The organism is Dethiosulfatarculus sandiegensis, assembly GCF_000931935.2.
Classification (GTDB): domain Bacteria; phylum Desulfobacterota; class Desulfarculia; order Desulfarculales; family Desulfarculaceae; genus Dethiosulfatarculus; species Dethiosulfatarculus sandiegensis.
In genome coordinates, this window is record NZ_AZAC01000015.1 from 1 (window position 1) to 57671 (window position 57671).

The window sequence follows — 57671 nt, forward strand, 5'->3', positions numbered from 1 at the left end:
CTCGTACTGACCACACGACTGTCAACCCGGTCAGGGGATCTGGAATATTTGGGAGCATTGCAGAGCCTATCTGCTTCAGCATCCAGTAAATCGTTTAAGGTCTGCTCCACGGTGCCCCTGACCATTTCGTCCAAATGGCCTCGAAGCTTACCCTCGTCGATATGCACGACATGCCCGAGCTTTTTGGTGTTATCCTTGTCCAAAGTGGTGGTCCTTTCGTCCGGTGTGAGTAATCTAAGCAACTCTCATTTCACCAGACGGAGGCCACCACCTCCTATTAAAAGCGAAAAATAGCGTACGTTATCACTTGACGCCAGTAAACATAGGATGTTGTTTGAATAGTTAGCCATTCACTCGCTGTGGCTGCGAGGTTTTCTCAATAAATTAAAGTCTAAATGTAACTAAGTGCTATAATTAATTTGAAGAATTAAATAGATATGGCTTTTTAATTCTCCATTTACTAAATAATTTTTTACCCCTTTTTAGTTGCTTTGAGGTCATTTCGCTTTCAACTTCATATATAGCATATTTTGCATCTATCTCATCATTTTGGGCTGCAAGTGAAAACCAAACATAGGCCAGGATTAAATTTTTAGGTACACCAAGACCTTTATAGTACATATATGCGAGATTATTCTGTCCAACGCCGTCTCCCTGATTCGCCGCTTTAAGATACCATTCACGAGCTTTTTCATAACTTTGTTGGATACCTAGTCCTTCATCATATAGATACCCCACTTGAGATTGAGCTTCAGGTAACCCTTTTGAGGCTGCTTTTAGTAATAGGCTAAAGGCTTTTTTGTAGTTTTTTTCAACGCCTTCACCTTTAAAATACAGCATACCCAAATTATGTGCCGCATAAAGAGACCCTCTTGCTTCAGCTTCAGTATAATAGTGGATAGCTAATGAAAGGTCCTTAGTAACCCCTTTACCAAAGTCATAAATAAGACCAAGCATATATAGACTTGCTTTATTTTGATATTTACTGGAAATTTTATACCATGTTAAAGCCTTTCTATAGTCGACTGGTACACCGTTTCCTGAATAATAAATATCACCTAAATAACCAGGTGCGAATTCATTGCCATTATTCGTAGATTTTTTTAACCATTCAATTGCACGTGTTGTATCTTTAATAACCCCATCACCATTCAGTAACCTAAGGCCCCAAAAGAATTGAGCTCTTGCGTCTCCCCTTTCTGCTTTAGCTTTAAGTCCTTTTAACTCTTCATTTACATGATCAGGTTCTGTAGCCAAGGTTGGGTTGGAGCAAAGGGGAGTCGTCAGTAAAACTACCAGAAATATCAGCATGATATTCGTTGAACGGCGTATTAGCATTTCAATTCCTCAAGTATCTAAAACAGATAAGCATTTTGTTCAAGCAAGGTCTGGTGATACTAAATGCTCCATTATCTTACTAAAAATGATTTGGGATTTAAAGATTTGCTTTATTATTTGATGTCTAGAAACGCAATTTAATTTTATAATTTATCCATGGGGTCAAAATAAACTTAAAAACTAACCTGGGATTGAAGTTGGTAATATTTGTTTTGCATTTGCACTGTGTGGATTCTTACGATTAACTGATATTTAGTTTTGACTTTATTATTATGTAAATTCGCACTGTTAAGCTTTTATTTATTGAATGATTACTCTTTCTGTCAATTAATATGAACTTCCAAAATACTGCTGGTTGCCCTGCCTGTGAAATTTGTTTTGAGTTAGCCTTTGATTTGATGTAATAAATTTATTAACTCAGCATTGAACGGATTCCCAGGTTATTTGATTATTATTTAATTATAAGCTATTTGAAATGATTGCTATGCTGGAAGCTGAAAAGCAACCTGTGATTATTAAGAAATATTACTGTATTATCAATTAGATAGTTACGAGCGGTAAGCTGGAAACCATAGCCAATCATTTTGGGGGAAGTATGCGTAAAATTTTATTGCTATCAGTCGGCTTTTTATTATTGTTTAATTTCATGGTTGTGCCTCAAAGCCTGTCCACAGAATCTCTTGATGATGCCAAGCAACTTGTCGAATTAATGCACTATAAAAAAGCCATTAATCAAATAATGCTCAAGACCTTTAGGCGTACTGAAGAAGAATATGAAAAGCATTCCAAAATTAAGTCTGTGCCCATAAAAGCCCTTAAAATCACTGACGATTTAATGTATCAATTTTTTCTTGATAGGATGGAAAAACCAGGAGCATTAATCGATCAACTGGCTGCCGACTTGAGAAGTAGATTTACTGAACCTGAGATGAGAAAAATGATTGTTTTCTTTAAGACGCCTGTTGGCCAAAAATATTTAACCTCCAAAAGAGAGATAGACGCCTCAATCGGTAAAATTTATCTTTCATGGATGCAATCATTAAAAACCGAAGTTTATAGCCATATTCAAAGTGGTTTAAGACAAAGAGGCTATTAATTACATAAATTTTTTATAATTTGAATTATCTGAAGTTTGGTTTAATTGAATAAATAATGTAATTTCTGATTTTGGGGGGATCATGTTCAAGAAAATAGTAGTGCTTTGCCTGTCTCTTCTCTTTCTGGCCTCGGCTCCTGTAGCTGCTGACGATAATAAACCTTCAAAAGCTGATCTTATTGAGATGTTTAAACTCTCAAATTTTGATCAAACTTTGCAGCAAATGACTACCATTACAGTTAAGAGCATAATCCAACTTTTGAAAAATAACGACAAGAGACATGATCAAGTATTACCGGAACGGAATTATCAAGTGCTTGAAAAGGGTGTCTATGATTTTATACTTAAAAAAACATATGTTTCTGGTGGGCTAATTGACCAAATAATTCCAATATATCAAAAATATTGGACAAAGGAAGATGTGCAATTACAAATTAAATACCTTAAAACCCCCAGCGCTCAAAGGATCATGCGTACAACACCCATGATAATGCAAGAGTCATTTCTAAAAGGCCAGATGTATTTTAAGTCCTTAGTGCCGGAAATACAGGAACTGGCTAAGGAGATTGTAAAAGAATTAAAATCACAATAAAATTTTTTCAAAAAAGGCTATTGGTAAATACATTTTTATTGCATAGTTATTAGTATTCAATTGAAAATCATCAGGGATTTTTTCGCCAACAAACTTCTGAAAACTGTGAGAAGTTATTACCTGACATTAAAACACAACCGGGACCTGGTTTCCAGGCCCGGTTGTGTTTTTCCTCGCCTCTAATTACTTGACTTCCCTGGCATCCAACCCCAGTTCTTTACGCTTCTTTTCTATATGCGCCCTTATTAACAGGGCTGCCTTATCCGGGTCCGGTTCCACGTCAAAAGTAGCGCCTATCACATCATCCAGACCCTTGGTCAAAAGACCCACCACATTCATGCTGCCGGTAATGGGAGGCATGACACCCAAGACCGTATAAACTCCTGAGGCTACAAAATATACCCCAATGGAGACAGCTTTTTCCGAGTACCATTCCGGTGCGGCTCCGGCCAGGGGCAGGGCGCTTATATCCACTCCCAGGGCATCGGCCAGGGCTCCGGCCAGAACCAGTATGCGGGAGTTGTCCACGCAACTGCCCACGTGCAACACCGGCGGGATGCCCAGGGCCTGACAGATCTCCTTGAGTCCCGGGCCAGCCAGCTCCGCCGCCTCCGGCAGCTTAAGGCCCGCCTTGGCATTGGCCACCGCGGCGCAGCCCGTATCCAGCACCAGGATATCGTTTTCTATCAGCCGTTTGGTCAGCTCCACATGGCCCAGGTCGTGCTTGATTTTGGGGTTGTTACAACCCACCACCCCGACTGCTCCCCTGATCTTGCCTGCCTTGATGGCTTCGATTAAAGGTGTGGGCGTGCCTCCCAGGGCCTCCAGGATCGCCTCCACGGAAAACCCGCCGTACATCTCCACCGGCTCCACCGGCAGATAGACCTTGTCCGGGTTGCGCAGTTCATAGTTTTCCACAGCCTCCTTGACCAGTTCCCTGGCCAGGTCAAGGGCGATCTCCGGGTGGAACTCCCTGTGCTCCATCTGGGGGAATCCGGCCTTGTCGCTGGTGGAGATCATTTTGGTGTGATAGCAGGTGGCTACCGAGCCCAAAGAGGGCATTATGCACTGGTAGTCCACTATCATCATCTCCACCGCGCCGGTGACCAGGGTCAGTTCGCTCATCAGGTGGTTTCCGGCCATGGGGATGCCGTGGCGCATCAAAAGTTCATTACCCGTACAGCACAGCCCCACCAGGTTTATGCCCTTGGCCCCTTTTTGTTCGGCCAGGGCCAAAAGATCCGGGTCAGAGGCTGCCAGGGTTATGGTCTCACTCACCACCGGGTTGTGGCCGTGCACTATGATATTGACCTGGTCTTCTTTGAGCACCCCCAGGTTGACCTGGGATTTAGTGGGCTTGGGCACCCCAAATAGGATGTCGCTGACCTCGGTTGCGATCAGTGAGCCGCCCCAGCCGTCACTGAGCGCGTTTCTCACCCCATGCAGGCACAGCCTCACCCAGTCGTTATCAACGCCCATATGGGTGCGGTGCATCATTTCGCTGGTCTCCCGGTCCACCCCCCGGGGCATGACCCCCAGTTTTTCCCAGAGCTCGAGTCTGGGGTCAGGCGCACGGTTAACCATGGTCAGACGCTCCTGCCTGGTGCCGTATTCCTCTTCCATGGCGTGGGCCAGGTCCGCGGCCAGCTCGGTATCTGATTTGCCTTCTATCTCAAGGCCATAAACCCCGGCCAGGGTTCTGAGTTTTTCCGGAGAACCGATCTTGTAGCCCGGAGCCTTGCCCTGGGCCACCTTGGCGAGCACCTCCACCAGGTCCCGGCCATGGTCCGAGTGGGCCGCTGCTCCGGCCGCAACCATGCGCCCCAGGTTTCTGGCCACTATGATATCCGCATCCGCTCCACAGGCCCCCCGGCTGGGCCCTTCGCCAAAGGGATCGATGCGGCAGGGGCCCATGGCGCAGATGCGACAGGAAAGCCCCATCTCACAAAAACCGCAATGGGGCTGCTGTGCTTCAAAACGTTCCCAAACGGTCTCCACCTGGTCGTGGGCAGCCTTTTCCAAAAGCAGCTGCCCGTCCTTGGTTGTGGTCAACTTGGAGAAATCTTTTTTAAACTGGCTCATGGCTCATATTCCTCCCAAACCGCGTTCAGCGGGTCTCAAGGTCCTTCAGGGACCGCTTGTGGGCACTTTGCAGCTCAAATCCAGGGGCAGGAGGCAGGGGCGCCTCCCCTTGGGAAAGGGTGGCCTGGGCCACTTGATCTGTTTTGGCCTTTTGAGCCAGGGCGGAATCCTCAAAGGTGAGGGCTCCGGCCTTGCAGGCCTCCACACAGGCAGGGATCATGCCCTGTTCCCGGCGTTCCAGGCAGTTGTCGCATTTAACGGCCACCACCTTGCCCGGAGGGGCAAAGGGGTCTTCATGATAGCGCAAAACCCCAAAGGGACAGGCCATGGCGCAGGATGCGCAGTTGATGCAGATTTCAGGCTTGATCAGGACAGTATTGGTCTTGGGGTCTCTGAAGATGGCTCCTGGCAGGCAGGCCAGCATACAGGGGGCGGGGTCGCAATGACGGCAGCGGTTGGGAAAGCCTTCGTCAAAAAGACCCTTGCCCACATGGATGCGGGGTTTGGGTTGGGGTTTTTCCAAGGTTGCAGCAAAAAGGCTTTTACTCTGAGAATGGGCTGTGGCGCAGGCCAGGGTGCACTGCATGCAACCCACGCACCTTTCAGGGTGCACTATAACTTGGTTCATAAGACAAGCCTCCAGACTGAGTGTTGGCTTAACTTTATTTAAAACCGGTTCAAAAAACGGGTCTGGGAAGGGGCCTGATGGTGCTGATCAGGCTGCCGTAATTAAATCCGGGTTCAAGCAGGTCGGCGGGGTCCATGGGCAGGTCGGCCTGATTTTTTATCAGGCTCAAGAGCACACCGCCCTGTTCCACATTGCCCACCAGGGCCATTCCCACCAGTCGGTTTTCCTTCAGCACCAGCCTGGCATAGCTGGTCTGGTCATATCCCAGCCGGGAAATAACCTGAAAGCCCGGATCAGTGGGCGGGTTCACCATGCCGCCGGTCATGACATCCAGATCAAACACCCGCATGACGTTGCGCCCCATGCCCCCGGCATAAGCGGTTTTGCGTCCGGCCATGTTCATTCCGGCCAGGCGTCCCTGTTCCGCGGCCACCGGCCAGATGGCGTTGACCCAGGTTGACCTGTGCACCAGGTCCCAGGCCTGGGCCACGTCTCCGGCTGCGTACACGCCCGGGCTGTTGGTCTCAAGAAAGCGGTCCACCAAAAGGCCCAGGTCGGTTTCAAGGCCGCTTTTCCGGGCAAAATCAAGGGTGGGTGAAACACCCTTGCCTATCACCACCAGATCACAGTCCAGGGAGGAGCCGTCTTTTAAGTGCGCTGTTTTCACCCAGCCCTTTTCTCCGGAAAAGGCCTCGACAAAAGCGCCTACGCTTACCGTGAGTCCCTTTTCCAAAAGTTTTTTCAGCACGATTTTCCCAGCTGTTTCATCCAGTTGCATGGAAAGGGGATGGCCGGAGCTGATCAGCATATGAACCGCTATGCCGCGGAGCATAAGCCCATAGGCGGCCTTGAACCCCACCAGGCCTCCGCCCAGGACCAAGGCCTTTTTGCAGGTGGCGATGTTCTGCAAAAGCCCTGCGACCTGATCCCTGTTGCGCATGAAATGAATACCGGCCAGATCGGTTCCTTGCGCCTTGATCGGCCTGGGGTCTGCTCCTGTAGCTATGAGCAGCCGGTCATAGGAGATTTGCGCACCGCTTTTGGTGAAAACCGTCTTGGTTTGCAAATCAATGGAGGCGGCTTCATCTCCGGAGAGCACTTTTGCCCCCAGGTTTTCATAAAAATTTTGGTTTCTGATAAAGATTTCGGAATTCCGGGCCAGCCCGGCCAATACCAGGCTGATCATGGGTCGGCTGTAAGGCAAGTGGGGTTCTTTGCTGATAAAGGTGATCTGCGCGGAAGGGTCCAGGTAACGGATCGCTTCAGCCGCGGATACACCTGCAATGCCGTTTCCGCAAATGACGTGCTTCATGCTCCGTCCTTCCAGTGACGGTTTTGGATAACACATTGCAATCAAAGTTATTTTGCTCAATTTTTGGGAACCGTCATAGAGATATTGGCATTTTCCCTAAGAACCTGTCAAGTATAGGGGGTAAAAGACACGTAGATGGTGCCACTGGATCAAATTGCCCGGGCAGTCTATAATCATCTCTATTATTGAGATAAAACCGGCCGACAGGGGCTAAAAGGGAAGAAAGATAAGTTGAAAAGCCGGCCAGGACTCGAGGGTGACAAAAATACCCGAGGAGGCGCGAAAATGAGCGGTAGGGCAGGGGAGTTGTTACGGGAGTTCAAGGGCGATGACTATGCTTATGGTTTGGGTGTGCTGGAGAAAACAGGCGAGCTGACCGCCCAACTCGGCAAAAGGGCCCTTTTTGTGGGACACATTCATTCTGAGTGGTTTAAACCCTGGCAGGAAAGGGTGCTGAAATCTCTTAAAGAAGCAGGGGTCGAGATTGTGGACATGGCGCGAGGCGTGGCCCCCAATGCACCCTTTGTGGATGTTTATCGGCTTCATTCTCATATTATACACAAAAAGCCGGATGTCATTGTGGTCATGGGCGGAGGCTCCAGCATAGACGCTGTCAAATGCGCTTCCTGCCTGGCTGCCTTGGGGGATGTCACCCCCGAGATAGACCCCTTCTTTGGCCTGGGGCAGGTCACAAAACTGTGTAAGGAGCATAATCGCAAGGTTCTGCCTGTGGTGGCGATTATGACTGCGGCCAGCTCAGCGGCTCATCTCACCAAATATTCCAATGTTACGGATATATTTGCCGGGCAGAAGATGTTGATTGTAGACAATGCCGTAACCCCGCCCAAGGCGGTCTTTGATTATGAAATCACTACCAGCCAGCCCCTTTCCCTGACCCAGGACGGGGCTTTGGACAGCATCGGCCACCTGGTGGAGGTTTATTTCGGAGCCGGGCCCGAAATCGAGGAAAAAACCAGGCAGATCTGTGAAACCGGGCTTGACCTTATCATCTCCGGCCTTCTGGAAGCCAAGGATGACCCGGAGAGCGATCAGGCCAGGTTGAAGCTGGGGCTGGGCTCGGACCTGGGCGGTTACGCCATCATGGTCGGCGGCACCAGCGGACCTCATCTGAACAGCTTTTCTCTGGTCGATGTCTTGAGCCACGGCCGGGCCTGCGCGGTGATGAATCCCTACTACACCATCTTTTTCGCTCCGGCCATTGAGGATAAGCTCCGGGTGGTGGGAGAGGTTTATCGGAAACACGGGTTTGTGGACCAGGACCTGGATAAACTGAGCGGACGCGCCTTGGGTGTGGCAGTGGCCAGGGCGATGATAGGCCTCAGCAAGGCCATTGGCTTCCCCACCAGGCTCAAAGAAGTCGAGGGGATGACGGACGAGCATATTGAACGCTGTTTGGGCGCAGCCAAAAAACCCCAAATGGATACCAAGCTCAGGAATATGCCCGTGCCCCTGCGCACCGACATGGTGGATGAGTTCATGGGCCCGGTGCTTAAGGCTGCCTGGGATGGTGATTTTCAGCACATACGTAATTTTACAAGTTAATACGATTGATTGATAAATTTTAAGCCCTGGCCGTTATTGAAATCGGCCGGGGCTTTTTAATTGCGGATCTTGGTCAGGCGTCTTTACTCGAGGTTTTTGGAGCTGCCTGGCATGCCTGCCTGTAGATCAGGCTTTGGTTTGGGCTTAATGGTTATAAGTACGAGCTCGGGCGCGGCCAATACCCGTAAGGGAGGACCCCAGGCCCCGGCGCCGGTGGTGGTGTAGACCTTGCCCCCTCCGGGCAGGTCGTATAGCCCGTAAACATAGGGATAAAGATACCGCACCAGATAACGCATGGGGATCATCTGACCCCCATGGGTGTGGCCGCTTAAAAGCAGGTCAAAGAGCCCTTGGGTCTCAGGTGGGGGTACGGGCCTGTGTTTAAGCAATATGGTGTAACCCTTGGGAATGGTGGCCTTAACCAGGGTGACTCCCATGGGGGACCAGCCCTGACGGCCGGGGTCGTCCAAACCAACCAGGGTGATTATATCGTTTATTACCACAGACTTGTTGCTTAGAACCTTAAAGCCAGAGCGCTTGAGAAATTCCTTGGCCTGTAGAGCCCCCACATAGTATTCGTGGTTTCCCAATACCGCGTATTTACCGAACCGGGCTTTCATCTCCCGCAAAATCAGTTCGCTTGCATAACCGGGAGGCAGGCGGCCGTCTACAATGTCTCCACCGGCCAGGATAAGATCCGGCTTTTCCTGTTTTACTATGCGGGAAAGCTGGTTAAGGATTTGTGGCCTGCGCACCAGGCCCAGGTGAAGGTCAGCGAAAAAGGCCACCTTGACGGGACCGTTCTCATCGCCTATGCGGCTGGTCTCCAGGGTGAGTCTGGTGGTTTTAAGCCGGTTGGCTTCATTAAAACCGTAGAACATGGTGCAAACCGTGGCCAGGGCCACAAAAAAGGCCAGGCCGCGGGTTAAGGGCTTGCTTTTACGGCGCATGAAAAGGCGGGTCAGCCCCCCTACCATCCAGGAGACTACAGAAAAATAAGTCCCCACCATGACAAAACCCATCCAACAATAGGCCAGCCAGCCGGGCCAGGCCCAGGGCGGGGCTGAGCCCTGACCGTCCAGGAATCGCAAAAGGGGCGGGGTCAGTATCATGATTATGCCCCAGGCCGCTAAAAAGAGTTTGAAGCGCGGGCCTTGGGGCAAAATGGGCCTCAGCCGCAGATACAGGAGAAACTGTAGGGCGGCATAGACCAGAATATAAACAGATATAAAGATAATCATGTGACTTGATTGTCCTTTCCGGGCAATCTAAGCAAAAGGGCGGTTAAAACGGCAATGCCTCCCATGGGCAGGAACACCATGAAGGCCTCGCCATAGGCCTGGGCTGTCACAACGCCTCCGCCGTTGGAATCAGCTTCAAGTATGTAGCCGATCAGGGGTTGAATCAATGCTCCCCCCAAAAAAGGCGAGAGGTTTATCAACCCGGTTACAGTGCCGGTCATGGAAAGGGGAAATATTTCTTTTAACATGGAAAAAACCAGAACCGGACTGGCGCTGGAGAAAAAGCCGAACCCCAGACACCAGACAGGCATCCACTCCGCCGGAAGCAGGCCGGGAAACAGGGAGGGCTGGGTGCAAAAAAGGGTTAGCATGGAAGTGTTGAAAACCACAATGACTTTTCTTTTTTGGGGATAACGGGCAGATAGCCTGCCCATCAGGATTCCGCTGGCGATCATGCCCAGGGCAATGAAACTTAAGGCGTTTCCGGCCTGGGGTTTGGTCATGCCATAGACCTGCATAAGATAAGGGCCTCCCCAGAGACCGGCAAAGCCGAAAAATATACCGGCATGAAAGAAAAACCAGATGCACAAAAGCCAAAAGGCCGGGCTTTTGAGGATAAGCCCGAGGTTATCCTTGATGCCGCTTTGGGGCTGGCCGGCTTCCGGCCCGCTCAGCGGCAGGGCCACAGGCGGAAAACCCATCTCCTCCGGGGTGTCCCTCACCAGAAACCAAACCAGAACAGCTACTAAAAAAGTCAGCATCCCCATGAATACAAAGCTGCCCCGCCAGCTGAGCCATACGGTGAGATAGGCCAGGGGAGTGGTGGCGCAGAAGACGCCCAGCCCGCCGATGGCCAGGATAAAACCGGTCAAGGCTGCGAACTGGGCGGCGGTGAACCAGCGGGTGAGCACCTTTAGAGCGGGTACAAAGCAGAGCGATACACCCAGGCCCACCATGATTCTGGCCAAGATGGCCACCAGGGGAGTTTGAGCCCAGGCAAAGACAAAAGAGCCCAGCGCGGCCAGGCAAAAAGAGGAGCAGATTGTCTTTCTGGCCCCCCAGCCGTCGGCCAAAAGTCCGGCCGGGAGCTGCATAAGGGCATAGGGATAAAAATAGGCCGAAGCCAGTACGCCGAAAAGCCCGCTGCCGGTGTTTAGATCCTTCATCAGGTCCAGGGCAACCACATTCGGCGCCAGCCGGTGAAAATAAACCAGCAGATAAGCGGCGCAGAGAAGGCTGAATATCAGGTAGGCCCTATGGCTTCTTTGGTTGATCTGTTTTGTTTTCTGACCCATTTTTCCTGTTCCGTAATCAGGCAATCATTTCATGGTGTGCTCACGGTCCGCTTGAGGTCTTCCGAATTATACCTCCTCAAAGGCAGTCGTAACCATTTACCCCGATTATCCAATTTTTCAGCCTCCCTGAGCATGGGCTCCCATTTGCAGGATTAAATATTTCGTCCCATAAAGTCGGCGGTGAATTCTTTGCAAAATTATTGTCAAGCTATTTGCCAAATCAGCTTCAATTTAGTTATTTATAATAGGTAGATTTATTAAGGCGAAATAGTTTTTCATTTTAAGAAAAATGTGATTGTAATATTTTTACAATATGAAAAAATACATCATGTTAAATTGGTTAAAAACAGGTTTGTCTGCAGGAGTCTTTCTTGAATGAAATTAAGTAATATAGAGCAGATGGAGTTGGCTTCCCGTGAATGAATCATATGATGCCGCAGTCAAGGGCGGTGTTACGGGGCGCCGGTGGTGATAATTCATTTCAAGATCAGGGGCAAAAAGAACTGGGGCTTGGCGGAAACGGCAATCGCCAAAATAGAAGAGGCCAGGCGCGAAGGTAAGGTATTGATGTCTCCATGGAGCAATACCCCTGCACCGCCGGTTCAACCATGCTGTATGCGGTTTTCCCCCCTGGCACCACACGGGCGGGGCCGAGTGCCTTTTGGAACGCCTGGAAAACCAAAGGGATCAGATCAAAAAAGACATCAAGGAGCGTCACGATTGGGAGAACATAGCTGTCATCGTGGGCTGGGACAAGGTCACCATGTCTTCGGTGGAGACCAAGGCCAATAAAGGCCTGGAGGGGCTCTCCCTGGCCGATGCGGTCATGGATTTTTTTCTGGCCGAATCCCTGGCTGTGGGCATGATCAATTTCGGGCTCAGCGCAGATGATGTAAAGACCATCATGGCCCATCCGGCGGTGAGCTTTATCACAGACGGGCTGCACGGCGGCAGCAAACCCCATCCCAGGCTCTATGGCACCCACCCCCGCATTTTGGGGCGCTATGTGCGGAAGGAAAAGTTGCTGAGCCTGGAAGAGGCGGTGCGCAAGATGACCTCCTTGCCCGCCCAAAAATTCGGGCTGGCCCAAAAAGGGTTGATCGCAACCGGTTATGATGCGGATCTGGTCATATTTGATCCGGAGACCATCATAGACACCTCCACCTATGAAGATCCCAGGAGTTTCCCCAAGGGTATTGAATGGGTGCTGGCCAACGGCCAGGTGGTGCTGGAAAAGGGCAGTCCCACCGGCCGCACTCCGGGCCGGGTGGTAAGAAACCGCTGAAAATGTTTTCCCGGAATTTGAAAACAGGCCCTGCCCACACCTCCCAATGCGTTTGCATTTTCAACAGGGGAGAAAGTCTTCGGAATTGAAGTAATTAAATAATATAAGTAATTTCAATAAATTGTAATCAGGTGAAGTCCGAGGAGAGTTGGTCGGAAAGCATGAAGCCCGGTTCGAAGTTATCAAACTCCGGACGGGCTTTTAAGCTGGTTTGGGAGTAAGCTATGATAAATTTGTCTGAATTGGATTTACAGGTCAGGGCAAGGGTGCTTTGAGGATAAGTAAAGACTGTAGTAAAACCCTTGCAAAAAGGTCTGCCTGAAAAATTATATATCTGTATGATGTGACCGCCGTTTCCGGTAATAAGGGGTTGGCCAGATGGGAAAAAAGACTATCGGTATTTTGGGCGGCATGGGGCCGGAGGCCTCGGCCGACTGTTATGCCAAAATCATTAAATGCACACCCGCCGCAAAAGATCAGGATCATCTGAGGATTGTGATCGAGAGCAATCCCACGGTGCCGGACCGTACAGAGGCCATTTTAGCCGGGGGCGAATCACCGGTGCCGGTAATGCTTAAAGGCTGCCGGGTATTGGAAAAAGCGGGCGTTGATTTCATTATCATCGTCTGTAATACGGCCCATTATTTTCTGGACCGGTTGGAGCCTGAATTAAGCATACCCATTCTTTCCATTTTGGATGTGGTGGCGGAAGCGGTCAAACAGGCGGGCTTGAAAAAGGTGGGGCTTTTAGCCACCCAAGGCACCATAGATGCGGAAATTTATCAGTCCAAGTTGTTTGATTACGGTATAGAGACCCTGGTGCCGGACAAGGAGCACGAAGAGCTGGTAATGGCCGCCATAAGAAGCATCAAGGCCGCTCCCACAGCCGAACAGAGAAAAGAAGCCACCATGCGGCTCAAGGACGCGGCAAAATACCTGCTAAAACAAGGGGCGCAGGGTATAATAGGCGGCTGTACAGAGATACCCCTGGCCTTGACCCAGAAAGATTTGGATGTTTTGTTTTTTGATTCCCAACTACTTTTGGCCCGTGCTGCCGTGGTCCGGGCAGGCCTTACACCCCTGGACCACACCTGAGGTTGGAATCGAGCTGTAGATTTTAAGGACCATCATGCGCCTGCCCCAAAAATTGATTGCTTTTTTCCGGACTCCGGACCTAACCACCCAAGGGGCCAGGGATTTATTCCGCTTATTGACTTGGGAAAACCTCTCCCAAGTACGCCTTTTAACCTGGATTTCGGTCTTGATCATGGTTGCGTTGGCCGCAGCCGGTTGCTTTGTGGTTTTTGTATTGGGATTTGGCCAGGGCAAAGACCTCACCCTGGAGACCCTGCCCATGCGGTTTTTATGGCTGGCGGGCGCTTTGGTGTTTCTGTGGCTGGTGAAGGGACCCACCTCCCCCAGGGATGTGAGGTCCTTCCATAATCAGGCCTGCCTGGCCATAGCCTGTATGGCCCAGATAATGGGGGCGGTTCAGGCCGGGTTTTCCTTTGAATCCGGGCCGGGCCTTTCGGTCTATGTCATGATCGTAATGGTTGTAGCCGCCTTTTTGAAGGTGAAGTTTCCCCTCAGCCTGGCCTTGTATTTACCCGGCTGCCTGACCCTGTTCATGATTGTTCGTCTTAAGGATTATACGGGGGTTCATATCCAGGCCGATCTGATAAACGCCTTTATCACAACGTTACTGGCTGTTTTATTGAGTCAGATCATCTATACCAGAAAAGTCCGCGAATACCTGGATATGGGCATGATCCAGGAACAGCGGGAGAAATTCAGACGCCTCAGCTTTATCGACCCCTTGACAGGTATACCCAACCGCCGTTTTCTGGATCAGGCCCTTTCCGATGAATGGCGCAGGGCCACCCGCAACCGGGGGCAACTCTCCGCCATCATGGTGGATGTGGATCATTTCAAAATATACAACGACACCTACGGCCATCTGGAAGGTGATCAGTGTCTGATCAGGGTGGCCCGGGCCCTGGAAGAGTGCCTTACCCGCACCGGCGACACCCTTGCCCGTTATGGAGGCGAGGAGTTTGCCGCCCTTTTACCTCAAACCCCTGCCTCCGGGGCCGGTAAGGTGGCGGAAAAGATGCGTCAGGCCGTGGAAAAACTCGGTATAGAAAACAAAGATTCGCCCCAAGGCAGGCTCACCATAAGCCTTGGAGTCACCTGCCAGACACCGCAAAAGCAAAAGGACCCGGCGATGCTTATTGAAAGCGCGGACCAGGCCCTTTACAAGGCCAAACAAAACGGCAGGAATCGTCTTTTTCTGGTTGATTGAATTACAATCCGGTCGCCCTTGGGACGACCGGATTGACTGTCTCAGGCATTATAAAAAATGGATTTTGCCACCTTTTTTACATCCGGCACGCCTGTAAGGACCATGGCCTGCATAAGCTCGCCTTTAAGCTGTTCTATGTAAGTGGCCACTCCCTTTCGGCCCCCGCCCAGGGCGGCTATGACAAAGGGCCGTCCCAACATGACAAAATCCGCTCCAAGGGCCAGCATTTTAAGCACATCGGGGCCTGTACGCACCCCGCCGTCGGCCAATATCATTATCTTGCCCTTGACCTCGGAAGCAATGTCAGGCAACACCTCGGACGTACCGGGAGTGAAATCCAGCACCCTGCCGCCGTGATTGGAGACCACAATGCCCGCCGCCCCGGCTTCCAAAGACATTTTGGCTTCTTCCGGGGTCATGATTCCCTTGACAATGAATTTAAGAGAGGTTTTTCGGATTATGCGGCTCAGCTGTTCCAGACTCCTGGGGGAGACCGGCTTGCCCATGAGCCTTAAGGTGATCAGCCCGGCGGCGTCCAGATCCACACCTGCCACCTTGGCTCCGGCATTTTCCGCTTTTTCAAGCTTGGCCAAAAGCTCTTCATCTTCCCAAGGTTTGATAAAGGGAACTCCCTGGCCCTTGTTTTCCTTGAGGGCCGCCAATCCGGCGTCTAGCAACTCGGGCGGCGCTCCGTCTCCACAACAGCCCAGGATTCCCTGGTCCAGGCAGCCGCCTATCACAGAGCTGATGTATTCCTGTTCAGAGACCTCTTTGGTCATGTTAAAGGACACCCCGCCTATGGGAGCGGCCAAGATGGGGAGTTTCAGGCTGATTCCGAAGAAGTCCGCCTCAGTCACCGGGTCGGTGACCTGGTGCATGACCCGCATGTTGAATTTAAGCCGGGCCAGAGCCTCCACATTGGATTTAAAGGCCGAACCGGTTCCGAGCCCACCCATGCCGGGGACCTCACCTGCACAGGCTCTGCCGTCACATACCGGACAAACCTTGCATTTTCCCTTTAAAAGCTCTTTTGCCTTGGCTCTTATTTCTTTCATTTGGTTTTGCTCCTTAAGGCTAGTGAAGACAAACAGCTTAACCCGACTTTGCCATGGGGGCAATAGAACTTTAAGTTAAAAAATATCATTTAATCCGAGGGATTAATAGGGTTAGGGGGTGGGAATCTTTTATCCAGACTGTGTTTCCGGCTCCGGTCCCGGAAAGCTTTTTATCTGTTTTTCTAAAAAAGTCCGGCCCGTTGTTTTGTCGCGGTTGGCTTATGATCTTTTAATATCGCTTTTATGTTATGGGCCTTTTTCATATACTGGCGGGCCTTTTCAATTGTTTTTTGGTTATTCAAAGGCCCCAGATAAACTACATACCAACCGCCGCCCTGTTTACGTTTTTTGTATTCAACCCTGGCCGGGAAACCCGCCTTTAAGAAGGATGAGGCCAGCCGGGCCGCCTGAATCGGTCCAACAAAAACACCAGCCTGCAGATCATGGGTTGGTCTGCCGAAAGTGCCTGAAACAGTCGGAGGTTCATAGGGGACGGCGGTCTTAAGTGATTTATCCAGGGAAAGATCGGCTTCGACTAAAGGAGTGTTGGCTTGGGGCGGTGAGGGGGTGGGTTGGACCGTGGTTTTTTTGCTAACACTTTTACTTTTGTGTATTTTTGCGGGCTTTTTCTTTGGGATGGGTATTTTGGCCGCTATAAGCTTTTCCTCTTTGACCTTCAGCTCAGGCGGCTTGATTAACGGTTTGCCTGGGTTGGCCTTAACCGGATTGGAGTGGGAGGGGTGGCTCACGCCCGAGATAGGCTTTTGGGGTGAGTCTGATGCGGGCTGATAGCTGAATAACATTATCCCTCCCACCAGGGCCGCCAGGCCGGTGGCAACACCCGCCCATAAGGTGACTGACTTTGCCTCTTTCCTGGGCGGAACCGGTTTGAAGGCAGGAGTGGGCTGGGAAGGGTCTCCATTCCCCGGAAGTCGCCGTAAAAGTTCCTTTTTCAGTTGGATCAGCCCATGGTCTTCGGGTTTAAGTTCTCCGTGATAACCCAGGGCAAGGCAAAGGTAAAATACGGCGTTGACCTCGGGCGGGGCGTTTCGCATATCACGGATAAAGGTTAGCAGGTTTATACCTGCCCGATCTTTACCCATAATTCTGATGAGAAAAGGAGACTGTTCCCATTTTGGGGAGTATTTCCAGCCTGATTCCGAGACTACCTGATCTGCCATGGCAGCCAGTGCGTGGGCGGCCATTTCATAGGAGCCCACCGGGACGAAAAGTCCCCGGCTTTCTTGGGCCAGTTTGTCAAACAACCGGTCCAGATCTTGGCGGACTTCTTGGAAAGGCGGAGCCGCCGGAGTGGGGGCAGCCTCCCGAAACGCCACCAGATAAGCCAGGATTTCTTTGCTGGGCTCAAAAAGGCTCAATTAAAGACTCCCTCTTTGCTTAAAAAGAATAGCATACAGGGGGGGAAAAAAGGCTATAAACTCTTTTGATTGGGCAACACTTTTGATTCATTGGATTAGCGGTGAGGGGTGTTGTAAGGTTACAAAAGCACAAAGAGACGCCTTTTGCGTAACACCTGTTTTTAAAAAGATAAAATACCCTTTTCAGGGAATCGACCCGGTTTATGACCTGTTTGGGAATTTCAAAAATAGATCTGTCGGGTTGCGGCGCTTGCATCAGGTTCTTCCTGTAAAAGCGAAGGGTTGAAACTAAATCCCATTTTATCCATATGCTTAAGCATCAAATAATGCTTTGTAACTGATGGTGCATTCAGCTTGACTGGTTACTGGTGTTTGTTTACAATGACCAACCGGACAATCAAGGTAACATTTTAATATTTCAACAACCAAGCATGCATCTGCTGCACTCAGTCAGCCAGGTGTAAGACCGGGGATTTTTTTTATGAATCTTCAGGAACTTCTGAAAAATAACCGCTCTGTTATCTGCGAAGAGTGGGTTGACTGTATAGTCAATACCTATCCCCCGGAGACAGCCAAGTTCCTCCTCAATAAAAAAGACCGTTTCGCCAACCCCGTGGGACACACCATAGTGAGCGAGACTCAGGCTATTTTTGACGGTCTTTTGCGGGGCGAGACCACAGAGGGAGACATTCCCGATTTTTTGGACCGGATCATCCGTATAAGGGCCTTGCAGGACTTTTCCGCTTCCGAGTCGTTGTCTTTTATCTTCGAGCTCAAAGCGGTGATAAGAAGCAAGCTGCAAGACGAAATAGAAGAAGAAGGTTTGGAGAAGGAGTTGTTTTTGCTGGAAGTCGCCATAGATCGTCTGGCGCTTCTGGGATTTGACATCTACGAATCCTGCCGGGAGAAGGTCCACAAGGCCAAGGCTGATGAGATGATGAACCATTATGCCAACGTGCTCAGGCGAACCGGGTTGTTCTACGAGGAGCCGGAGCAGTTGCAAAAGGAACCTGACGTCTTATCAAAACCCAAACCCATGGCCTAACCCGAGACGAGGTAGCGGATAATGGGCGCAATTGTTTCTTTTATCGCAGTGTTGATCTTGATTGGCGTTGCCTATCTGGGTGCGGCCCAGGCAGGCATGCAATCGTTTTTCGGAGTGGTGATACCTTATGCGGCGGTGGCCACCTTTGTTATCGGCTTTGTGCTGAAGGTGATAAACTGGGGCAAGTCTCCGGTGCCTTTCCGCATTCCCACCACCTGTGGCCAGGCGCAGTCACTACCCTGGATCAAGCAAAGCAAGCTGGACAACCCCTCCACAACGGGCGGTGTGGTCCTGCGCATGGCGCTTGAAATTCTTTGCTTCAGGTCTCTTTTCAGGAACACCCAGCTGGATTATCGCGATGGTCCCAAGATTCGCTATGGCTCGGAAAAGTTCCTTTGGCTGGGGGCCATAGCATTTCATTATTCATTTTTAACGGTCCTGATCTGGCACTTCAGGTTCTTCATGGAACCGGTGCCCTGGCTGGTGAAATTTATCGAGGCCACTGACGGCTTTTTACAGGTGGGCTTGCCCCAGCTCCTGATCAGTGGTGTAGTGCTTCTGGCTGCGGCGGGTTTTTTGTTCTGGCGCAGGGTCTACTACCCCCAGATTCGCTATATCTCACTGGCCTCGGATTACTTCCCTCTTTTCCTTATAATGGCCATTGCCATAACCGGCATCTTGATGCGCTATTTCACCAAGGTGGATATTGTGGCGGTCAAGGAGCTGACCATGAGCCTGGTTGCCTTTAACCCCTTTGTTCCCGAGGGCATAGGCAGCCTGTTCTATATTCATGTATTCCTGGTAAGCATCCTGTTCGCCTATTTCCCCTTCAGCAAGCTGATGCACATGGGCGGAGTATTCTTGAGCCCCACCAGGAACCTGCCGAACGACAGCAGGGCAAAGAGGCATGTGAACCCCTGGAACTATCCGGTCAAGACTCACACCTACGAGGAATACGAGGACGACTTCAGGGAAGAAATGAAGGAAGTCGGGCTTCCCTTGGATAAAGAGTGATCACGATGGACCGTCTGAAAACTGTAAAAACTGTCCTGTTTACAAAGGATATGAAAAATGGCTGATCCCACCCCCAAGCCGGAAGAAATGGCTAAGATTACCCACCGGCCTTCAAAAAAGGGCTGGATGGACACTGAGACGGTCATCAAGCCCGGCATGTACTGTTATCCCGCCAAGCAGGAATCCATTAAAGGCGTTGGCATGCCCAATGCTCACGAGTGGAACCCTCTGGAAAAAGATTGGCATCTGCCGGCCGATTGGAAAGGCACAGTACGCGAGGGCATTAAGGAGCGGTTGTCCAAATTCCGTTCCTTCAAGCTTTTCATGGATGTCTGTGTGCGCTGCGGCGCCTGCGCCGACAAGTGCCACTTCTTTATCGGTACGGGCGACCCCAAAAATATGCCGGTTTTGAGGGCCGAACTTTTGCGCAGCGTCTACCGCGGCGAGTTCAAGACCGCGGGCAAGATTCTGGGCAAGCTGGCCGGAGGGCGCAAGCTTACCGAAGAGGTGATCAAGGAGTGGTTTTACTACTTCTTCCAGTGCACTGAGTGCCGCCGTTGTTCGGTGTTCTGCCCCTATGGCATTGACACCGCTGAGATCACCATCATCGCCCGCGAGATCATAAACCTCCTGGGGCTGAACATCGACTGGATCCAGAGCCCGGTGAACAACTGCTTCCACACAGGCAACCACCTTGGGCTGAAACCTCACACCTTCAAGGAGAACATAGACTTTCTCCTGGAGGATATCGAGGAATACAGCGGACTCCATATCGAGCCCAGCTTTAACCGCAAAGGGGCCGAGATTCTGTTCATCACCCCTTCGGGCGACGTCTTCGCCGATCCGGGCATCTTCACCCTCATGGGTTACCTGATGCTCTTTGAGCACATCGGCCTGGACTACACCTGGAGCACCTATGCTTCAGAGGGCGGCAACTTCGGTTTCTTCACCTCTCACGAGATGATGAAACGCTTAAACGCCAAGATGTACGCCGAGAGCGAGCGCCTGGGCGTAAAATGGATTCTGGGCGGCGAGTGCGGTCACATGTGGCGGGTCATCCACCAGTACATGGACACCATGAACGGCCCGGCCAACCATCTGGAGGTCCCCAGAAGCCCCATCACGGGCACTCTGTTTGAAAACGCCGCCTCCACCAAGATGGTGCATATTACCGAGTTCACCGCAGACTTGATCAAGAACAACAAGCTTAAGCTTGATCCCAGCAGGAACGACCATTACAAAGTGACCTTCCACGATTCCTGCAACCCCGCAAGGGGCATGGGTATGCTGGATGAGCCCAGGTATGTGATCAAAAACGTCTGCAACAATTTCTATGAGATGCCCCCCAGCACCATCCGCGAGCAGACCTTCTGCTGCGGAGCCGGTTCGGGCTTGAACGCCGGTGAGAACATGGAGATGCGTTACCGGGCGGGTCTTCCCCGCATGAACGCGGTGCGTTATGTCCACGATAAGTATGGTGTCAACATGCTGGCCTGTGTCTGCGCCATCGATAGAGCTGTCTTCCCGGCTCACCTGGAGTACTGGGTGCCTGAAGTCGGCAACTGCGGTGTCAGCGAGCTTGTGGCCAACGCCCTTGTCATGGAAGGCGAAAACGAGCGGGAATACAACCTGCGCGGCGAAGAGATCGCCGAACTCAGGGCCGAGGCTCTGGGCGAAGAGCCTGATGGTGGGGATTCAGCAACGGAGGCGGATGAGTAATGTACGATAAAGGCAAGATCATCTCCGGGCTGGTTATCTTCGTTGCCTTGGTGCTTTTGCCCTTCTGGTGGCAGGCTGGTTCCGCCGGTGTAAAACCCGACCCCCAGTTGCCCAAGGCAGAGAAGACGTGCGTCATGTCCAAGGAAATGATGCGCACTGAACACATGCAGATTTTAAACCAATGGCGTGATGACGTGGTCAGGGATGCCGACCGCCTCTATGTCGCCGATAACGGCAAAAAGTTTGAGATGAGCCTCTCAAACGGGTGCATGCGTTGTCACAACGACAAGGAAAAATTCTGCGATCAGTGCCACAACTACCTGGGCGTCAACCCTTATTGCTGGGATTGTCACCTTACCCCGGCGCAGAAGGAGGGTAAGTGATGGAGTTCGGCAGAAGGATTTTCCTGAAAAGGGCGGGAATCCTGGCGGCCTTTGGCATCACCAGCGCTGCGGGATTTGAGCTTTTCAAGCCCGGTGAGCTGGATGCCGCGGAAGTGCTGCCCGCGCCTGACCGCTTCAGGGGAAAACATTGGGGCATGGTCATCGACACCCGCAAGTTCCATGGCGAGGCCGATGTAAAGCCCATTATTGACGCCTGCAACAAGGCGCACAATGTTCCTCACATCGAGAATAACCAGAACATTAAATGGATCTGGAGCACCGGATTCCATAATGCCTTCACTGACCAGGAAAATGAGTTTTTGGAGGAGAAACTGGAGAATACTCCGGTTCTGGTTTTGTGCAACCATTGCGAGAATCCCCCTTGTGTCAGGGCTTGCCCCACCAAGGCCACCTTCCAGCGAGCGGAAGACGGTATTGTTTTGATGGACTTCCACCGCTGCATCGGCTGCCGTTTCTGCATGGCCGCCTGCCCCTATGGCTCCCGCAGCTTCAACTTTGCGGATCCCCGGAAGTTCCTGCCTGAAAAGCTGAGCAATCCGGAGTTCCCCACCCGGACCAAGGGTGTGGTGGAAAAATGCAACTTCTGCGCAGAGAGGCTGGCCAAGGGCCAGATCCCCGCCTGTGTGGAAGCTGCCAAGGACGACGCCTTGATTTTTGGTGATCTTGCAGACGAGCGTTCCCCTATTCGGAAGGCCCTGCGGGAGAATTACAGCATCAGGCGTAAACCCAGCTTGGGCACCAATCCCAGCGTTTATTACCTGGTGTGAGTTGAATTATGCTGGAAAAAGCACTTAGTGGAAATAGGTCCTATTGGACTTGGGTTTTATCTCTGGCCGCTTTGGTGGGGGTGGGTTTTCTCGCTTACCTCTACCAGTATGAAAACGGTTTGGCCGTAACCGGCATGAATCGTGAAGTGAGCTGGGGATTTTATATTGCCCAGTTCACCTTCCTGGTCGGTGTGGCCGCCTCTGCGGTGATGCTGGTTATCCCCTATTACCTGCATCACTATAAAACCTTTGGGCGCATCGTTATCCTGGGTGAGTTTTTGGCCATTTCGGCCGTGATCATGTGCATAACCTTTATTGTGGTGGACCTTGGTCAGCCCCAAAGGATTATGAACGTGCTCTTACACCCCACGCCCCACTCCATTCTGTTCTGGGACATGATTGTCTTAAACGGATACCTGGCCATCAACCTGGTGGTGGGCTGGACCACGCTGGCGGCAGAGCGCAAGGGAGTTCCCCCGGCCAAATGGGTTAAGCCCCTAATCTATCTGTCAGTGCCCTGGGCCGTGAGCATTCACACGGTAACCGCTTTCTTGTACTGCGGTCTGCCGGGCAGGCATTTCTGGCTTACCGCCATTTTAGCCCCGCGCTTTTTGGCCTCGGCCTTTGCCTCCGGCCCCTCGGTTCTGATCCTGATGGCTCTGATCGTGCGCAAGTTTACCAAGTTTGACGCAGGTAACGAAGCTATCCGCACCTTGGGCAAGATTGTGGCCTATGCCATTTGCCTGAACCTGTTCTTTGTGGCCTTGGAGGTCTTTACTTCCTTCTACAGCAATATTCCCGGGCACATGATTCACTTCCAGTATCTGTTTAGCGGAGTGCATGGCCATGGAATCTTGGTGCCCTGGATGTGGGCCTCCATTATCTTCGGCCTGATTGCCGTGGCGCTTTTGGTGGTTCCCCAATGGCGGAACAACCTCAAGATACTGCCTGTGGCCTGCTGCCTTGTCTTTGCATCCACCTGGATCGACAAGGGTCTGGGCATGATCGCAGGCGGTTTTGTGCCGAACCCCTTGCATGAGGTCGTTGAATATGCTCCCACCGCACCTGAGCTGATGATCACCCTGGGTATATGGGCCATGGGCGCCCTGATCCTTACGGTGCTCTACAAGGTGGCCACCGGAGTGAAAGTGGAAGTGGAACTCTGATCCTCTTTTTTAACTAAAAGTATGGCGACCCCTTATCTTTTTGATAGGGGGTCGCTTTTTTTCCCCTTTGAAATTGGCAAAAGACAGGGAAGGGATTAAGCCCGGCCAAGCTGAATGCGCGAAAACCACCTGACTCGGCCAGGTTAAAAAGCCGGTCGCTTGCCTTTTTTCATAGGTGACCAAATAAAGGCCCATCAGAGGGAACCTTGGCCGGTTTCACTGATGGGCTTATTTATGCTTGGATTTTAAAGGGCCTGTTTGATCAGAACAACACACCCAGCCTCAAGCCAAAGATTTTGGTGTCATTGTCGGGCTCTACCACATTGCTGACAGGCTGCCCCCAAAAGGTTAGAAGCGCACGGTCAGATTCGTCTATATCCCAGTAGCGGAAAAAGGGTTCGGCGGTGAAGGCAATGGTTTGCATATCCCAAACCAGGCGGGCGGCCAGGCGGAAACCCATGCCGCTGTTCTGGTCCAGATCCACGTCATTGAAACCGGGGCTGACATCGCTTAGGTGGCTTTTGTTTTTACCGGAGAGGAAAAAGTCATATTCCGCCGTAAAAGTGAGCCGCATATTGTCTTGGGGCTTAATATTCAACTCAATACCTATGGGCAGGTAGTAATAGGTGGTCTCTCTTTCATAACCGCCGCTGCCATCTTGCTTGTCGTTCCAGTAGCGCAAGGCCAGGCCCAAATAGGGGGTTATGGCGGCTGTGGGGCTTATATCGAGGTCTTTGCCCAGGGCAAATCTCAGATTAAGTAATTGGTTGTCCCCGCTGGAGCTTACCGGCGTCCCTCCCCAGGTTTCGCCGTCATAGTCAATAGTCCCGACGCCCACCTCGCCTTCCAACTTGAGCATCATGCCATAGGTCGGGGTATGCCAGGTTGCGTTTAAATAAAGCCCATTCAGGAATCCCTTTTCTTCAATGCCGCTTTCCGTATATTTCATGTGGGTAAGCTGATAGCCGACTCCCAGTTCAAAATTCGGCAAAAGGGAATCCGGCAGCTTTTCGGCAAAAGCAGATCCGGCCTGTATTGAAACCAGGGAAAAAAGTGAGATTATAAAAACCGAGAAACGTATCTTCCGGGTGACCCAGGACCTTGTCATTTTTATCTATCCTTTCGGTCTTAGCAATCTCGGGCGGTGACAATTACAGGCCCAAGGTTTAAACTTCAAATTAAGAATATATTTAATTTTGTTTGGGAAAAGAGGAATTAACTCCATTTTAGTATAACAGCAGGGGATTCGCGTGGAGTAAAAATTAGATTGCCTACGCGAAAAAAGTCCCGCCAATTATAGCGTTAATCGTTTTTAACAGGCGGAAATCCAATGCTCATCGCGATATTGTCTGACATCCACGGAAATCTGGAAGCCCTCACCCAAGTCTTGGAGGACGCCCGCGCTCAAAAAGCGGAGGAGTTTTTCTGTCTGGGCGATATCGTGGGCTATGGTCCGGATCCGGATGCCTGTCTGGATATGGTCCGGGAAAACCAGATGTTTTGTGTAAAGGGCAACCATGAACTTGCCCTGGACCGGCCTGAATACCAGGTCTGGTTTAACCGTCAGGCCCGGCAGGGGATAAAGAAAACCGCCGGTATGATATCGTCAGATAACATAGACTATCTGAAAAGCCTGCCGAACAGCCTTATCCGCCATGGTTGCGGCCTGGTTCACGGCATGCCGCCCGACTCGGTTGTGGACTATTTTTTTCAATATAGTGATTACCATATCTATCAAACCCTGCTGAGCATGCCCTGCGATCTCTTTTTTGTGGGTCACACCCACCTATTGGGTGCGGTGAGCCTCAGTGGTGAAACCCTGGAACGGATGGGGCTCGGAAAAACGCCGGTGCATTTGGATCAAGGTAAACGTTGGATTATCAATGTGGGAAGTGTGGGGCAGCCTCGTGATGATGATCCCCATGCCCGGTATGTGCTTTTTGATTTGGTCACAAGGGAGTTGAGGATAAGGTTTGTCACCTATGATATCAGGGCCACCAAAGCCAAGATAAGGCTTTCAGGGCTGTCGGAGTTCAATGCCGAACGCCTGGGTGACCCTGATTGGGATTAGGCTTATTGATCGTCCAATTGGCCTTTCAGATAGGTTAAGCGGGCCTTGTAGGCTGCCCGGCCGGGCTTTTGCCTTACCGCTTCTTCCATATCAGCCACCGCTTCTTTCAGTCTTTTGAGTTGGACCAAAACTCCGCTGCGGTAGTAGTAGAAATGATGATTTGGTTCAAGATTTATGGCTTGGTTAAAATCGGCCAAGGCCAGCTTCAGCCGGCGGCGCAAGCGATAGGCATTGCCCCTGTGAAAATATGCGTCAGCCATATACGGGTTGATCTGCAAGGCCAGATTGTAGTCTGAAATGGATCTGACGTATTCCCCCTGGGCCCGATAGGCTTGCCCCCTTCTTACATATAAGGCGGCCTTTTCTTGCGGATCCCCATATTTTTCGCTCAGACTCAAAGCTTGATTAAAGTCTTTAAGGGCCTCATCATATTGCCTTTTTTGACGCAGTAGATCCCCTCTTAAGGTCAAGGCGGTGAGTTTATCTCTTTGGCTAAGACCTTGACTTAGGGCGCGGTTGTAATGTTTGAGGGCTGTATTCATGTCGCCCAAACGCATGGCCGCAAATCCGGCCCTCAGCTCCTGGTTGCCGTCGGCCCGGCAGGGCTGGGGATATGAAGATAACCCAATTAAAAAGATAAAAAAAATAAGTATCGAAAGAGATCTTTGAAAAATGGGCATGGCATTTTTTCCGGCTTGGCTTTGATGTAATGAGGTGTACTTAAGCTAAACTGGGCGCCGAGCTTAAGTCTCGGAACCTGTTTTCATGAAAACAGGCCTTAAGCCTAAGTATCATAAAATGGTTCTGTGGCCAACTGGAATACCAAGGAATGGTTGGATTGATTGCAGGCTTATTGGGGCGGATTGGTCCGGTCCAGTCAAATGTTAACTAAAAGTCTCCTGATCTTGGTGGCATGCATAAAACAAACCGATCGGACTCTTTGTTTGGTTTTTAACTCTGGCTTGAGAGGCCTTTGGCCAGCACCCTGCCCAGCCTGTCGAGTAAATGAAAGGGAGTGTCATGCCCCAGGTTAAGATGAGCTCCAAACCAAAAGAAACCGCAACTGATGGATATGATCATCAGGGACAGTTCCTTGACCCTGTCTTCCGGCCAGTTAAACGACTCCAGAGCAGGTGAGATGATTTCGCTTATCATATCAATGTGTTCTGTGAGCCGTGCCACAACCTCCCTTCCCGGTTGCTCCTCAAGGCTCAAGGCCTGGGTGATAAGGGCCGAGGCGTGGGGCCTGAGTTGAAAATAGCGCAGATGCACCGCACTCACCCCGGCCACCAGGGATTCTGCGTCTGTGGGGCTCATGGCAACCGGTTTAACCCTACGGGCCAGGTCATCCAAAGTTTCGTCCACCAAACGGGCGGTAAATGATTCTTTAGAAGAAAAGTAGTTGAAAAAGGTGCCTTTCCCCACACCTGCGGCACGGGTGATTTCCTCCACCTTACAGGTGTGAATCCCCCTTTCCGCCATAAGTTTAAGGCCTTCATCCAAAAGGGCGCGGGTTGTTTGCTTGCGTTTTTTGTCCCTGCGGGTAGTGGGCATGACATTGGACATAAAAATGACCTCCCAGTCGAATTTTCGCCTGTAAGGCCCCTGAATGTCAACTGCGGATACCGATTTATCTCTTTAATCTTTGGGGAATATGGTTTTCTTGACCGTAAACCCCGGCTGATAGTATGGTATTTGTAATTAATTAAAGGTTTTCTTTTTCAGGTTGATAACGGGTGTATTGGTCTTAATATTTCACAACTTTTTTGAGAATCGGGTTTTCTAAAGAAAAACAATTTAGTACAAATACAACCAGAAGAGTTTGTCTTGCCGTGAAAACACAATCCTTTATTTTAAGGGTGCAAAAAATAAGTTTCGGCTCAAACGAAAGGTGGATCTAAAATGAGTGACCCGATTAAAAAAAACCACACCCAGGCCTCTGCCAAAACCTTTTCACCAGAAGATATTGAATTGCTGGATCGTATGAGCCGTCCGGAATTATATGAATTTTTCTTTATGCATATTAAAAACATATGGCGGGTTGACGGGCTTTATTTTTTGGGCATTGAAAGAAGGCAGGGCACAACCGAAGCCACGGACGTAGATGCCGAGTGTTGGGCTTATATGGGCAAGGCCGAGGCAAGGGAGCTGAAACAATTTTTGAAAAAGGAAAACCCGGGCCCCAATGAGATTCTGGAAACCCTGCGCCACACTGCCTGGTCATTTTGCCACGGCTTGAAGCATTATCGGGTTAATCAGGATAATAGCGCCACATTTATAGTGGAAAAGTGCCGCACCCAGTTGATAAGACTTGAAAAAGGTCTTGATCCCCACCCCTGCCGCAGGGTGAGGGAGGGTTACCTGAAGGCCTTTGTCAAAGAATTGAATCCCAAGGTTGAAGTGGTTGCCACCTGTTGCCCGCCAGACAGGGACAGAGAGGATATCTGGTGCCAATGGGAGTTTGTACTCCGCGCTTAAGCCGTTTAACCCCTAATTTGTTTCGCTTGGGTTTCCCCGGCGGATGCAGGTTCTCTCATCGCTTTTGGCGGCCCATTGGCAGCCCAGCCTTTGAGCCGCCGGGAGTAGGAGATGAATTGTGGGCGGGAATCGAAAGAATACCGTAATTTATTTATATCTTAATGCGTAGGCAGTCGGCTCTGACCTTGGGGGCTAATCCGGCGTGATAAGTCAGCGAATGGCCTGGCTGGGCAGGCGCAGGAACTCTATTGTCATCTCGCGGTCCAAGTCAGAGCCCGAGCGTTCAAGCAGGGGGCTTGCGGCTTGGGTTGTTGACAACGCCGGTCGGTGCGGCCGGGGGCTGGTCATTGCATCGTATGTGTCAACCACTTTCACGATGCGCGCCATATAGGGGATGTTTTTCTTGGACAGTCCGTTGGGACAACCAGTGCCGTCGGCCCTTTCATGATGGTCCAGGACAATATTAAGAGCATCATATGGAAAGTTGGGCGTCATGGAAAGAGTCTGGCGCCCCCAGGTGGGATGTTTTCGAACCTGGGCCAGTTCCTCGGGACTGAGTTCGCCGACACTATCCCTTATTTCGGCAGGCGCCCGCATCATACCTAAATCATGGAGCAGGGCTCCCCTTCCCAAAGAACGCCGCCGCTCCACAGCCAAGCCAAGGCTGCGGCCAAGCACCAGCGACATAAAGCACACGTTAAACGAATGGTCGTATAGGGTTCGGCTGCTAAGCAGCACTGACGTTCCTTCAGGATCTCTCCATGTTTAAGGTAGAGGTCGATTGTCTGCCGAGTCAAGTGCAGTCTCTCTCGGCGCTTTTCGGGCTGCGCCCGTGAATGGTGAATAGCGCCTGAACGCTCATCGCAGCCATTTCCTTGACGAATATGGCTTTGTTTCGCTGGGGCGCTTCCGGTTTTTGCAGGAGGCTCAGGCCCCCCTCCTTCATGTCTTCCACTAAAATGGCCAGATTTTTTTTAACCCAGAAGGATTGCAAGCCTGTACTTACCAATTGGTCCCACCATTCCTGCTTGAAGGTCTGCCTGCGGGAACAAATCCGTTTCATCTTAACTTCTTTACTGACGGGATCTGCTATGAGAAGGAATATGTCACATAGGCTTGGTTAGTTACGGTCAATAGTCTTCAGGTCCACCAGAGCCATGTCGTGGCGCAATCGGTCCATTTTGACCTTGGTCAGCTTTTGACCCTGCCTTTTCACTTTCAGCCTCCCCGGTCTTTTTGGCGGAGATATTGTATAAGCAGGGCGTTTATAAAGCCGTTTGCGGCTATTGACAGGCGAGTCGCTAAAAATGATGCGAGCTTCCCTTCGATCTCCCCGATTCCGGCGTATAGTATTGAATTTAGCATAATCCCGTCAATCTATGGGACTGCTGTGTAGATTCGTGCCCATGTGGCTCAGGTTGTAGGTAAGTCCCAATCTTAAACCGGGAGCGCTTGCTGGGCTGGCGCTGATTCAGGCCTCCAAAATTCTTCCCAAAGTGCCATTCGTGGGCAATCGGGCAAAGGCAGCATCGTTACTAAAGCAAAATCGCCGGGGGCAGGGCAATTCCCATCGCCTTTGCAGGCAAAAATGGGATGGAAACAGTTCATGCCGAAATGCCGTTTTTCCCTTGCCTTTGAAGCCAGCTGATCTAGAAATCAGCTTAATTCGCATTCGTGAAGATTCCGGTTGAAAAGAGGTATGTTTCTCTTGGTATTAATTAGAGTGTCAAACTTAGTAATTTTAAGTTGTTAGATATTGCGCGAGGTGGTTTTCGAGATGATTTATACCTATTAATCTAGGTGTTTTATCGGTAAACAGGTCAATAACGCCTAGCGTTATTGAAACTATAAAAGTGGAATTAATGTCATTTATTTATCATTTCCAGCCTTGTAAAGGCCGTATTCCTTACCTTCGATATTGACAATATATTACCGCTTATATTTATATGCATTTAGGATTCAGAGCCTCGGTGGTTATTCTCTTTTACCCCGGCTCGGTAGTAAACGCCGCACATCATGATCAAGATCCAAGAAAAGGAGGCACCAATGTCCAGGTTTAGAGCTATTGCCAAGTGTGGTCTGCAAGCTGTTGTTTTGCTCCTTGTACTTGCCGCTTCCGTGGCCTTGGCAGGGCAGAACCTGAGTATCGCGTCCGGTAAGGCGGGAGGCACCTGGTACCCCATGGGCGGCGCGATTGCAGAGGCCGTGCAAAACAGCGTTGACGGGGTGAACATGTCTGTGATGCAGGGGACCGGCGACGCCAACATTATCGGCGTCAACAACGCCATGTACACCTTGGGCATCTGCTTTTCCTTTGCCACGGCAGACGCGGTTCAGGGGAAAGCTCCTTTTAACAAGCCCTTTACGAATATAGCAGGGTTGGCTGCGCTTTATTCTTCGCCGCTCCAGATCGTGGTCAGGGCTGATTCGGATATCAAGACTATCGAAGACCTGAAAGGGCGCCGGATCGCTCCCGGCCTTAAGGGAACTTCGGGCGAGGCTCTGGTCCGCAAGATACTTAAGGTCCACGGCATGAGCTATGAGGATATGAAAAAGGTAGAGCACGTGGCCTATGCCGACGCGGCCATGCTCATGAAAGACGGCCATTTGGATGCCTTTATGCCCTTTACCACGGTGCCTGCCCCGGTTATCCAGGATATCGCGGTCTCCATCGGAGGCGTGCGCATTTTGAACCTGGCCGAGGACAAGTTCCAGGCCCTTAAAAAAATCAACGCCGGTTATGCCAAGTATGTGATCAAGGGCGGCTCCTATAAGGGACAGGACGCGGACGTACTCTGCGTGGGCTCCAACAATGTGGTGATAGTCCAGAAGAAACTGGCCGAAGACCTGGTCTACAAAATGGCCAAGGCCCTGGTGGATAAAAAAGACAAACTCTCCAAGGTGCACAAGGTCATGGGATCCTGGAATCCGGCCTATGCCTGCCAAGAGATCGGTGTGCCTCTGCATCCCGGCGCAGCCAAGCTCTATAAAGAGATCGGCGCTCTGAAATAGATTGATTATCCGCCGCGCGGCCGCTTTCCATGGCGGCCGCGCCTTTTAAGGTTCTCAGTTCCCTTTTGCTTTTTAGGAGCCTATTGGGATGTCAAAAACCTCGGCCAAGACTGCACAAGATAAAAGAAGCTATGTTGAATTGATAACTTCTCTGGTGGCTTGGGCCATGGCCGCCTTTCATATCTACACCGGCATATTCGGCATTTTTCAGTCGGTCCTGCAAAGAAGCGCCCATGTGGGATTTGCCATGTTGCTGGTTTTTCTGATGCATGACAGAAAAGGGGCCAGAAGAAAAGGTCCGCTTGCCTGGTATGACTGGCTCTTCTTGGCCCTTACCATAATCAGCGTGGGTTATGTGGTTTTAAACGCAGATACCATTGCCTCGCGATATTCCTATGTAACCCCGCTTAGCAATTATGAAGTCTTTGCAGGGGTGATCGGCACTCTTTTACTCTTGGAAGCTGCCAGGAGGAGCATGGGCCTGGCCCTGCCGATAATCGCCCTGGCGTTTTTAAGTTATGTCTATATTGGGCCTCATTTGCCCGGAATCTTGAGCCACCAGGGCTTTACCCTTATGTGGACCGTGGACCAGCTTTTTTACACCACTGAAGGCATCTGGGGGATTCCCGCCGGAGTTTCGGCCACCTTTATTGTGATGTTCATTATTTTTGCTGCATTTTTGGAGAGATCCAAAGGCGGTGACTTTTTTATCGATCTGGCTTTGGGGCTCTTCGGCAAGTCTCGGGGCGGCCCGGCCAAGGCCTCGATCTTTGCATCCGGCTTTATGGGCATGTTGAGCGGTTCGGCCGTGGCCAATGTAGTCACCACAGGAACCTTTACCATCCCCCTGATGAAAAAACTGGGTTATTCCAATCGGTTTGCCGGAGCGGTGGAGTCTGTGGCCTCTTCCGGCGGTCAGTTCATGCCCCCCATAATGGGGGCGGCGGCCTTTATTGTGGCCGAGTTCATGGGCGAACAATACATCAGGGTGGCCGCCGCTGCGGCCATACCGGCCATTCTTTATTATTTCGGGGCCTTTTGCATGGTGCATTTCGAGGCCCTGCGCATCGACCTAAAGGGGCTGCCCGCCGATGAACTGCCCAATGTCAGCAAGACCCTTGTCTTCGGAGTGCAGTTCGCCATTCCGGTGGTGGTTCTGGTCTGGCTTTTGGTGGAAGGCTACAGCCCCATGAAGGCAGGGCTTTGGGCCATCTTGGTGACTATTTTTGTCAGCTTTGTGAGGAAAGAAACCTGGATGACCCCCAGGCGCATCCTGGAGTCTCTCGACGCCGGGGCCAGGGGCGCTGTGCAGGTAGGCATAGCCTGCGCCACCGCAGGAGTGATCATAGGCGTTCTAACCCTCACCGGACTGGGCATGCGCTTTACCTCCATCATTCTGGCCATTTCCCAGGGAAGCCTGATGATAACCCTTTTGCTGACCATGGTGACTTCCCTGATTTTGGGGATGGGGCTGCCCACAGTGGCGGCCTACATCATACAGGTTACCTTGACCGTGCCGGTTTTGACCCAGAATTACGGGGTCCCCCCCATGGCCGCCCACTTTTTCATCTTCTACTTTGCCATTATTTCGGCCATCACCCCGCCGGTGGCCCTGGCGGCTTATGCGGCCAGCGGCATAGCCGGTTCCGATCCCCTGCGCACGGCCGTGACCGCCTGCCGATTGGGCCTGGCCGCCTTTATTGTGCCCTACATGTTTGTTTATGCGCCGTCTCTGCTTTTGATCGGCTCTGTGAGCGAGATCATAACCAGCGCCATCACCGCCCTGGTCGGCGTGGCCGCCTTGGCCGCCTCCATGGTGGGTTGGCTTAAATTCAGGGCCAATCTTTTGGAGAGGACTTTTCTTTTAGGCGCAGCCCTGAGTTTGATCATGCCGGGCCTGGTAACCGACGGCGCGGGTCTGGCCTGCCTGGCGATCGCGTTTTTGCTACAATACATAAGGCGTCCCCGGATTGAACAACCTGCCTGATTCCGAGAATTCTAAACTGTAACACCCGGTCAGATCCAAAGTTTGACCGGGTGTTTTTTATCGGTGCTGATAAAAAAAGGGGGGAGACTCCGGCCCGGCGGGGACCACCGTTGCCCGAGATATTTGAACTGTGTTTTTACTTTCTGAATTTATTCAGAATTTCCTGAAAAGGATGCAGGGCCTGGAAAGGCATCAAGGCACCCATGGCATGGTTGGTGGTGCTTATGCCAGCTTCTTCCACGGCGGCCAGGGGGTTTAAGCCGCCAATAACCACCAGCCCCACCCGATCGGTGGGCACCGGCACCCCTAAAAGGGGCTGGCCGGGCCTTCCCACCAGGACAATGCCGCCAATACCGATTTTTTGCATACGGGCGCTCAAGAGCCGGGCCTGCTCGGCCGCGGGGGCGGGAATTTCCCTGAAGCTAGCCCCAACCAGGCCGTCGCCGGTGCGAGCTGCCCGATACACCGAAGTCATTCTGCTCTTAATAAATATTTCCAGGGGGTCCAGGGAAGTCCCTTCATATTTTATGATCTCGGTAAAACGGGTGGGGCGATGATCGTTCATCTCCAAAAGGCCGCCGAAGATATTGCTGGTGGGGATGCCTTGGGATAGCAACACCCCGTTTACACTGACTGAACAGATGGTGGCAACCGCACATTCATCGTCGTTCACCCGCCAGCGGCCAACCCGGCTTCCCGGCCGGGCCACCAAAAGACGTTGGCCCATGGAGAGGCCTGCGTCATAGACCCGTTGCATAATGGTGGCCGCCTCTGATATCCGGGAGGCCTCGACTCCGGAAAGGTTTACCACCACACCGCCAGTGGCCTGTCTCAGCTTAAAGCGCATACGATAGGTGAGGGCGTCCACCCGGGCGGAAACAAAACCGACCTTTTCCAGGGCGCTGGCATTGTTCAATTCCTGCAATCCCTTGGTGGTCAGCCGTCTGCCCCTTCTGCCTACAGGTTCGGTGAGGCCTTCTTGGTCGGTGCTCTCAAGATAATAGCGAATGGTGCGTTGACTCATTTCGCGTCCGGCCAGGTTCAGGGCCTGGGCAATGCGGGTTCCACCCATGGGGCGTTCGGACTCGTGGAGTACACGCAAGATGTCCAGTATTTTTTTGCGATTCCGTTCTTCCATTTAGAGCTCTTTTCCAGGCCTTTTTTCAGCCTGGCCCTGATCATCTCCAGAACCACGCCTTTGTCCGCATGGTTTTTTTGTTGTCTTCCCTTTTATGGCTGTTTAAAAAAACCCGGTCATGCAATATTGACGTTTTTCAAGACTAGCCTTGAATTACGCTCTCGTCAAGGTCGAAAGCGGCAGTATTGCCGAAAACAGCACCCTTATAAAAAGAGAATCAATTTGCGCGATCACTGCTAAAAACTGATATTTGTTGCTCAATCGCCTTTATTATGGAACATTTTCAATTGGATTGATTTTAAATGGCTTCTTGACATTAATCCATACTCATGGGATATAAGGCAATAGTTGCCGTTGTAAAAAATGTCCGTCTTAGGTGAGGGAAATCCTGCCCATTCTTCGGCTGATTCAGGTTTGGCCGATTTTTATTCTGCCCGAAAGACGGGAATGGTTGAATCTGCACCTGCCGGTCAGGGAAGTTGAAAACCCTCCGGTATCTGGCACTGAAAGGCCCGTCCATGACCAAAATCAGAATCGCCCAGGCTCAGATCAATCCCACTGTGGGTGATTTTACAAAAAATCTGGAGTTGATAGAAGGCTGCCTGGATAAAGCGCGGGCCCGGGGTGCGCACCTGGTCACCCTGCCTGAACTTTGCGTCTGCGGCTATCCCCCTGAAGACCTTTTGCTTAAGCCCCAGTTTGCCAAAGACTCTGCCGCCGCCCTTTCCGAGGTGGCTTCCATGACCAAGGGCATTAACGCGGTGGTGGGCTTTCCGCTTTCCGAAAACGGAAAAACCTACAATGCCGCCGCAGTCTTGTCAGATGGTAAACAACTTTGCGTCTATCGTAAGCTTGAGCTGCCCAATTACGGGGTATTTGATGAAAAGCGCTACTTTGAACCGGGTTGCGGTTCGGTGGTGCTTGAGATTGCGGGCGCCAGGATAATGGTGACTATCTGCGAGGACCTGTGGGTGGATAACAACAGCCTGTTTGATTTTGCCAGGCAAAACAGGCTCCAGGCCGCCTTGAATATCTCCTGTTCGCCTTTTCACGCAGGCAAGTTGGATGTGAGACGCGGCATCCTGGCCAATTTTGCGGGTCTGCTCAAAGCTCCTGTGTTTTACACCAATTTGGTGGGCGGTCAGGATGAACTGGTATTTGACGGGGGCAGCCTGGTAATGGGCGCCGACGGCTCCATCATTGACTTGGCCGAGAGGTTCAAGGAGGACCTCTTGATCACGGAACTTGAGCTTGAACCTGCTCAAGGGGAATTAATCACAGGCCCTGAAGACCAGGTGGTCGCCTTGCCTTTTTTCCCAGTGAAAACCCCGGCCCCCCGCCCCAGGCAAGTGACTGAACAGGACAGGCTGGAAGAGATTCACCGGGCCCTGGTTTTGGGGCTCAGGGACTATATGTCTAAAAACGGCTTTAAAAAAGCCGTGTTGGGGCTGAGCGGAGGTATTGATTCCGCCTTGGTGGCCGCCCTGGCGGTCGAGGCCCTGGGTTCGCGCAACGTTACCGGGGTGACCATGCCGAGCCAATACACCTCGTCTGAGACCAAAGGCGATGCCGAACTCTTGGCCGAAAACCTGGGCATGGAGCTGCTCACCGCACCAATCGCCGGGATTTTAAAAGCCTATCTTGGCGAAATGATGCCTCTTTTCGGCCAAGGACCCCTGGGAGTGGAGGCGGAGAACCTCCAGGCGCGCATTCGGGGAAATATTCTAATGGCCCTTTCCAACCGCTTTGGCTGGCTGGTCTTGACCACTGGCAACAAAAGCGAGGTTGCAGTGGGCTATTGCACTCTTTATGGAGACACGGCCGGCGGCTTTGCCTTGATAAAGGACCTGCCCAAGACCCTGGTCTATGAACTGAGCGAGCGCGTTAACCAGGTGAACGGAAAAGAATTGATTCCCCGCACCATAATCACCAGGCCGCCCACAGCCGAGCTGAGGCCGGATCAAAAGGACGAGGATTCGCTTCCGCCTTATCATCTGCTGGACCCGGTTATAGCGGCCTATGTGGAAGAGGATAAGGTGCCGGCGGAGATCTGCGCCGAAGGGCACAGCCCCCAAGTGGTGGAAGAGGTGGCCCGACTGGTGGACTTAAACGAATACAAACGCCGACAGGCGCCGCCGGGGATCAAGATCACCCCCAAAGCCTTTGGTAAGGACCGGAGGCTTCCCATTACCAATCATTATCATCCCGGTTTGAAAAAACGGGGCTGAAAGAGTTCAAAACAAGGCCTCGGTTATGAATGCGGGACAGGCCGAAAGGGCTTGCGGTTTTTTAACCGCTTGAAGGGAGACGAGCCTGATGCTCAAAAGGCATAAAAAACTAATACCCGATTTCAAGGATATAAGCGGCTGTGGCATTTCAGGCGTTATGAGCGAGGCGGGGGAGCGCTTTTCCGGCGAATTCATTATACGCTCCATCGCCAATATGCATGACCGGGGCAACGGCTTAGGCGGCGGAATTGCCGCCTATGGCGTCTATCCCCAGATGCGGGATCATTATGCGGTTCACCTGATGCTGGACGATATTAAGTCCAAAAAAGAAACTGAATCCATAATCTCAAACTGGTGCACCGTGTTTGGGGATGAGTCCATCCCCACCAAGCCCCATCCCAAGATACAGACCAGGCCGATTCTGCATCGTTATTTTGTGGATATAAAACCCGAGGTTCTTAACCGATTTAATACCGATGATGAGGATGAGGCCATGGTGGACATGGTCATGCGCATCAACCAAAACGTCACCGGCGGATTTGTGTTCTCCAGCGGCAGGAATATGGGGGTCTTTAAAGGCGTAGGCTATCCCGAAGATATCGGCGAGTTTTTCCGATTGGATGAATATGAGGGATACAGCTGGACCGCCCACAACCGTTTCCCCACCAACACCACCGGATGGTGGGGCGGGGCCCATCCCTTTTCCCTGTTGGATTGGACAGTGGTGCACAATGGAGAAATTTCCTCCTACGGCATCAATAAACGCTATCTGGCCAATTTCGGTTACAAATGCACCCTGCAGACAGATACAGAGGTGGTGGCCTATCTCTTTGACCTGTTGGTGCGCAGGCACGACCTCCCCCTGGAGACGGCCTGTCTGGCCATGGCCCCGCCTTTTTGGTCCCAGGTGGACCGCATGGACAAAAAACGCCATAAGCTGATCTCCGGACTGCGCATGGTGTACGGCGGCGCCCTGTTGAACGGCCCCTTTGCGGTTTTGGTGGGCTTCAGCGGGGGGATGGTGGGTTTTAACGACCGCACCAAGCTGCGCCCCATGGTGGCTGCCAGAAAGGGTGACATGCTCTATATCGCCAGCGAGGAAGGGGCTATTCACGAAATTTGCGACGGCCCGGAGACGGTGTGGCACGCCACCGCGGGTGTGCCGGTGATCGGCAGGCTGAAAGATCCCAAGCGCATATTGGGGGAAAAGGGCGCGGCCCGGCTGGAGGCCATGACCAAGATGATGCCGGTGGTTGATTCCCAGCCTTCCCAAGGAGGTTTGCCGGCCAGTGAAGGAGGTCTCAGTTGAGCATGAAATTGGTAAGGCCGGAGTTTAAGATCAACCGTGATCCGGCCAGATGCATACAATGCCAGGTCTGTGTGCGCCAGTGCGCAAACATGTGCCATGAATATGATGAAGAGATAGAAGCGGTGCGGGTGCATGAGGAATCCTGCGTGGGCTGTCAGCGCTGTGTCACCCTCTGTCCCACCGGCGCGCTCGAGGTGGTCAAGTCTCCTCCCAACTTTGCGCCCAAGGCCAATTGGACCTCTGAGGTGGTCCAGAACATCTATCGCCAAGCCCAGACCGGAGGCGTGCTTCTGGCTGCCATGGGCAATGATCAGCCTCATCCGGTCTACTGGGACAAGATTCTGCTCAATGCCAGCCAGGTGACCAACCCTTCCATCGACCCTCTGCGTGAGCCCATGGAGCTTTTGACCCATCTGGGGCGCAAACCGGACAAGGTGGAGGTGAATTTTGATGAAGATTCCCCCGGCCTGACCACTGAGCTGGCGCCTCAGCTGACCCTTAAGACTCCGCTTATCTTCAGCGCCATGAGCTACGGGGCCATCAGCTACAATGCCTTTACGTCTCTGGTTCATGCGGCGGACGAATGCGGCATTTACATGAACACCGGAGAGGGCGGCCTGCCTTTGGAGCTGCGCTCCCACGGCAAGAACATAATTGTGCAGGTGGCCTCCGGGCGCTTTGGCGTGGACGCCGAGTATCTGAACAGCGCCTCCGCGGTGGAAATCAAGATAGGCCAGGGGGCAAAGCCGGGCATCGGCGGCCACCTGCCCGGGGAAAAGGTGGATGAAAAGATAAGCCAGACCCGCATGATTCCCAAGGGGACCGACGCCCTGTCGCCCGCACCCCATCACGATATTTATTCCATTGAGGACTTAAGGCAGCTTATCTATTCCTTGAAAGAAGCCACCCGTTATGAAAAGCCGGTCTCGGTCAAGGTGGCCGCGGTTCATAACGTGGCGGCTATTGCCAGCGGTATTGTGCGGGCAGGTGCGGATATTGTGGCCATTGACGGTTACAAGGGCGGCACCGGCGCCGCGCCGACCATGATCAGGAACAATGTGGGCATTCCCATTGAGTTCGCCCTGGCGGCAGTGGACGACCGCCTGCGCAAGGAAGGGATAAGAAACCAGGCCTCATTGGTGGCCGCCGGCGGTTTCAGGTGTTCGGCTGATGTGGTTAAGGCCATAGCCCTGGGGGCAGACGCGGTTTATATCGGCACTTCGGCCCTTATCGCCCTGGGCTGTCACATGTGCCAGAAATGCTACACCGGAAAGTGCAACTGGGGTATAGCCACCCAGGATCCTTACCTCACCCGCCGCCTTAACCCCGAGATCGGCACCAGGCAACTGGTGAACCTGGTGAGGGGCTGGTCGCACGAGATCATGGAGATGATGGGCGGCATGGGCATCAACGCCGTTGAGAGTCTACGCGGCAACCGGGATCATTTGCGGGGCATAAACATGACCGACCGGGAGCTTGATATCTTAGGCATCAAGGCCGCCGGGGAGTAGAGCCATGAGACGCATAGTCGCCAAGGAAGAATATTGCATGAACTGTAGGCTCTGCGAGGTGCATTGCCTGGTGAGCCATTCCAAATCCAAAGACATAATCAAGGCCTTTCGTACGGAAAGGGGCAAGGTTGTGCCCAGGATAACCGTGGAGACCTCCGGGCCGGTGAGCTTTGCCGTACAGTGCAGGCACTGTGAAGACGCCTACTGCCTGGAGGCCTGCATGACCGGAGCCATAGCCCTGGACCCGGAGACCGGGCGCATAACCCACGACGCTGACCGCTGCGTGGGCTGCTGGATGTGCATAATGGTCTGCCCCAACGGGGCTCTGCGCACCAACCCGGCTCACCATGTGGTGGCGGGCTGCGACCTTTGTATTGAGACCGGCACTCCGGCCTGTGTGGAGGCCTGTCCCAATGAAGCCTTATATATCGAGGGTGACGATGAGTAATACTTCTTATGTACTGGTGGGAAACTCGGCCGCCGCAGTAGGGGCGGTGGCCGGCATACGTCAATATGATCCCCGGGGCTCTGTGACCATTATTGCCAAGGAACCGGAGCATACCTACTCGCGCCCCTTGATCAGTTATCTTTTGGCCGGAAAAGTAGATGAAAAACGCATGTACTACCGGCCCCTGGATTTCTACCGCAAGAGCCGGGTTCAGGCCCTTCTCGGCACTTTGGTGACAGAGGTTTTGCCGGACAGGAAGGTGGTGAAAACCAGTGACGGTCAGGAGGTTTTGTATGACCGCCTGCTTCTGGCCACCGGCGGCAAGCCCGTGGTCCCGCCGAACTTAAAAGGCGTGGAAACCGGTGGAGTCTTTACCTTCACCTCCTGGCAGGATGCCCGCAGGATCAAGGAATACATAGATAAATACCAGGTGCGCGATGCTGTGGTGCTGGGCGGCGGATTGATCGGCTTGAAATCGGTTGAGGCCCTCACCGCCCTGGGCATCAAGACCACAGTGCTTGAGCTGGCCGAAAGGGTGCTCAGCATCACCCTGGATCAGACCGCCTCAGATCTGGTGGCCGGGGCCTTGGAGAAAAAAGGCGTGGATCTTTTGTGCACCTCGACCGTTGAGGCGATTCACAGCAGAAGGGGCAAGGTCAGCGGGGTTACGGTGACCGGCGGTGAAAAAATAGAGTGCGGCCTGGTGCTTTTGGCTATCGGGGTTCAGCCCGACACCACCCTGGCCATGTCGGCCGGGCTTAAGGTTGACCGCGGAATTTTGGTCGATGATTATTTGAGGACCAGCGAAAAGGATATCTTTGCCGCAGGAGACGTGGCCCAGGCCATGGAGATGCTGAGCGGAGAGAAAAGGGCGGTGCCGATCTGGCCTTTGGCCTACAGGCAGGGCCTGATAGCCGGTTCCAACATGGCGGGGCACGAGATGACCTATGAGGGCAGCCTGGCCATGAACTCGGTGGAGATCTGCGGGTTGCCCACCATCAGCGCGGGTATCACCTCCCCCGAAGGTGAGGACTATGAGGTGCTCACCAAAAAGAACAAAAGGACCGGCGCCTATAAAAAGATAGTCTTCAAAGACGACCGGCTGGTGGGCTTTATCATGACCGGCGACATAGAGAGGGCCGGAATCATGACCGGGCTGATCAAGGGCCGGGTCAAGATCGGCGGGTTGAAGAAAAAACTCATGGGCGATGATTTCGGGGTGATCAATTTACCCTTTGATTACAGGGCCCAGGTGGCCGCGGGCAAGGGGGTGTACCTATGATCATTGATGCCCAGGGAGTCTACTACAAAAAGGTTAATGAACTTATCCACCAGGCCGTGGATGGTGGCGCCAAATACCTTGAGCTGGTTAATGTAAAGGGCCAGCGCTATATCGGCACCGGTTTGCCCGAAGGGGTGGAGCTGGTTATCAAGGGGGTGCCGGGAAATGATCTGGCCTGTTTTATGAACGGGGCCAGGATAAACGTACTGGGAAACGCTCAGGACGCTGTGGGAAACACCATGAACCAAGGCAAGGTGGTGATCCACGGCGTGGCCGGTGATATTGTGGGCTATGCCATGCGCGGGGGCAAGTTGTTCGTAAAAGGCGATGTGGGCTACAGGGCCGGCATTCATATGAAGGCCTTTCACGACCGTTTTCCCGTGGTGGCTATTGGCGGAGGGGCCCAGGATTATCTTGGCGAATATATGGCCGGCGGGGTTTTGGTGGTCTTTAATCTGAACGACCTGACAAGCCCGGTCGGCAGCTTCACCGGCACCGGCATGCACGGCGGAATGATCTATGTCCGGGGCAAGGTGGAGGATTATCAGGTGGGGGCTGAAGTGGGGTTCGCTCCCCTAAGCCTTGAAGAATGGTCTTTTGTGGAAAAGCTTTATCAGGAGTTCACCAAGGATCTGGGGCTTAAGGAGAGACCGCTTAAAAAGCAGGAGTTCACCAAACTCTACCCCAAGAGCGCCAGACCCTACGGCAATCTATACGCTTATTGATTTTCTAAAAAATTAATTTTTTTGAATATTTGTGCAGCAATCTTACCATATGGTAGGATTGCTGCACGTACATGTTAATCCTGTTTGAAAAAGGTGATGAAAGGCAAGATGTCTGAAAAGTCCATTGAGCAGCCGAAGGTCAGGCGGGAGGTGTATGAACTCTCGCTTTTGTTTGAGATAAGCCAGACCCTGGATCACAGCATGGATCTGGGCCAGGTCATGGATTCCATCTCCGACGCCATGGCTGAGCATATGGGGTTGTTGCGGGGCACCATAACCCTGTTCAACCGCGATACAGGCGAGATTATGATCGAAGCGGCCCACGGCATGAGTGCCAAGCAGCGCCAAAAGGGACGTTACCGCCTGGGCGAGGGGGTCACCGGCCAGGTGGTTCAGACCGGTAAGCCGGCTGTTATCCCCCATATTCATCAGCATCCCCAGTTTTTGGACCGCACCGGGGCCAGGCACGGCCTTAAAAAAGACATCTCCTTTATCTGTGTGCCGATCAAGATCGCCGATGAAGTGGTGGGCTCTTTGAGTGCGGACCGGCTTTTCACCAGCCACGAGTCTTTACAGGAAGATTTGAGACTGCTTTCGGTGATTGCCCACATGATCGCCCAGTCGGTTCGCATGCGCCAACAGGCCCTGGAAGAGCAGGAACAGCTCAGGGAAGAAAACAAAAGGTTGCAAAACAGCCTTAAGGACCGTTTTCGGCCTTCCAATATAATAGGTTCTTCCAAGGCCATGCAAAATGTCTATGACATGATTTTTCAGGTGAGCCAGAGCAACACCACTGTCTTGATCAGAGGCGAGAGCGGCACCGGCAAGGAGCTGGTGGCCAGCGCCATTCATTACAACAGCATGCGGGCCAAGATGCCCTTTGTTAAAGTGAACTGCGCGGCCCTGCCCGAAACCGTGATTGAGAGTGAACTTTTCGGCCATGAAAAAGGGGCCTTTACCGGAGCCTTGAACCAGAGAAAAGGGCGCTTTGAGATAGCCCACGGGGGCACCATTTTTCTCGACGAAATAGGCGATCTTTCTCCCACCACCCAGGTGAAGCTCTTAAGGGTCTTGCAGGAAAGGGAGTTTGAAAGGGTCGGCGGAAACCAGACCTTGAAATGCGATGTAAGGGTTCTGGCCGCCACTAACCGCGACCTGGAAAGCCTGATAAAAAGCGGCTCTTTTCGCCAGGATCTCTACTACAGGCTCAATGTCTTTCCCATCCATGTACCGCCTCTGCGGGACCGCTCAACGGATATTCTGCTTCTGGCCAACGCCTTTGCCGAAAAATACAGCCAGATGAGCCACAAGAGGATCAAACGCATCTCCACGCCCGCCATTGACATGCTCATGAGCTACCATTGGCCAGGTAATGTCAGGGAGCTGGAGAATTGTATTGAGCGTGCCGTTTTATTAAGTGATAATGAAGTAATACACGGTCATAATTTACCCCCCACCTTGCAGACCGCAGAGTCCAGCGGTACGGTTTTCAAGGGAACCTTGCCGGAAACCCTTAAATCCCTGGAACGGGAGTTGATTATAGAGGCCCTTAAAAACTCAAAAGGCAACCGGGCCAGGGCGGCCAGGGCCCTGGGCATCAGCGAAAGGCTGATGGGCCTCAGGGTGAAATCCTATGGAATAGACCCCAAACGCTTCAAGGCAAAGGCCTGAATCACACTGTTTCAGATATGTTTGTTTCCTACCTTTTGGTATGAAAGAGGTACCCTTTCCTACCTGTTGGTAGTTTGTATTCAGATAGGAAACACTAGGATATTTTTAGTGTTTGCCTAATAAAAATAAGTAGATAGAATATTTGATCTGTTTTGGCACGCAGCTTGCTTTGTTTTTGGGCTAAATGATTGGGATAACGAATTCCGCGCTTGGCAGGGATAAGAAAACCAGACCCTGTCGGCGCGGCAGATTTTTAAATACGGATTTTTTAAGGAGGTAACCAGATATGCCGGCCATGGACAAAGAGGCAGTCCTCAAGGCGGTTAGGGACAACAACATCAAGTTCGTGCGTTTATGGTTCACGGACATCCTGGGCGTGCTCAAGAGCTTTGCCGTAACTCCGTCTGAGTTGGAGACTGCCCTTGAAGAGGGTATGGGATTTGACGGCTCTTCCATTGAAGGCTTCTGCCGCATTGAAGAGAGCGATATGATCGCCATGCCCGATCCCTCCACCTTTACCATGCTGCCTTGGAGGACCAAGGAAAGCGGTGGGGTGGCCCGCATGTTCACAGATGTCCAGACTCCGGACGGCAAGCCTTATGCCGGAGACCCCCGCTGGGTGCTGAGGCGCAATCTGCAAAAGGCCGCCGACATGGGTTACACCATGTATGTGGGTCCCGAATTGGAGTATTTCTATTTCAAGGATTCCAAGTCCACCGAGCCCCTGGACCAGGGCGGATATTTTGACTTGACTCCCCTGGATGTGGCCAGCGACCTGAGGCGGGACACCATTTTTGCCCTGGAATCCATGGGAATCGACGTGGAATACAGCCACCACGAGGTGGCCCCCAGTCAGCACGAAATCGACCTGCGGTTTAAAGACGCCCTGCAGATGGCTGACGCGGCCATGACCTACCGCTTGACGGTCAAGGAAGTGGCCATGCAGCACGGTGTCTATGCCACCTTTATGCCCAAACCCATCTTCGGGGAAAACGGCAGCGGCATGCACGTGCACCAGTCCCTGTTCAACGGTGATAAAAACGTCTTTTTCGACGGCAATGACATGTACAACCTCTCCAAAGAGGGCAAGTCTTATATCGCGGGCCTGTTGAAGCACGCCCCGGAGATCACCTCCCTGGTGGCCCAGTGGGTGAACTCCTATAAGCGCCTGGTTCCCGGTTACGAAGCTCCGGTCTATGTGGCCTGGGCCCGCCGCAACCGCTCCAGCCTGGTTAGGGTGCCCATGTACAAGCCTGGTAAGGAAAAGGCCACCCGTTGCGAGTTCCGTTGCCCGGACCCGGCCTGCAACCCCTACCTGGCCTTTGCCGCCATGCTGGCCGCCGGCCTGAAGGGTCTTAAAGAGGGTTATGAGATGCCGGATCCGGTGGAAGACGACATCTTTGAAATGAACACCCAGATGAGGGACGAGAGAGGCATTACCTCCCTGCCCGGCAGCCTGGGAGAAGCTATTGAAGTTACCGCTCAGAGCGAATTGGTGAAAGAATGCTTGGGTGACCACGTATTCAACCAGTTCATCAACAATAAAAGGGTTGAGTGGGACCAGTATCGGGTGCATGTCTCCCAGTTTGAGCTTGACCGATACCTGCCGATTCTCTAATCGATCTTAACAGCGTTTCGTTGCCTGCTGACCGGTCGCTCTTTTTTAAAAAGGGCGGCCGGTTTTTTTTAAACCGGTTTAAAACACCCGCCGTAAGAAGGGCGGCATTTGGGCGCGCTCATGGTTCGCTTATTTTGCCGCCCTTAAACCATCCTTCCTTTTTTACCTATTTGTTTTCGAATTCTCACGCCGACCGCTTTGGCATGCCAAAACCAGCCGGATGCGCTAAAATACGTTCCTTTAATCAGGAATATTCGACTTGGCCGTCATAGGCGGATCAGGCGTATCTGACCGGTAAAGGGACTTGGCTTGCCGCTCTTGCCGGTTCTCGGGATAAAGGGGCAAAAATAATGCCCGTCTTAAAAAGGAGTTGCCATGTCCACGCCCACCGGTGATTTCGCGCCCGGCGATCCCATTTTCCTGGTGGACCAAAGGGACCGCCAGTATTTGGAACTTGCCCCTCTGCCGGATAAGAAGCTGAAGCTCAGAGACGAGTACATACCTTACGAAAGGGTGATGGAGCTGCACGACGGAGACCTTTTGATATCCCCCATCGGCAGGCGTTATCTGGTATTCAAACCCACCATGCGCGAGGTTGTTTTTAACATGCCCCGGCAGGCCCAGATTATTTATCCCAAGGACATCGGGGCCATACTTATGTGGGGTGATGTTTTTGCCGGGCAGTCGGTTCTGGAGGTGGGTTGTGGCCACGGGGCTATGACCATGAGCCTTTTGCGCTGTCTGGGCCCCACCGGAAGCTTAGTCACCTGTGACTTAAGGCGCGACCATTTAAACCGTACCAAAAAAAACATAGTGAAGTATCTGGGCGAGTCTTATCTGGAGAGCTGGACCCCGGTCTGGGGCAACCCTTCCGAAGGGGTGTTGGACCAATACAAGGTTGAGAGGATCATAACCGACATACCCGAGCCCTGGGAGATCCTGGAGGTTGCGGCCAAGGCGTTGAAGCCGGGCGGGGTGTGGACGGTATATGTGCCGACTGTGACCCAGATGACCAAGATCATGGAGGCCATGAACGGCACGCCGGATTTTTGCCTGGTGGACAGTTTTGAGCTGCTGCAAAGGCACTGGCATGTCAAACTGCCTTCAGTCCGGCCTGCCCACACCATGAAGGCCCACACCGGTTTTATCATCACCTGCCGCAGGCGCTGGCGCAAGCTTGAGTCCCAGGACCAGGCGGAGTAAAACAGTATAAAACCGCGAAAATTGGCAGGCTGTCTGCATACAGCCTGCCGGGTGCATCATGGCGCACCCGGTTATTTCGAAGGGCATCGGCAGATAGGGCCGACGCCTTGAGCCTTTTAGGGACAAGCACCGTAAAACGGCAAGGCCTGAAAAGGCCGGGAGCAAGGGTCTTCATTTTCATAGGCGGGGTTCAACCCAAAAAAACCAAGCTGGATGACAACCCCAGGACCTGCCCGGTCTGCGGGCTGCCGTCCGCCCGTTTAAAAAGGCTGGATAATTATTTGAGTTTGTTTTTTATTCCAGTGATCCCCCTTAAAAAAGGGGATGTTTTTCTGGAGTGCGAACGTTGCGGGGGTGTTTTCAGCCCGGATGGAGAGCGCCTGGGAGCCCGGCCCGGCCAGGGCGGCCTGCCGAAATGCCCCAACTGCGGCACAAGCTTGCAAAACGAATTTGAATACTGCCCCAAATGCGGACGAAAGGTATAGCAATTGGGCCAAAGACAAGCCGACACCCTGGCTTTTAAGGCCAAATGGACTTGGCCAGGACCAGGGGCTTTGGAATCAGGGCTTTGGGTTTCTTTGGAAAAAGGCCGCGTAAAGGGGCTTGTCAGGGAGCCTGAGCCCGGAGTGCCGAGGCTGGATCTGGGAGAGGGAATTCTGCTCCCCGGCCTGGTCAATGCCCATTGCCATTTGGAGCTCTCCTTTATGGCAGGCATGATCCCCCCTCAAGGTGATTTTGTGGGCTGGATGGAGAGCCTGGTCAACCTGCGCCCCAACCATGGACCCGAGGCAATACTGGAAGCGGCTTACGAGGCCGCTTGTTTCATGGCCCAAAACGGGGTGGCCCTGGTGGGGGATATAACCAACACCGGGCGGGTGCAGGAGATCTTCAGGCAGGCCGGCCTTTCCCAGGTTAGCTTTTTCGAGGCCTTGGGCAGCACCAAGGCCGAACCGCCCCGGCCTGATTTATCCTGGAACGGAAATCTCGTAAGCGCTCAGGCGGTGGCGGCCCATTCCCCCTATTCCGTGCCCGCCTCCCGGCTCAGACGCCTTAAATCCAAGGCCGGTTCAACCCCCTTTGCCATCCATCTGGCCGAGTCTGAGGCAGAGACCCAGTACCTGTCGGGCAATGGGCCTTTGGGTGAGCGCATGGATGCCTTTTTACTGCAAAGAGGAGTGATCAGGGAGGATCTGGAGATAAAGAGCCCAACTCCCCTGACCCATGTCTTGAGCCTGGGGCTTTTGGATAAAAACACCCTTTTGGTTCACGGAGTGCAGCTCAATCGGGAGGAGATAAAGAACCTGGCCTCAACCGGCGCGTCCTTGTGCGTCTGCCCCCGCTCAAACCTGGGCCTGACCGGGAGCATGGCCCTGGTCCCGGCCTTGCTTGAGGCCGGGGTTAACCTGGCCCTGGGAACGGATTCCCTTAGCTCCACCCCGGATCTTTGCCTGTGGTCTGAGATGAAAAGCCTTATGCAGTATTACCCCGGCCTCAAGCCGGAGAGTGTTTTGACCATGGCCACCCTGGGCGGAGCCAGGGCCCTGGGTCTGGCTGACCACTTTGGCAGCCTTGCCCCGGGCAAGGTCGGGGAGATGGCCTTTGTGCCCCTTTCCAAGGGCCTGGCCAGAGACGAGGTGCTTAAGGCTCTTGTTTGGGGAGAGCATGAAGGCCCGCCTCAGGCGGTGGGCGGGAAATTGCCTGTTTAAGAAGAGAGAATCGATCTGCTGAAAAAAGAGCCCCGCTCGCTAAATGCAGGGCTCTTTTTTTGTTGCGTTCGCTTTGGTTCTGAAAAGCGTTTTAACGCCCGATCAGTTTATCAGATCTCCTACGCGCCCGAGGCGAACCCCAAAGGTGTGGCCTTCCCAGGACCAGTAGATAATAAAGGCCTTGCCCAGGATGTCTTCCTTGGGCACAAACCCGCCTCTGCGATTGAACCAAAAGCGGGAGTCATAAGACTGGTCCCGGTTGTCACCCATTACAAAGTATTTGTTCTGAGGCACCTTTACCGGGCCGAAATCATCCCTGGTGGGATTGATGGTGCGGTCTGTGAAATGGCCCCAGGGGTCTTTGACGGGCTTGCCGTTTATGTAAACCGTTTTGCCCTTGACCTGGACTATCTCGCCGGGCAGGCCCATGATGCGTTTGATAAAGTCCTTGTCCTTGTCCTCGGGGAAGCGGAAAACCACCACATCCCCCCTTTGCGGCTCTCCCATGGGGATGAGAACCTTGTCGGTAAAGGGGTTTTTAAAGCCATAGGAAGACTTGCTCACCAGGAGGTGGTCTCCGATAAGCAAGGTGGGGATCATGGAACCTGAAGGTATCTTAAAGGCTTGCACACCCCAGGTGCGGATGAGAAGCGCCAGGACCACAGCCCATAAAATGGCTTCCAGGTATTCGCGCCAGGCCGGCTTTTTGGGCTTATCCTTGCGCCGGTTGAACATGGGGTCTCTCCTGAAAAAAGTTGGTCAATAATAAAACACTGGGCGAAATCATACCCATCCAGAGGCCCCGTGTAAAGCGGGCCTTTAGCTCGCGACCCCGGCTATTTGCTTTTAGTGGTTAAAAAAGCGCCGGTTCAAGGTGCGGCGCTTATAAGAAGAATAAATTGATCTGATGAAAAAACCTAAGAGTCTGAAATCTGCGATGTTTGGTCGGAGAATAAAGACCAAGCGTCTTATCCCCTTTATTTGAGAGCGGCATCAGGCAGCCTTTATTTTTTGTTGCCGGTCCATTGACTAAGGTCTTTTTTATTTCATGGTTATCTGGCCAGGTAGTCTCAGAAGACTAAAACGACTTTTCTTTCCGGGTTTGCCTTAGAAAAACCAAAAGGGCTCCGGTTCCCAAGAACCACGGCCGGTCAAATATCCGGTCCGGTTACCGGTAAGTGCCTAACAATTCAGGTCTGGGTCTCTTGAATGCGGTTTAAAAGATCCCTGGCCGGAGTCATGGACGGCTCTCGGGTGAGGCAATCTTTCAGGAGTTGACTGGCTCTGTATACCTCACCATTTCGCAGGTGGATCACAGCCAGATTAAAGCCTGCCCCTGTGAGATTCGGGTCCAGGGAAAGAGCTTTCTCGTAGAGGTTGACGGCCCGGCAGGTGTCTCCGGCTGTGGCCAGTTCAAAGGCCTGATCGCAGATTTGTTTTGGGTCGGGGCATCCAGATGAAAGATTCCGACTGCTTATGAATTCACGGGGCCAGTCCCAGTCAGGATGCTCTTTCGCTGCCATTTGGGCCATCTCAAAGGCGGTTTTTGGGGAGCCCTTTTCCAGAGTCAGCTCTGCAGTCATCTGGGCGGTGGCTTGGGCCTCTTTCGGACTGATCAAATGGCTGTAAAGGGTAAGCGCCTGATCCTTTTGATTCAGATTGGCCAGGGCCGCGCACCAGCAGGCTGAGACCACATACTTAAGCCCCAGGGAGTTGACCTCCAAGGGCCCCAGGCTTTGGGGAGCCTGTTCCAGCTTTTTGTGCAGCACAAAGAAGTTTCTGGCCGCCACATCCACTTTTTGCCACTGGCTAAGCCCTAAAAAGGCCCGGGCCAGAAACATGTGAGGATCAGGATGATTCGGCACCAGTTGCGACCATTCAATTCCCTTTTGCACCACTTTTTCATGCCGCTCCAATTGGCTCAGGCCCTGGAGCAGGGGAAGATAAAGCCTGGAAAGGCTGTGCTGGTCAATTTTTTGACTATAGGCCAGCTCCAGGCCTTTAGCGGCCTGTTCAATCGCTTCTTCCAGGGTGTCGGGCTGGGCCACCAGGGTCTGGGCCAGATAATATCTGGCCTCGTAGTCCTCCGGGCTTTCCTGAACCCAGGCCTGCATCATCGGCACGCGGCGGGCCTGCTTGGCTTTTAAGGTGCTGTTGTCTCCTGAATAACCATAGTGAAAAAGCACCAGCCGACTTTGACCGATTCTGCCCGGGATTTCCACCTGGTTATGGACTTTCCGATAATAACGGGCGTTTATGCGGTTCCGGAACAGCCTGGGCCACTGAAATATCGTTTTTTCGCCATTGGTGAATAGGTTTTGGATCTCCACCATGTAGCCGTTATAGCGTTTGTCTGCCATGAGGGCGGGAAGCTCGATCGCTGTGGCCTGATCCAAGGCCTCGTCTGCATCCAGTTGAAGCACCCAGTCACAGGTGGCGTAAGCAAGGGCCTGGTTTCTGTGCAGGGAAAAATCATTCTGCCATGGGTGGTGGTAGACCCTGGACCCGTAGGCCTCGGCTATTTCAACCGTACGGTCTGTGGACCCGGTGTCGACCAGGATGATCTCATCCACATAGGCCCGGGCTGAATCAAGCGCCCTGGGCAGGTCTTTTTCTTCGTTTTTGGCGATCACTACAAGGCTGAGGCCGGGTTTGGCCCGTCCGGTTTGCCGCCTTTTTTTATTTCCTTTTTTCCGACGTTTGCTTTTCGGCATAACAATAACCCGTTACTTGGGGGTTCAGGAAGAAGAGACATAACCCAGTCTGCGTAGTATGTCTCCGTATTTTTCCAGAGCATAGGTCTGGGCATGGGCGGGCAGGTCTTTTCGGAAGCGGCCCAGGGAGCCTCTTTTAAATTTATGGCTAAGCAGCTCTGACTCCCATTTAAGCCCCAGGAAAGTAATCAGCCTGCGCAAAACCAGTTCCGGCGAAAGGATGAGGTCTTCATAGCGTATGGTTATGTGAGTGGGTTCCGGCAGCCGGGATACCTGGTCCATGCTAGCGGTAAGGCGTTTGGCCCACCAGTCCAGGGCTTCGCAAGGGTCGTTTGGACCCCAGGGTTCGTCCATGAGAGAGCAGGCCACATCCCGACCGTCTCTCACTATGTTTATCAGACGCAGATTGCCGAAACAGCGTGCTATGAATCCGGCCATCAGTGCGTTATCCGGGGTTTTCTCCACCCAAAGGGGTTTGTTTAACGTAGCGGCAAAGCGGACAAAGAGCTCTGAAACCATGTGACCGTAGACCTCAAAGACTTCCTGTTCCAAGATTCCGGGTCTAAGCCCGTCCAGCTGTCCCAGGGCCTGTTCAACCCATTGGGGTTCAGCGAACTTGAAAAGGCCTCTCTTGCCGGCCTCCGGGTCTTTCCCCCAGGAAATCCGATAAGCATAGAGCTTGGCCCACACTTCCTTGATGGTTTTAATACCTTCTTGCCGTCGGACCGGATTTGCCCAGGAAAGTTCTTTTAAAATTTCGGGTAAAAAGACCAGAGACATAAGTTTGGTCTCTTCCGGTATTTTAGCCATCAGGTGGTGAAGCCCCAATACACTTTGCAAAAGTGACGTACCGCTACGACCGGTGCCGCCTATGAATATGGCCGGCCCTTGCTGCGCATAAACAGTCGGTCGGGGTGAGTATTGGGTATTTTGACTGGCAATCATTTTGATCCCTTTGAATAGGATTTTAGGGGCTTACTTTTTCAATTAAGAGTAAAAGCAAATACAGTGCCAGATTGTTTATTTTGTAACCATTTGAAATATAAAGAAAAATTTTAAATAGATTATTGGAGAGGGCAAAAAATGCCATTTTAAAAGAGAAATCAAGGCATGGTTTGGATGCGGGTTGGTTGGCGCTTTCAGGTTTGCTTGGGGTATATCTACTAGGCATTCAAGCCAGGGCCGAGGGGCCACAGGGAGCGAAAAAAATGAATCAACCAGTATTAAATTGTTTTCTGCATCTACCCGGAACCGGAGGCTCCACCTTCACCCACAACCTTACCCAGGCCTTGGGCAAGGAAAGGGTTTATCATGTTTCAGGCGATAACTCCCTGGAGGTATTTCTCGCCCTGCCTGAGGGAGAAAAGGGGCGAATTATTTTTATCTGCGGACACATCCCCTATGGCATCCATCGTCTGGTGAAAAGGCCGGTTAATTATTTCACAGTACTGCGCGACCCGGTTAAGCGGCTTCTTTCGGATTATGCCTATATCCGAAACACCCCGGAGCATCACTTGTATCCCGCAGTGAACAGTATGGATCTCAGGCAATACCTCTTAAGCGGGGTGAACCCGGTGGGAGTGGCCAATCCCCAGGTGGTGGGCTTGCAGGAGATGGATCTCGGCGGCCAGGGCGGGTGGTTCAGAGTGCGGCCCGCCATACCGGACGAGCAGATGCTTGACACAGCCAGGAAACGGGTTTTTGAAAATATGCATATGGTGGGTTTGACCGAGTATCTGCCCCAGTTCATGGGCATGGTGGGAAGTTATCTGGGGGTGAAACTTGATTTAAAGGCCCACTTGAACACTTCCCGGCCCATGCCTGACGGAGCTGATTTGCCCAAGGCGAATATTGAGCTGATCAAGGAGATGAATCGTCTGGACCTAACCCTTTATGATGAGCTGATAAAGGCCTGATTCCGACTGAGATCAGGTACGGGTTGGGATGGAGCCTGCTTACTGGTCGGCCAAGGGGAGAAAAGATTCAAGTCCGGGCCGTCAAAAAACTAGTTAGTTACCGGTAATCCAATAGCTCCAACGCCGTCACGGTTTGCAGCCGAACTGTGGGCCGTATTGGGGGAATTGTTGGTCCACAGTTTGGAGGAGATGCTTTGGTAAAGTCCCCGCCTTCCATAAACGCAAAATGCCCGCAGGGGTGAGTGCTCAAAGTGTTTTGCCAAGGGGTGGGCTTATTATTGCCGAACAAACGCTCGGAGCCCCTCCGGGCGGTGATTACTCAAGGGCTTTGGGATCAAACCAGCACCTCGCGCAAAAGCATGAAGGCCTCGGCCTTGGCCAGGCCTGCCTGAGATCCCCTCCAGGCGGCCAGATGCTCAACCCCTTTGAGGGAACGGGGATGAGGCCATTTACGCAGCTCCCCTTCATAGGCGGAGAGAGCCTTGAGTTTAAGCTCAAGGGTCCGGCTTATATCCACAAAGGTTGAGGGTAAAAAGGCCTGGGAATGGGAAGGCGCCTGGTATTCCGTGCTGGAGGGGACCTCAAAGGCCTGGATGCGGCAGGGCGAGGATCCGGGCAGGGGGCGAAAGGCGGTTAAGACCGCTTGGTTCACCAGCCTGTGGTCTATGTTCAGATCGCCTGAGTGGTGAGTCAAGACCAGGTCCGGCTTGATCTCGCTTTTGACCTCTTCAACCCGCTTGACAATATCCAAAAGGGCCACAGTGTCAAAGCTGTTGTCCGGAAAACGGCCCAATATGGGTTTTTTCATGCCCAGAATGCGGGCTGCCTGGTTAGCGCTGGCAGCCAGGTTCTTAAAATCATCTTTTGTGTGGTTGCCCGTCCTGGCGCTCAAGCCTTGGCCCAATATCAGGCTCTGCACCCTGGCCCCGGCCTGGGCCAGCCTGGCGCACAGGGCCCCCGGCCCCAGGATTTCATCATTCGGATGGGCGACGGCTACCAGGACTTTTTGGGAATTTAGCATTATTTTAGGTCCTTTAAGGTGATCAACTGGTTTTTGAACAGGTGTTTTGCCGCTTTTTTGCCGAGCACCAGGTAACGATCCAGAGGGTTAAGGCCCGTGCCCGGCCTTTTATAGGCCAGCATGTCTTCTGCGATTACTTCATCTGTTAGAATATCCCCTTGGGCAACAATACTTCTTCTGTACTCCTTGTGGCCGGTTATTTCCAAGGGGCTGTAGTTTATTCCACAAGGTCTGGAACTTGACGGCCCCGGCCCAGCCCGCCGCTTCTATGGTTCTAAGCGCCAGGTCCGAATTCCCGTTGTGCTCCCCCCTATCTCGGCCACCATAAAGCAGGGCCGCCAAAGACCCAGGTGATGCCTTTCAAGGGTGAAAACCGCTAGCGCATCTTGCCGTTTCATTTCCGCTTCTCTGCCTCTGAATGCCAGAGCCCACCTTGCCTCAGGCGAGTTCGGCTTATGTTTTGGCCAAGTAAAATCGCAGTGCTCTTGGGGCCGTGATTAACCAGAAGATCCAGAACCGAGCACCCCTCCTGAAAACCGGCGAATGTTTGACGGTAGGTGGGGTGTCGGTAGTTCTGAAAATAGATTTTTACCTTTTTTTTGCTGAAGATCTCCGGTCTGACATAGTTGATGCCCTGGGCTCCGAAAACCACCCCTTTGCCCCCCAGTTTGAGGGCGTGGTCAAGGACGAACCGGTCTTTGGAGCCGTCAAACTTGAATTGGCTCATGCGCACAATTGTTCGTTTCAGCCCAAGCCAGGAGGAAAAAAGCGTGAACTGGGCAAAGCAGATTTCCACCAGGTTTTCCCAGGTCTTGCCCAGATACATCTCTTCAAGGTCCTTGGCGTACCAGTCAAAATAGGGGGCTCGCCGATAATTGCGCCTGATGCTTTGCCAATGTTTTTCCTGCCATTTCCCTTGCTTTCCGGCTTCAGGCGTCAACAATCGTATCTGGTTCAGGGCTTTGCCCCCGGTATTTCTCCGGTCAAGGGGGGCTGTGAGCCACAAAAGACCTTGGGGAGTGCGGATCCGGTTCCTGTTGTTCCAGTCGTTTTCCAAGTACTGCACCGTGTCCATATAGACAAAGGTGTCGCACAGGTAAAGTTTGTGCCATAACCCCAGCCAGGGTAGGTAGACAGGTTGGTGACCGCTTATGATCATGAACCGCCTTCCCATTGGAAGAGCTTGAGGGCGGTTTTACCACAGATATGAGCCATCTCTTCTTGCGGTAAATTTAGTTTAAGTAAATGCTTTAATGGCGTTTCCTGGTCATGGAACTGATTAAAGGGAAAATCGCTTCCAAATATGAGGTTCTTGGGGGTCACCTGGGCGGCGAAGCCTCTCATCTCCATGGTGGCCGAGGCACTGGTCACAAAGGTTATGGCTGATATTTCTTTTGTCAATCCGGGTAAAAGGCCGTATAGACAGCTCAGGCCGCCTAAGTGGGTGGCCAGGAGTTTCAGTCTGGGATAGGCGCGGGCCAGGTTGAACAGGCGGAAGGGGGTGTCCCCGTCCAGGGACTGGTGAGGGTGGTCCACATGCACCATGGCCACCAGCCCGCGGGCACTCACCGTATGCCACAAGGGAGACAGGCTGGGTTCATCCATCTGGACTCCCTGCCAGGAGCAGATCAGCTTAATACCGGGAAAAATCCTTTTATCCAGGGACTCTATCTGGCTTACCGCCTGTTTTATATTGCCAAGATGGGGGATGTAAAGGGCCTTGAATCGTTCGGGGTAATTTGCCGCACACTGGGCTGTAAAATAGTTGTTTTCCTGGTTAAGGCTCGGATCTTGCCAGGGGAGCCCTATGATAACCGCCTTGTCTATGCCGCAGGACTCCATGGATGCCATAAGTGCGCCAATAGAAAGCCGGTCTTTGATGTTCAGAAAATCAGGGTGCTCAAAAATACTCTTGGTTACCGGATCACCTTCTGGCGGTGTAAAACCCCGTTCCAGCGCATCCGGGTGCAGTAGATGTACTTCCGAGTCGATAATCATTTCAAGACGCCTTTTTTTGGGCCCAGACAAACAGGCAGTGAGAGTTGGCAAGCTCTGTTATTCTGCCTTCCCTGGGTAGAAAACCTTTTATCATTAATATGTTGAAATTGTTTTCTAAAGCTGCTTTCTCCAGTTCCCTTTGAGTGAACCAGGTCATGGATCTTTCCGGCAGAAACCCGGGTCTTTTGAAACGCCGCCAAGCCAGGTGTTTGGTATCCAGAAAAATCATACCGTCTTTGTCGAGCAGCATTTCCGCCTTTTCAAAGAACTCGACAGGGGAGAAGGTGGTTTTCTGCAAAACTCCAATACAGGTTATCAAATCAAAAGGACCGCCTTCATAGTCCATGAAGTCCCTGACCACATGAGTGATATCATAGGGTTCGATGTCTTTTCGCCGAGAGGCCAGTGCAGCCATTTCAGGCGAAATATCCAGGGCCACCGCCTTTATGCCGGGATGCCGGGCCAGGGCCAGCGCCTGAAAGGCCGCAGTGCCTGAGCCCACATCCAGCCAGGCGTTTATACGTTCAAAAGGCAACAGTTCCAGGCAAAGGCGGAAACGATTCAACATGCCTTCTTTGGTGGCCCATTTGACTTTTTGGTGCTCCTTCTCCGCCTTGGAAGATCCTTCGTAGAATGTGATTATATCTTTAAGGTTATATTTCACTTTACCCTGCCTTTAAGCCATTTTTCCAGAGCAAGGGGCAGACCTCCGGTTAAACCTGCGGTCGGGCAAGCTTATCACGGCAAGGGCAAAAAAGGGCCTGGTTTCAGGGCACATTCAAGGCTTGGAATCATCCGGACCCCGGGGAGTTCGTTTTGGGCAAGATGGAGTTTGCCCTGTTCAGGTTTTACTATTGCGAGTTGGCAAACAATGAGTTTGCAGATGAGTCCGGATCCTTATGCCGCCATGGGACCACATCCCAAGACAATAATCCGCATTATTGCAAAAAACCTTTAGCGCAAATGATTTACAATTTCCTTAAATTTATACTACCTTACTATTGGGTGATCCGACCAACAGACCGGGCAAAGCCTTGCTTGCCTACCCTGAATCCCTGTGATAATGAGAAAATGGCGGGGAGAAACCTGGCGCTCGTATTTAGATATGTGGTTTTTCCCTGCGACATCCCCTTATACGAGGGTAAATAATGGAAGAATACGCACCCCGGCCACCAGGGGAGCTGTTTTCTCCGCCGGGAATTAATTCATGAGGTTTAAATAGTTTCAAGCCCATACGCCCTTGGACTTCAGCAGGAACCGAGACAAGCAATTCATCACACAGGGGCGCTTTGGCCTTATAAAATCGGACCATCAGATAGTTCCTCATGATTGCTGAAATTTATCAAGAGCGGCCGGGTATATCGCCAGGTCGGGGATTTTTGATCATGGCCAGACCTTTTGACCACATTAAACCAAGGCTGACTCGTTCAGGGCCGGACCCGGCCCGGGCCCGGGCCGAGGTGCTTATGATCCACGGAGCCTGGGCGGGAGCCTTTTGTTTTGCTGATCTGGCCCCGGCCATAGCCCGCGAGGGTTTTGGAGTGAATTGTCTGGAGCTTCCCGGCCATGGCGAAGACCGCTGGGATCTGCCGGCCTCGACCAGCCTCAGGGATTATGCGGATATCGCCCGCCGGGCTGCGGCCAGCCTGGGCAGGCCGGTTTTGGTGGGGCATTCCATGGGCGGCTGGCTGGCCCAAAAGGTGCTGGAGGTGGTGGATCTGCCCGCTGTATTTTTGGCTCCGGCGCCGGGCAAGGGAGTGGGGCTTTCCGTTTCCGCCCGCCTGTTGGCCAGGCACTTGAAACCGGCTTTACGGGTTTTTCAGGGGAGGCAGCCGCGAGTTCAGGATCTTCCCCTGATTCGCAAGATTTTTTTTGGTGAACATTCGAAGATGGATCTGGAAGAGCTTTTGCCGAATATGGCTCCCGAACCGCCGCTGGTCGTCCTGGAGCTGATGTTGGGCCTGGTAAGGGCGACCCCCCCCAAGGGAAAGGCTCCCAGGCTTTTGGTGGCCGGCGCAAAAGATCCATTTTTGCCTTTGGCAGGGGCTCAAAACCTGGCAAGGAACCTGGGGGCGCGGCTGGCCGTGTTGCCCGATTACCCCCATGCCCTTTTCATGGAAGACGATTCCGGCCTGGTTCAGAGGCTGCTTTTGGAATTTTTGGGAAATTGCCCCTGATCAGAGCCTGAAACGCACTAAAGAGGCCAGGGTGAGGCAGGCTGTCTCCGCCCTCAGTATTACATGAGGCAGTCCGGCCTGGATAAAACCGGCTTCTTCGGCCCAAATCGCCTCCTGGGAAGAGAATCCTCCCTCAGGCCCCACCAGGGCCCATATCTCCTGCTTATCCTTAAGC

General features: G+C 52.4%; 52 protein-coding genes and 1 pseudogene (1 of these 53 running past the window's edge). 29 read left to right on the top strand and 24 right to left on the bottom strand.

Annotated features, from left to right (window positions below; all coding sequences use genetic code 11):
• Together X474_RS11880 and X474_RS11885 are read right to left on the bottom strand one after the other, a co-directional pair.
• Nucleotides 1-203, bottom strand: a pseudogene (locus tag X474_RS11880) (IS256 family transposase); the annotation flags it as partial.
• Nucleotides 204-414: 211 nt separating this feature from the next.
• The gene (locus X474_RS11885) at nucleotides 415-1338 is read right to left on the bottom strand and encodes a tetratricopeptide repeat protein (RefSeq protein WP_052515132.1); all 924 of its coding nucleotides are present in this window, start codon (nucleotides 1336-1338) and stop codon (nucleotides 415-417) included.
• A gap of 595 nt (nucleotides 1339-1933) precedes the next feature.
• Between X474_RS11885 and X474_RS11890 the strand changes: the two genes are divergently transcribed.
• The gene (locus tag X474_RS11890; RefSeq protein ID WP_044349151.1) at nucleotides 1934-2434 is read left to right on the top strand and encodes a DUF2059 domain-containing protein; all 501 of its coding nucleotides are present in this window, start codon (nucleotides 1934-1936) and stop codon (nucleotides 2432-2434) included.
• Nucleotides 2435-2516: 82 nt separating this feature from the next.
• Nucleotides 2517-3026 (top strand): DUF2059 domain-containing protein, encoded by a 510-nt coding sequence (locus X474_RS11895; RefSeq protein ID WP_044349153.1) that lies wholly within the window; start codon nucleotides 2517-2519, stop codon nucleotides 3024-3026.
• Between the two features lie 183 nt (nucleotides 3027-3209).
• Here the strand turns inward: X474_RS11895 and cooS are convergent, their stop codons facing one another.
• Genes cooS through X474_RS11910 form a run of 3 tightly spaced genes read right to left on the bottom strand, consistent with a single transcriptional unit; the run spans nucleotide 3210 to nucleotide 7048 of the window.
• Nucleotides 3210-5108 carry an anaerobic carbon-monoxide dehydrogenase catalytic subunit gene (gene cooS / locus X474_RS11900; RefSeq protein WP_044349155.1) on the bottom strand — a complete coding sequence of 633 codons (1899 nt, stop codon included), beginning with the start codon at nucleotides 5106-5108 and terminating at the stop codon, nucleotides 3210-3212.
• Between the two features lie 25 nt (nucleotides 5109-5133).
• Nucleotides 5134-5736, bottom strand: a complete 603-nt coding sequence (locus tag X474_RS11905; protein WP_044349156.1) for a 4Fe-4S dicluster domain-containing protein — start codon at nucleotides 5734-5736, stop codon at nucleotides 5134-5136.
• 49 nt (nucleotides 5737-5785) lie between these two features.
• Nucleotides 5786-7048 carry an NAD(P)/FAD-dependent oxidoreductase gene (locus X474_RS11910; RefSeq protein WP_044349158.1) on the bottom strand — a complete coding sequence of 421 codons (1263 nt, stop codon included), beginning with the start codon at nucleotides 7046-7048 and terminating at the stop codon, nucleotides 5786-5788.
• 285 nt (nucleotides 7049-7333) lie between these two features.
• On the opposite strand from X474_RS11910, the gene X474_RS11915 reads away from it, so the two are divergent.
• Nucleotides 7334-8611 (top strand): iron-containing alcohol dehydrogenase, encoded by a 1278-nt coding sequence (locus tag X474_RS11915; protein ID WP_044349160.1) that lies wholly within the window; start codon nucleotides 7334-7336, stop codon nucleotides 8609-8611.
• Between the two features lie 83 nt (nucleotides 8612-8694).
• Here the strand turns inward: X474_RS11915 and X474_RS11920 are convergent, their stop codons facing one another.
• Nucleotides 8695-9852: a metallophosphoesterase gene (locus tag X474_RS11920; protein WP_044349162.1), complete on the bottom strand. Its 1158-nt coding sequence runs from the start codon at nucleotides 9850-9852 to the stop codon at nucleotides 8695-8697.
• Entirely contained in the window at nucleotides 9849-11147 is a 1299-nt protein-coding gene (locus X474_RS11925) for an MFS transporter (RefSeq protein ID WP_052515133.1), read from the bottom strand. Before X474_RS11925 ends, X474_RS11920 begins: the two co-directional genes overlap by 4 nt.
• Nucleotides 11148-11808: 661 nt before the next feature.
• On the opposite strand from X474_RS11925, the gene X474_RS11930 reads away from it, so the two are divergent.
• The 3 genes from X474_RS11930 to X474_RS11940 all read left to right on the top strand — a co-directional run bounded on the left by X474_RS11930 (nucleotide 11809) and on the right by X474_RS11940 (nucleotide 14734).
• Nucleotides 11809-12432, top strand: coding sequence for an amidohydrolase family protein (locus X474_RS11930; RefSeq protein ID WP_052515134.1), 624 nt, complete (start codon nucleotides 11809-11811; stop codon nucleotides 12430-12432).
• A gap of 378 nt (nucleotides 12433-12810) precedes the next feature.
• Nucleotides 12811-13527 carry a cysteate racemase gene (gene cuyB, locus X474_RS11935; RefSeq protein ID WP_044349163.1) on the top strand — a complete coding sequence of 239 codons (717 nt, stop codon included), beginning with the start codon at nucleotides 12811-12813 and terminating at the stop codon, nucleotides 13525-13527.
• Nucleotides 13528-13561: 34 nt separating this feature from the next.
• Nucleotides 13562-14734: a GGDEF domain-containing protein gene (locus X474_RS11940; protein ID WP_052515135.1), complete on the top strand. Its 1173-nt coding sequence runs from the start codon at nucleotides 13562-13564 to the stop codon at nucleotides 14732-14734.
• Nucleotides 14735-14775: 41 nt separating this feature from the next.
• On the opposite strand, the gene X474_RS11945 is transcribed toward X474_RS11940, so the two are convergent.
• Nucleotides 14776-15789 (bottom strand): alpha-hydroxy-acid oxidizing protein, encoded by a 1014-nt coding sequence (locus tag X474_RS11945; protein WP_044349165.1) that lies wholly within the window; start codon nucleotides 15787-15789, stop codon nucleotides 14776-14778.
• 182 nt (nucleotides 15790-15971) lie between these two features.
• Nucleotides 15972-17168, bottom strand: a complete 1197-nt coding sequence (locus tag X474_RS11950; protein WP_044349167.1) for a DotU family type IV/VI secretion system protein — start codon at nucleotides 17166-17168, stop codon at nucleotides 15972-15974.
• Nucleotides 17169-17649: 481 nt separating this feature from the next.
• Here X474_RS11950 and X474_RS11955 point away from each other — a divergent pair, with 481 nt between their 5' ends.
• From X474_RS11955 to dsrP, 6 genes are read left to right on the top strand one after another with little or no spacing between them, the layout of a single operon-like run.
• On the top strand, nucleotides 17650-18213 hold the full coding sequence (locus X474_RS11955; RefSeq protein ID WP_044349168.1) for an RsbRD N-terminal domain-containing protein: 564 nt from the start codon (nucleotides 17650-17652) through the stop codon (nucleotides 18211-18213).
• Nucleotides 18214-18234: 21 nt separating this feature from the next.
• Nucleotides 18235-19227, top strand: coding sequence for a sulfate reduction electron transfer complex DsrMKJOP subunit DsrM (gene dsrM, locus X474_RS11960; protein ID WP_044349169.1), 993 nt, complete (start codon nucleotides 18235-18237; stop codon nucleotides 19225-19227).
• Between the two features lie 57 nt (nucleotides 19228-19284).
• A complete protein-coding gene (gene dsrK, locus X474_RS11965; protein WP_082464322.1) occupies nucleotides 19285-20946 on the top strand; it encodes a sulfate reduction electron transfer complex DsrMKJOP subunit DsrK in 1662 nt (553 codons plus the stop codon).
• Entirely contained in the window at nucleotides 20946-21329 is a 384-nt protein-coding gene (dsrJ, locus tag X474_RS11970; RefSeq protein ID WP_044349170.1) for a sulfate reduction electron transfer complex DsrMKJOP subunit DsrJ, read from the top strand. The genes dsrK and dsrJ overlap by 1 nt, the downstream gene beginning before the upstream one ends.
• Nucleotides 21329-22117 (top strand): sulfate reduction electron transfer complex DsrMKJOP subunit DsrO, encoded by a 789-nt coding sequence (dsrO, locus tag X474_RS11975; protein ID WP_044349171.1) that lies wholly within the window; start codon nucleotides 21329-21331, stop codon nucleotides 22115-22117. Before dsrJ ends, dsrO begins: the two co-directional genes overlap by 1 nt.
• An 8-nt stretch (nucleotides 22118-22125) precedes the next feature.
• Complete coding sequence (gene dsrP / locus X474_RS11980) at nucleotides 22126-23283, top strand: sulfate reduction electron transfer complex DsrMKJOP subunit DsrP (RefSeq protein ID WP_044349172.1); 1158 nt, start codon at nucleotides 22126-22128, stop codon at nucleotides 23281-23283.
• A 262-nt stretch (nucleotides 23284-23545) separates the two neighbouring features.
• Here the strand turns inward: dsrP and X474_RS11990 are convergent, their stop codons facing one another.
• Nucleotides 23546-24391, bottom strand: a complete 846-nt coding sequence (locus X474_RS11990; protein WP_044349176.1) for a hypothetical protein — start codon at nucleotides 24389-24391, stop codon at nucleotides 23546-23548.
• A 222-nt stretch (nucleotides 24392-24613) separates the two neighbouring features.
• Here X474_RS11990 and X474_RS11995 point away from each other — a divergent pair, with 222 nt between their 5' ends.
• On the top strand, nucleotides 24614-25354 hold the full coding sequence (locus X474_RS11995) for a metallophosphoesterase family protein (RefSeq protein ID WP_044349177.1): 741 nt from the start codon (nucleotides 24614-24616) through the stop codon (nucleotides 25352-25354).
• 2 nt (nucleotides 25355-25356) lie between these two features.
• On the opposite strand, the gene X474_RS12000 is transcribed toward X474_RS11995, so the two are convergent.
• Complete coding sequence (locus X474_RS12000) at nucleotides 25357-26034, bottom strand: tetratricopeptide repeat protein (protein ID WP_044349179.1); 678 nt, start codon at nucleotides 26032-26034, stop codon at nucleotides 25357-25359.
• A 271-nt stretch (nucleotides 26035-26305) separates the two neighbouring features.
• Complete coding sequence (locus X474_RS12005; RefSeq protein WP_052515136.1) at nucleotides 26306-26920, bottom strand: TetR/AcrR family transcriptional regulator; 615 nt, start codon at nucleotides 26918-26920, stop codon at nucleotides 26306-26308.
• 336 nt (nucleotides 26921-27256) lie between these two features.
• Here X474_RS12005 and X474_RS12010 point away from each other — a divergent pair, with 336 nt between their 5' ends.
• Nucleotides 27257-27832: a DUF6125 family protein gene (locus X474_RS12010; protein WP_044349180.1), complete on the top strand. Its 576-nt coding sequence runs from the start codon at nucleotides 27257-27259 to the stop codon at nucleotides 27830-27832.
• A 210-nt stretch (nucleotides 27833-28042) separates the two neighbouring features.
• On the opposite strand, the gene X474_RS12015 is transcribed toward X474_RS12010, so the two are convergent.
• Both X474_RS12015 and X474_RS12020 read right to left on the bottom strand, forming a co-directional pair.
• Complete coding sequence (locus tag X474_RS12015) at nucleotides 28043-28570, bottom strand: HD-GYP domain-containing protein (protein ID WP_056009619.1); 528 nt, start codon at nucleotides 28568-28570, stop codon at nucleotides 28043-28045.
• 55 nt (nucleotides 28571-28625) lie between these two features.
• A complete protein-coding gene (locus X474_RS12020) occupies nucleotides 28626-28895 on the bottom strand; it encodes a hypothetical protein (protein ID WP_044349181.1) in 270 nt (89 codons plus the stop codon).
• Between the two features lie 983 nt (nucleotides 28896-29878).
• On the opposite strand from X474_RS12020, the gene X474_RS12025 reads away from it, so the two are divergent.
• Both X474_RS12025 and X474_RS12030 read left to right on the top strand, forming a co-directional pair.
• Nucleotides 29879-30844 (top strand): TAXI family TRAP transporter solute-binding subunit, encoded by a 966-nt coding sequence (locus X474_RS12025; RefSeq protein ID WP_052515138.1) that lies wholly within the window; start codon nucleotides 29879-29881, stop codon nucleotides 30842-30844.
• An 88-nt stretch (nucleotides 30845-30932) separates the two neighbouring features.
• Nucleotides 30933-32831: a TRAP transporter permease gene (locus tag X474_RS12030; RefSeq protein ID WP_044349182.1), complete on the top strand. Its 1899-nt coding sequence runs from the start codon at nucleotides 30933-30935 to the stop codon at nucleotides 32829-32831.
• Nucleotides 32832-32967: 136 nt separating this feature from the next.
• Here X474_RS12030 and X474_RS12035 read toward each other — a convergent pair whose 3' ends face one another.
• Nucleotides 32968-33969, bottom strand: coding sequence for a DUF128 domain-containing protein (locus X474_RS12035; RefSeq protein WP_044349183.1), 1002 nt, complete (start codon nucleotides 33967-33969; stop codon nucleotides 32968-32970).
• Nucleotides 33970-34487: 518 nt separating this feature from the next.
• On the opposite strand from X474_RS12035, the gene X474_RS12040 reads away from it, so the two are divergent.
• From X474_RS12040 to X474_RS12090, 11 genes are all read left to right on the top strand, one after another.
• On the top strand, nucleotides 34488-36197 hold the full coding sequence (locus X474_RS12040) for an NAD+ synthase (protein ID WP_044349184.1): 1710 nt from the start codon (nucleotides 34488-34490) through the stop codon (nucleotides 36195-36197).
• Nucleotides 36198-36285: 88 nt separating this feature from the next.
• Nucleotides 36286-37506 carry a class II glutamine amidotransferase gene (locus X474_RS12045; protein ID WP_082464324.1) on the top strand — a complete coding sequence of 407 codons (1221 nt, stop codon included), beginning with the start codon at nucleotides 36286-36288 and terminating at the stop codon, nucleotides 37504-37506.
• A complete protein-coding gene (locus X474_RS12050; RefSeq protein ID WP_044349185.1) occupies nucleotides 37503-39017 on the top strand; it encodes a glutamate synthase-related protein in 1515 nt (504 codons plus the stop codon). Before X474_RS12045 ends, X474_RS12050 begins: the two co-directional genes overlap by 4 nt.
• A gap of 4 nt (nucleotides 39018-39021) precedes the next feature.
• Nucleotides 39022-39465, top strand: a complete 444-nt coding sequence (locus tag X474_RS12055) for a 4Fe-4S dicluster domain-containing protein (RefSeq protein WP_044349187.1) — start codon at nucleotides 39022-39024, stop codon at nucleotides 39463-39465.
• Entirely contained in the window at nucleotides 39458-40747 is a 1290-nt protein-coding gene (locus X474_RS12060; protein ID WP_044349189.1) for an NAD(P)/FAD-dependent oxidoreductase, read from the top strand. The genes X474_RS12055 and X474_RS12060 overlap by 8 nt, the downstream gene beginning before the upstream one ends.
• A complete protein-coding gene (locus tag X474_RS12065) occupies nucleotides 40744-41472 on the top strand; it encodes a GltB/FmdC/FwdC-like GXGXG domain-containing protein (RefSeq protein WP_044349191.1) in 729 nt (242 codons plus the stop codon). Before X474_RS12060 ends, X474_RS12065 begins: the two co-directional genes overlap by 4 nt.
• A 108-nt stretch (nucleotides 41473-41580) precedes the next feature.
• Nucleotides 41581-43143 carry a nif-specific transcriptional activator NifA gene (gene nifA / locus X474_RS12070; protein WP_044349279.1) on the top strand — a complete coding sequence of 521 codons (1563 nt, stop codon included), beginning with the start codon at nucleotides 41581-41583 and terminating at the stop codon, nucleotides 43141-43143.
• Nucleotides 43144-43429: 286 nt separating this feature from the next.
• Complete coding sequence (locus X474_RS12075) at nucleotides 43430-44761, top strand: glutamine synthetase family protein (RefSeq protein WP_044349193.1); 1332 nt, start codon at nucleotides 43430-43432, stop codon at nucleotides 44759-44761.
• Between the two features lie 375 nt (nucleotides 44762-45136).
• Nucleotides 45137-45964 (top strand): tRNA (adenine-N1)-methyltransferase, encoded by an 828-nt coding sequence (locus X474_RS12080; protein ID WP_044349195.1) that lies wholly within the window; start codon nucleotides 45137-45139, stop codon nucleotides 45962-45964.
• A 107-nt stretch (nucleotides 45965-46071) separates the two neighbouring features.
• On the top strand, nucleotides 46072-46449 hold the full coding sequence (locus tag X474_RS12085; RefSeq protein WP_052515139.1) for a zinc ribbon domain-containing protein: 378 nt from the start codon (nucleotides 46072-46074) through the stop codon (nucleotides 46447-46449).
• A 3-nt stretch (nucleotides 46450-46452) separates the two neighbouring features.
• Nucleotides 46453-47670 carry an amidohydrolase family protein gene (locus X474_RS12090; protein ID WP_044349197.1) on the top strand — a complete coding sequence of 406 codons (1218 nt, stop codon included), beginning with the start codon at nucleotides 46453-46455 and terminating at the stop codon, nucleotides 47668-47670.
• A gap of 102 nt (nucleotides 47671-47772) precedes the next feature.
• Here the strand turns inward: X474_RS12090 and lepB are convergent, their stop codons facing one another.
• The 3 genes from lepB to X474_RS12105 form a co-directional block, all read right to left on the bottom strand.
• Entirely contained in the window at nucleotides 47773-48405 is a 633-nt protein-coding gene (gene lepB / locus X474_RS12095) for a signal peptidase I (RefSeq protein WP_044349199.1), read from the bottom strand.
• Between the two features lie 455 nt (nucleotides 48406-48860).
• Nucleotides 48861-50384 (bottom strand): tetratricopeptide repeat-containing glycosyltransferase family 2 protein, encoded by a 1524-nt coding sequence (locus X474_RS12100; protein ID WP_052515140.1) that lies wholly within the window; start codon nucleotides 50382-50384, stop codon nucleotides 48861-48863.
• A gap of 24 nt (nucleotides 50385-50408) precedes the next feature.
• The gene (locus X474_RS12105; protein ID WP_082464327.1) at nucleotides 50409-51329 is read right to left on the bottom strand and encodes a sulfotransferase family protein; all 921 of its coding nucleotides are present in this window, start codon (nucleotides 51327-51329) and stop codon (nucleotides 50409-50411) included.
• Nucleotides 51330-51592: 263 nt separating this feature from the next.
• Here X474_RS12105 and X474_RS12110 point away from each other — a divergent pair, with 263 nt between their 5' ends.
• A complete protein-coding gene (locus tag X474_RS12110) occupies nucleotides 51593-52300 on the top strand; it encodes a sulfotransferase family protein (RefSeq protein WP_044349202.1) in 708 nt (235 codons plus the stop codon).
• A gap of 334 nt (nucleotides 52301-52634) precedes the next feature.
• Here X474_RS12110 and X474_RS12115 read toward each other — a convergent pair whose 3' ends face one another.
• From X474_RS12115 to X474_RS12130, 5 genes are all read right to left on the bottom strand, one after another.
• Complete coding sequence (locus tag X474_RS12115; protein ID WP_044349203.1) at nucleotides 52635-53321, bottom strand: PIG-L deacetylase family protein; 687 nt, start codon at nucleotides 53319-53321, stop codon at nucleotides 52635-52637.
• The gene (locus tag X474_RS26150; protein WP_156360742.1) at nucleotides 53321-53527 is read right to left on the bottom strand and encodes an SAF domain-containing protein; all 207 of its coding nucleotides are present in this window, start codon (nucleotides 53525-53527) and stop codon (nucleotides 53321-53323) included. Before X474_RS26150 ends, X474_RS12115 begins: the two co-directional genes overlap by 1 nt.
• 188 nt (nucleotides 53528-53715) lie before the next feature.
• Entirely contained in the window at nucleotides 53716-54480 is a 765-nt protein-coding gene (locus tag X474_RS12120; RefSeq protein WP_044349204.1) for a WbqC family protein, read from the bottom strand.
• Nucleotides 54477-55319 carry an amidohydrolase family protein gene (locus X474_RS12125; RefSeq protein WP_044349206.1) on the bottom strand — a complete coding sequence of 281 codons (843 nt, stop codon included), beginning with the start codon at nucleotides 55317-55319 and terminating at the stop codon, nucleotides 54477-54479. The genes X474_RS12120 and X474_RS12125 overlap by 4 nt, the downstream gene beginning before the upstream one ends.
• Nucleotide 55320: 1 nt before the next feature.
• The gene (locus X474_RS12130; protein WP_044349208.1) at nucleotides 55321-55983 is read right to left on the bottom strand and encodes a class I SAM-dependent methyltransferase; all 663 of its coding nucleotides are present in this window, start codon (nucleotides 55981-55983) and stop codon (nucleotides 55321-55323) included.
• Nucleotides 55984-56704: 721 nt separating this feature from the next.
• Between X474_RS12130 and X474_RS12140 the strand changes: the two genes are divergently transcribed.
• Nucleotides 56705-57496, top strand: coding sequence for an alpha/beta hydrolase (locus X474_RS12140; protein WP_044349210.1), 792 nt, complete (start codon nucleotides 56705-56707; stop codon nucleotides 57494-57496).
• Here the strand turns inward: X474_RS12140 and X474_RS12145 are convergent, their stop codons facing one another.
• On the bottom strand, nucleotides 57497-57671 hold the end of the coding sequence (locus X474_RS12145) for an RsmE family RNA methyltransferase (RefSeq protein ID WP_044349211.1). Its footprint extends 551 nt past the window's final position; 175 of the gene's 726 nt are visible here — the last part of the coding sequence; its start codon lies off the right edge, out of view; its stop codon occupies nucleotides 57497-57499.

Coding starts and splice junctions, on each gene's coding strand:
- X474_RS11885 (WP_052515132.1), bottom strand. CDS start 1,338: ATGCTAATACGCCGTTCAACGAATATCATGCTGATATTTCTGGTAGTT.
- X474_RS11890 (WP_044349151.1), top strand. CDS start 1,934: ATGCGTAAAATTTTATTGCTATCAGTCGGCTTTTTATTATTGTTTAAT.
- X474_RS11895 (WP_044349153.1), top strand. CDS start 2,517: ATGTTCAAGAAAATAGTAGTGCTTTGCCTGTCTCTTCTCTTTCTGGCC.
- cooS (WP_044349155.1), bottom strand. CDS start 5,108: ATGAGCCAGTTTAAAAAAGATTTCTCCAAGTTGACCACAACCAAGGAC.
- X474_RS11905 (WP_044349156.1), bottom strand. CDS start 5,736: ATGAACCAAGTTATAGTGCACCCTGAAAGGTGCGTGGGTTGCATGCAG.
- X474_RS11910 (WP_044349158.1), bottom strand. CDS start 7,048: ATGAAGCACGTCATTTGCGGAAACGGCATTGCAGGTGTATCCGCGGCT.
- X474_RS11915 (WP_044349160.1), top strand. CDS start 7,334: ATGAGCGGTAGGGCAGGGGAGTTGTTACGGGAGTTCAAGGGCGATGAC.
- X474_RS11920 (WP_044349162.1), bottom strand. CDS start 9,852: ATGATTATCTTTATATCTGTTTATATTCTGGTCTATGCCGCCCTACAG.
- X474_RS11925 (WP_052515133.1), bottom strand. CDS start 11,147: ATGGGTCAGAAAACAAAACAGATCAACCAAAGAAGCCATAGGGCCTAC.
- cuyB (WP_044349163.1), top strand. CDS start 12,811: ATGGGAAAAAAGACTATCGGTATTTTGGGCGGCATGGGGCCGGAGGCC.
- X474_RS11940 (WP_052515135.1), top strand. CDS start 13,562: ATGCGCCTGCCCCAAAAATTGATTGCTTTTTTCCGGACTCCGGACCTA.
- X474_RS11945 (WP_044349165.1), bottom strand. CDS start 15,789: ATGAAAGAAATAAGAGCCAAGGCAAAAGAGCTTTTAAAGGGAAAATGC.
- X474_RS11955 (WP_044349168.1), top strand. CDS start 17,650: ATGAATCTTCAGGAACTTCTGAAAAATAACCGCTCTGTTATCTGCGAA.
- dsrM (WP_044349169.1), top strand. CDS start 18,235: ATGGGCGCAATTGTTTCTTTTATCGCAGTGTTGATCTTGATTGGCGTT.
- dsrK (WP_082464322.1), top strand. CDS start 19,285: ATGGCTGATCCCACCCCCAAGCCGGAAGAAATGGCTAAGATTACCCAC.
- dsrJ (WP_044349170.1), top strand. CDS start 20,946: ATGTACGATAAAGGCAAGATCATCTCCGGGCTGGTTATCTTCGTTGCC.
- dsrO (WP_044349171.1), top strand. CDS start 21,329: ATGGAGTTCGGCAGAAGGATTTTCCTGAAAAGGGCGGGAATCCTGGCG.
- dsrP (WP_044349172.1), top strand. CDS start 22,126: ATGCTGGAAAAAGCACTTAGTGGAAATAGGTCCTATTGGACTTGGGTT.
- X474_RS11990 (WP_044349176.1), bottom strand. CDS start 24,391: ATGACAAGGTCCTGGGTCACCCGGAAGATACGTTTCTCGGTTTTTATA.
- X474_RS11995 (WP_044349177.1), top strand. CDS start 24,614: ATGCTCATCGCGATATTGTCTGACATCCACGGAAATCTGGAAGCCCTC.
- X474_RS12000 (WP_044349179.1), bottom strand. CDS start 26,034: ATGCCCATTTTTCAAAGATCTCTTTCGATACTTATTTTTTTTATCTTT.
- X474_RS12005 (WP_052515136.1), bottom strand. CDS start 26,920: ATGTCCAATGTCATGCCCACTACCCGCAGGGACAAAAAACGCAAGCAA.
- X474_RS12010 (WP_044349180.1), top strand. CDS start 27,257: ATGAGTGACCCGATTAAAAAAAACCACACCCAGGCCTCTGCCAAAACC.
- X474_RS12020 (WP_044349181.1), bottom strand. CDS start 28,895: ATGAAACGGATTTGTTCCCGCAGGCAGACCTTCAAGCAGGAATGGTGG.
- X474_RS12025 (WP_052515138.1), top strand. CDS start 29,879: ATGTCCAGGTTTAGAGCTATTGCCAAGTGTGGTCTGCAAGCTGTTGTT.
- X474_RS12030 (WP_044349182.1), top strand. CDS start 30,933: ATGTCAAAAACCTCGGCCAAGACTGCACAAGATAAAAGAAGCTATGTT.
- X474_RS12035 (WP_044349183.1), bottom strand. CDS start 33,969: ATGGAAGAACGGAATCGCAAAAAAATACTGGACATCTTGCGTGTACTC.
- X474_RS12040 (WP_044349184.1), top strand. CDS start 34,488: ATGACCAAAATCAGAATCGCCCAGGCTCAGATCAATCCCACTGTGGGT.
- X474_RS12045 (WP_082464324.1), top strand. CDS start 36,286: ATGCTCAAAAGGCATAAAAAACTAATACCCGATTTCAAGGATATAAGC.
- X474_RS12055 (WP_044349187.1), top strand. CDS start 39,022: ATGAGACGCATAGTCGCCAAGGAAGAATATTGCATGAACTGTAGGCTC.
- X474_RS12060 (WP_044349189.1), top strand. CDS start 39,458: ATGAGTAATACTTCTTATGTACTGGTGGGAAACTCGGCCGCCGCAGTA.
- X474_RS12065 (WP_044349191.1), top strand. CDS start 40,744: ATGATCATTGATGCCCAGGGAGTCTACTACAAAAAGGTTAATGAACTT.
- nifA (WP_044349279.1), top strand. CDS start 41,581: ATGTCTGAAAAGTCCATTGAGCAGCCGAAGGTCAGGCGGGAGGTGTAT.
- X474_RS12075 (WP_044349193.1), top strand. CDS start 43,430: ATGCCGGCCATGGACAAAGAGGCAGTCCTCAAGGCGGTTAGGGACAAC.
- X474_RS12080 (WP_044349195.1), top strand. CDS start 45,137: ATGTCCACGCCCACCGGTGATTTCGCGCCCGGCGATCCCATTTTCCTG.
- lepB (WP_044349199.1), bottom strand. CDS start 48,405: ATGTTCAACCGGCGCAAGGATAAGCCCAAAAAGCCGGCCTGGCGCGAA.
- X474_RS12100 (WP_052515140.1), bottom strand. CDS start 50,384: ATGCCGAAAAGCAAACGTCGGAAAAAAGGAAATAAAAAAAGGCGGCAA.
- X474_RS12105 (WP_082464327.1), bottom strand. CDS start 51,329: ATGATTGCCAGTCAAAATACCCAATACTCACCCCGACCGACTGTTTAT.
- X474_RS12110 (WP_044349202.1), top strand. CDS start 51,593: ATGAATCAACCAGTATTAAATTGTTTTCTGCATCTACCCGGAACCGGA.
- X474_RS12115 (WP_044349203.1), bottom strand. CDS start 53,321: ATGCTAAATTCCCAAAAAGTCCTGGTAGCCGTCGCCCATCCGAATGAT.
- X474_RS12120 (WP_044349204.1), bottom strand. CDS start 54,480: ATGATCATAAGCGGTCACCAACCTGTCTACCTACCCTGGCTGGGGTTA.
- X474_RS12125 (WP_044349206.1), bottom strand. CDS start 55,319: ATGATTATCGACTCGGAAGTACATCTACTGCACCCGGATGCGCTGGAA.
- X474_RS12140 (WP_044349210.1), top strand. CDS start 56,705: ATGGCCAGACCTTTTGACCACATTAAACCAAGGCTGACTCGTTCAGGG.